This is a genomic window from Lachnotalea sp. AF33-28, from assembly GCF_003477885.1.
GTDB lineage: Bacteria > Bacillota > Clostridia > Lachnospirales > Lachnospiraceae > AF33-28.
In genome coordinates, this window is record NZ_QUEE01000001.1 from 1 (window position 1) to 57671 (window position 57671).

56 protein-coding genes (1 of these 56 running past the window's edge) are annotated in these 57671 nt (G+C 50.5%); 17 read left to right on the forward strand and 39 right to left on the reverse strand.

The window, feature by feature from the left end:
* On the forward strand, positions 1-452 hold a 452-nt coding region (locus tag DWZ56_RS00005), incomplete at its 5' end, for a helix-turn-helix transcriptional regulator (protein ID WP_147369361.1).
* A 48-nt stretch (positions 453-500) separates the two neighbouring features.
* Here DWZ56_RS00005 and DWZ56_RS00010 read toward each other — a convergent pair.
* Together DWZ56_RS00010 and DWZ56_RS00015 are read right to left on the reverse strand one after the other, a co-directional pair.
* A complete protein-coding gene (locus DWZ56_RS00010; protein ID WP_158584358.1) occupies positions 501-1283 on the reverse strand; it encodes a DeoR/GlpR family DNA-binding transcription regulator in 783 nt (260 codons plus the stop codon).
* Positions 1284-1368: 85 nt separating this feature from the next.
* Positions 1369-2187, reverse strand: coding sequence for a TrmH family RNA methyltransferase (locus DWZ56_RS00015; RefSeq protein WP_158584359.1), 819 nt, complete (start codon positions 2185-2187; stop codon positions 1369-1371).
* 189 nt (positions 2188-2376) lie between these two features.
* Between DWZ56_RS00015 and DWZ56_RS22635 the strand changes: the two genes are divergently transcribed.
* Genes DWZ56_RS22635 through agaB form a run of 5 tightly spaced genes read left to right on the forward strand, consistent with a single transcriptional unit; the run spans position 2377 to position 5028 of the window.
* Positions 2377-2553, forward strand: coding sequence for a hypothetical protein (locus DWZ56_RS22635; RefSeq protein WP_158584360.1), 177 nt, complete (start codon positions 2377-2379; stop codon positions 2551-2553).
* A gap of 51 nt (positions 2554-2604) precedes the next feature.
* The gene (gene nagB, locus DWZ56_RS00020; protein ID WP_118554340.1) at positions 2605-3360 is read left to right on the forward strand and encodes a glucosamine-6-phosphate deaminase; all 756 of its coding nucleotides are present in this window, start codon (positions 2605-2607) and stop codon (positions 3358-3360) included.
* A gap of 1 nt (position 3361) precedes the next feature.
* Complete coding sequence (gene hxlA / locus DWZ56_RS00025) at positions 3362-4018, forward strand: 3-hexulose-6-phosphate synthase (protein WP_118554341.1); 657 nt, start codon at positions 3362-3364, stop codon at positions 4016-4018.
* Positions 4015-4542, forward strand: a complete 528-nt coding sequence (hxlB, locus tag DWZ56_RS00030) for a 6-phospho-3-hexuloisomerase (protein WP_118554342.1) — start codon at positions 4015-4017, stop codon at positions 4540-4542. The genes hxlA and hxlB overlap by 4 nt, the downstream gene beginning before the upstream one ends.
* A 12-nt stretch (positions 4543-4554) precedes the next feature.
* Positions 4555-5028: a PTS galactosamine transporter subunit IIB gene (gene agaB / locus DWZ56_RS00035; RefSeq protein ID WP_118554343.1), complete on the forward strand. Its 474-nt coding sequence runs from the start codon at positions 4555-4557 to the stop codon at positions 5026-5028.
* Between the two features lie 11 nt (positions 5029-5039).
* Here the strand turns inward: agaB and DWZ56_RS00040 are convergent, their stop codons facing one another.
* The 13 genes from DWZ56_RS00040 to DWZ56_RS00100 all read right to left on the reverse strand — a co-directional run bounded on the left by DWZ56_RS00040 (position 5040) and on the right by DWZ56_RS00100 (position 17493).
* A complete protein-coding gene (locus DWZ56_RS00040) occupies positions 5040-5930 on the reverse strand; it encodes an alpha-hydroxy acid oxidase (RefSeq protein ID WP_118554344.1) in 891 nt (296 codons plus the stop codon).
* 37 nt (positions 5931-5967) lie between these two features.
* A complete protein-coding gene (locus DWZ56_RS00045) occupies positions 5968-8034 on the reverse strand; it encodes a glycoside hydrolase family 13 protein (RefSeq protein ID WP_118554345.1) in 2067 nt (688 codons plus the stop codon).
* Between the two features lie 500 nt (positions 8035-8534).
* Positions 8535-10388: an ATP-dependent zinc metalloprotease FtsH gene (gene ftsH, locus DWZ56_RS00050; RefSeq protein WP_279220264.1), complete on the reverse strand. Its 1854-nt coding sequence runs from the start codon at positions 10386-10388 to the stop codon at positions 8535-8537.
* Positions 10389-10399: 11 nt separating this feature from the next.
* Complete coding sequence (gene hpt / locus DWZ56_RS00055; protein WP_118554346.1) at positions 10400-10930, reverse strand: hypoxanthine phosphoribosyltransferase; 531 nt, start codon at positions 10928-10930, stop codon at positions 10400-10402.
* A gap of 26 nt (positions 10931-10956) precedes the next feature.
* On the reverse strand, positions 10957-12294 hold the full coding sequence (gene tilS / locus DWZ56_RS00060; RefSeq protein ID WP_158584361.1) for a tRNA lysidine(34) synthetase TilS: 1338 nt from the start codon (positions 12292-12294) through the stop codon (positions 10957-10959).
* A 36-nt stretch (positions 12295-12330) separates the two neighbouring features.
* A complete protein-coding gene (locus DWZ56_RS00065; protein ID WP_158584362.1) occupies positions 12331-13935 on the reverse strand; it encodes a SpoIIE family protein phosphatase in 1605 nt (534 codons plus the stop codon).
* A gap of 233 nt (positions 13936-14168) precedes the next feature.
* Positions 14169-14477, reverse strand: coding sequence for a septum formation initiator family protein (locus tag DWZ56_RS00070; RefSeq protein ID WP_118554349.1), 309 nt, complete (start codon positions 14475-14477; stop codon positions 14169-14171).
* A gap of 39 nt (positions 14478-14516) precedes the next feature.
* Complete coding sequence (yabQ, locus tag DWZ56_RS00075; RefSeq protein WP_118554350.1) at positions 14517-14912, reverse strand: spore cortex biosynthesis protein YabQ; 396 nt, start codon at positions 14910-14912, stop codon at positions 14517-14519.
* 5 nt (positions 14913-14917) lie between these two features.
* Entirely contained in the window at positions 14918-15205 is a 288-nt protein-coding gene (gene yabP / locus DWZ56_RS00080; protein ID WP_118554351.1) for a sporulation protein YabP, read from the reverse strand.
* A gap of 68 nt (positions 15206-15273) precedes the next feature.
* Positions 15274-15513 carry an RNA-binding S4 domain-containing protein gene (locus DWZ56_RS00085; protein WP_118554352.1) on the reverse strand — a complete coding sequence of 80 codons (240 nt, stop codon included), beginning with the start codon at positions 15511-15513 and terminating at the stop codon, positions 15274-15276.
* A 118-nt stretch (positions 15514-15631) separates the two neighbouring features.
* Complete coding sequence (locus tag DWZ56_RS00090) at positions 15632-15931, reverse strand: HU family DNA-binding protein (protein WP_279220267.1); 300 nt, start codon at positions 15929-15931, stop codon at positions 15632-15634.
* A 364-nt stretch (positions 15932-16295) separates the two neighbouring features.
* Positions 16296-17033, reverse strand: a complete 738-nt coding sequence (locus DWZ56_RS00095; RefSeq protein ID WP_118554354.1) for a DUF3800 domain-containing protein — start codon at positions 17031-17033, stop codon at positions 16296-16298.
* A gap of 67 nt (positions 17034-17100) precedes the next feature.
* The gene (locus tag DWZ56_RS00100) at positions 17101-17493 is read right to left on the reverse strand and encodes a MazG nucleotide pyrophosphohydrolase domain-containing protein (RefSeq protein ID WP_118554355.1); all 393 of its coding nucleotides are present in this window, start codon (positions 17491-17493) and stop codon (positions 17101-17103) included.
* Positions 17494-17730: 237 nt separating this feature from the next.
* Between DWZ56_RS00100 and DWZ56_RS00105 the strand changes: the two genes are divergently transcribed.
* Positions 17731-19122, forward strand: a complete 1392-nt coding sequence (locus DWZ56_RS00105; RefSeq protein ID WP_118554356.1) for a glutamate synthase-related protein — start codon at positions 17731-17733, stop codon at positions 19120-19122.
* Positions 19123-19227: 105 nt separating this feature from the next.
* On the forward strand, positions 19228-20826 hold the full coding sequence (locus DWZ56_RS00110) for an MBL fold metallo-hydrolase RNA specificity domain-containing protein (protein WP_118554357.1): 1599 nt from the start codon (positions 19228-19230) through the stop codon (positions 20824-20826).
* Positions 20827-21140: 314 nt separating this feature from the next.
* Here DWZ56_RS00110 and spoVT read toward each other — a convergent pair whose 3' ends face one another.
* Complete coding sequence (gene spoVT, locus DWZ56_RS00115; RefSeq protein ID WP_118554358.1) at positions 21141-21686, reverse strand: stage V sporulation protein T; 546 nt, start codon at positions 21684-21686, stop codon at positions 21141-21143.
* A gap of 397 nt (positions 21687-22083) precedes the next feature.
* Here spoVT and DWZ56_RS00120 point away from each other — a divergent pair, with 397 nt between their 5' ends.
* Both DWZ56_RS00120 and DWZ56_RS00125 read left to right on the forward strand, forming a co-directional pair.
* Positions 22084-23232: a hypothetical protein gene (locus DWZ56_RS00120; protein WP_118554359.1), complete on the forward strand. Its 1149-nt coding sequence runs from the start codon at positions 22084-22086 to the stop codon at positions 23230-23232.
* Between the two features lie 196 nt (positions 23233-23428).
* On the forward strand, positions 23429-23953 hold the full coding sequence (locus DWZ56_RS00125; RefSeq protein ID WP_279220268.1) for a GNAT family N-acetyltransferase: 525 nt from the start codon (positions 23429-23431) through the stop codon (positions 23951-23953).
* Positions 23954-24008: 55 nt separating this feature from the next.
* Here DWZ56_RS00125 and DWZ56_RS22845 read toward each other — a convergent pair whose 3' ends face one another.
* The 6 genes from DWZ56_RS22845 to DWZ56_RS00155 form a co-directional block, all read right to left on the reverse strand.
* Positions 24009-25181, reverse strand: coding sequence for a hypothetical protein (locus DWZ56_RS22845; RefSeq protein ID WP_199679530.1), 1173 nt, complete (start codon positions 25179-25181; stop codon positions 24009-24011).
* Positions 25182-25279: 98 nt separating this feature from the next.
* Positions 25280-28816 carry a transcription-repair coupling factor gene (mfd, locus tag DWZ56_RS00135; RefSeq protein ID WP_118554763.1) on the reverse strand — a complete coding sequence of 1179 codons (3537 nt, stop codon included), beginning with the start codon at positions 28814-28816 and terminating at the stop codon, positions 25280-25282.
* Between the two features lie 13 nt (positions 28817-28829).
* Positions 28830-29393 carry an aminoacyl-tRNA hydrolase gene (pth, locus tag DWZ56_RS00140; protein ID WP_118554764.1) on the reverse strand — a complete coding sequence of 188 codons (564 nt, stop codon included), beginning with the start codon at positions 29391-29393 and terminating at the stop codon, positions 28830-28832.
* A gap of 399 nt (positions 29394-29792) precedes the next feature.
* Positions 29793-30071, reverse strand: coding sequence for a septation regulator SpoVG (gene spoVG, locus DWZ56_RS00145; protein WP_118554361.1), 279 nt, complete (start codon positions 30069-30071; stop codon positions 29793-29795).
* Between the two features lie 118 nt (positions 30072-30189).
* Positions 30190-31311 carry a glucose-1-phosphate adenylyltransferase subunit GlgD gene (gene glgD / locus DWZ56_RS00150; RefSeq protein WP_118554362.1) on the reverse strand — a complete coding sequence of 374 codons (1122 nt, stop codon included), beginning with the start codon at positions 31309-31311 and terminating at the stop codon, positions 30190-30192.
* Positions 31308-32582, reverse strand: coding sequence for a glucose-1-phosphate adenylyltransferase (locus DWZ56_RS00155; RefSeq protein WP_118554363.1), 1275 nt, complete (start codon positions 32580-32582; stop codon positions 31308-31310). Before DWZ56_RS00155 ends, glgD begins: the two co-directional genes overlap by 4 nt.
* Positions 32583-32820: 238 nt before the next feature.
* On the opposite strand from DWZ56_RS00155, the gene asnS reads away from it, so the two are divergent.
* Genes asnS through DWZ56_RS00170 form a run of 3 tightly spaced genes read left to right on the forward strand, consistent with a single transcriptional unit; the run spans position 32821 to position 37158 of the window.
* A complete protein-coding gene (gene asnS / locus DWZ56_RS00160; RefSeq protein ID WP_118554364.1) occupies positions 32821-34212 on the forward strand; it encodes an asparagine--tRNA ligase in 1392 nt (463 codons plus the stop codon).
* 43 nt (positions 34213-34255) lie between these two features.
* Positions 34256-35305: a metallophosphoesterase family protein gene (locus tag DWZ56_RS00165; protein ID WP_243095023.1), complete on the forward strand. Its 1050-nt coding sequence runs from the start codon at positions 34256-34258 to the stop codon at positions 35303-35305.
* An 11-nt stretch (positions 35306-35316) separates the two neighbouring features.
* The gene (locus DWZ56_RS00170) at positions 35317-37158 is read left to right on the forward strand and encodes an ATP-binding protein (RefSeq protein ID WP_118554366.1); all 1842 of its coding nucleotides are present in this window, start codon (positions 35317-35319) and stop codon (positions 37156-37158) included.
* A 204-nt stretch (positions 37159-37362) separates the two neighbouring features.
* On the opposite strand, the gene DWZ56_RS00175 is transcribed toward DWZ56_RS00170, so the two are convergent.
* The 3 genes from DWZ56_RS00175 to DWZ56_RS00185 form a co-directional block, all read right to left on the reverse strand.
* The gene (locus DWZ56_RS00175) at positions 37363-38547 is read right to left on the reverse strand and encodes a ribose-phosphate pyrophosphokinase (protein WP_118554367.1); all 1185 of its coding nucleotides are present in this window, start codon (positions 38545-38547) and stop codon (positions 37363-37365) included.
* A 125-nt stretch (positions 38548-38672) separates the two neighbouring features.
* Positions 38673-39668 (reverse strand): ATP-binding protein, encoded by a 996-nt coding sequence (locus tag DWZ56_RS00180; RefSeq protein ID WP_118554368.1) that lies wholly within the window; start codon positions 39666-39668, stop codon positions 38673-38675.
* Between the two features lie 38 nt (positions 39669-39706).
* On the reverse strand, positions 39707-40795 hold the full coding sequence (locus tag DWZ56_RS00185) for a DnaD domain protein (protein WP_118554369.1): 1089 nt from the start codon (positions 40793-40795) through the stop codon (positions 39707-39709).
* A gap of 70 nt (positions 40796-40865) precedes the next feature.
* On the opposite strand from DWZ56_RS00185, the gene DWZ56_RS00190 reads away from it, so the two are divergent.
* Positions 40866-41294 (forward strand): hypothetical protein, encoded by a 429-nt coding sequence (locus DWZ56_RS00190; protein ID WP_147369363.1) that lies wholly within the window; start codon positions 40866-40868, stop codon positions 41292-41294.
* Positions 41295-41318: 24 nt separating this feature from the next.
* Here the strand turns inward: DWZ56_RS00190 and murC are convergent, their stop codons facing one another.
* The 11 genes from murC to DWZ56_RS00240 form a co-directional block, all read right to left on the reverse strand.
* Complete coding sequence (gene murC / locus DWZ56_RS00195) at positions 41319-42698, reverse strand: UDP-N-acetylmuramate--L-alanine ligase (protein WP_118554371.1); 1380 nt, start codon at positions 42696-42698, stop codon at positions 41319-41321.
* 210 nt (positions 42699-42908) lie between these two features.
* Positions 42909-43298: a MerR family transcriptional regulator gene (locus tag DWZ56_RS00200; protein ID WP_118554372.1), complete on the reverse strand. Its 390-nt coding sequence runs from the start codon at positions 43296-43298 to the stop codon at positions 42909-42911.
* A gap of 136 nt (positions 43299-43434) precedes the next feature.
* A complete protein-coding gene (locus DWZ56_RS23700) occupies positions 43435-43530 on the reverse strand; it encodes a DUF6783 domain-containing protein (RefSeq protein ID WP_442911434.1) in 96 nt (31 codons plus the stop codon).
* Positions 43521-44027: a QueT transporter family protein gene (locus DWZ56_RS00205; RefSeq protein ID WP_118554373.1), complete on the reverse strand. Its 507-nt coding sequence runs from the start codon at positions 44025-44027 to the stop codon at positions 43521-43523. The genes DWZ56_RS23700 and DWZ56_RS00205 overlap by 10 nt, the downstream gene beginning before the upstream one ends.
* A 231-nt stretch (positions 44028-44258) precedes the next feature.
* The gene (locus tag DWZ56_RS00210) at positions 44259-45497 is read right to left on the reverse strand and encodes an MFS transporter (RefSeq protein ID WP_118554374.1); all 1239 of its coding nucleotides are present in this window, start codon (positions 45495-45497) and stop codon (positions 44259-44261) included.
* 15 nt (positions 45498-45512) lie between these two features.
* Entirely contained in the window at positions 45513-46313 is an 801-nt protein-coding gene (locus DWZ56_RS00215; RefSeq protein WP_118554375.1) for a zinc dependent phospholipase C family protein, read from the reverse strand.
* A gap of 214 nt (positions 46314-46527) precedes the next feature.
* On the reverse strand, positions 46528-47283 hold the full coding sequence (locus DWZ56_RS00220; protein WP_118554376.1) for an amino acid ABC transporter ATP-binding protein: 756 nt from the start codon (positions 47281-47283) through the stop codon (positions 46528-46530).
* 42 nt (positions 47284-47325) lie between these two features.
* Entirely contained in the window at positions 47326-47976 is a 651-nt protein-coding gene (locus DWZ56_RS00225; RefSeq protein ID WP_118554377.1) for an amino acid ABC transporter permease, read from the reverse strand.
* Positions 47977-48020: 44 nt separating this feature from the next.
* Complete coding sequence (locus DWZ56_RS00230; protein ID WP_118554378.1) at positions 48021-48905, reverse strand: amino acid ABC transporter substrate-binding protein; 885 nt, start codon at positions 48903-48905, stop codon at positions 48021-48023.
* Positions 48906-49032: 127 nt separating this feature from the next.
* Positions 49033-49809, reverse strand: a complete 777-nt coding sequence (locus DWZ56_RS00235) for a sulfite exporter TauE/SafE family protein (RefSeq protein WP_118554379.1) — start codon at positions 49807-49809, stop codon at positions 49033-49035.
* Positions 49799-50257: a MarR family winged helix-turn-helix transcriptional regulator gene (locus DWZ56_RS00240; RefSeq protein ID WP_118554380.1), complete on the reverse strand. Its 459-nt coding sequence runs from the start codon at positions 50255-50257 to the stop codon at positions 49799-49801. The genes DWZ56_RS00235 and DWZ56_RS00240 overlap by 11 nt, the downstream gene beginning before the upstream one ends.
* A gap of 252 nt (positions 50258-50509) precedes the next feature.
* On the opposite strand from DWZ56_RS00240, the gene DWZ56_RS00245 reads away from it, so the two are divergent.
* The gene (locus tag DWZ56_RS00245) at positions 50510-50842 is read left to right on the forward strand and encodes an SHOCT domain-containing protein (RefSeq protein ID WP_158584363.1); all 333 of its coding nucleotides are present in this window, start codon (positions 50510-50512) and stop codon (positions 50840-50842) included.
* A gap of 208 nt (positions 50843-51050) precedes the next feature.
* On the opposite strand, the gene DWZ56_RS00250 is transcribed toward DWZ56_RS00245, so the two are convergent.
* The gene (locus DWZ56_RS00250; RefSeq protein WP_118554382.1) at positions 51051-51755 is read right to left on the reverse strand and encodes a GGDEF domain-containing protein; all 705 of its coding nucleotides are present in this window, start codon (positions 51753-51755) and stop codon (positions 51051-51053) included.
* Between the two features lie 359 nt (positions 51756-52114).
* Between DWZ56_RS00250 and DWZ56_RS00255 the strand changes: the two genes are divergently transcribed.
* Both DWZ56_RS00255 and DWZ56_RS00260 read left to right on the forward strand, forming a co-directional pair.
* Complete coding sequence (locus tag DWZ56_RS00255) at positions 52115-52753, forward strand: recombinase family protein (RefSeq protein WP_118554383.1); 639 nt, start codon at positions 52115-52117, stop codon at positions 52751-52753.
* Positions 52754-53027: 274 nt separating this feature from the next.
* Positions 53028-55433: a cation-translocating P-type ATPase gene (locus tag DWZ56_RS00260; protein WP_118554384.1), complete on the forward strand. Its 2406-nt coding sequence runs from the start codon at positions 53028-53030 to the stop codon at positions 55431-55433.
* Here DWZ56_RS00260 and DWZ56_RS00265 read toward each other — a convergent pair whose 3' ends face one another.
* Positions 55434-57563, reverse strand: coding sequence for a putative bifunctional diguanylate cyclase/phosphodiesterase (locus DWZ56_RS00265; RefSeq protein WP_118554385.1), 2130 nt, complete (start codon positions 57561-57563; stop codon positions 55434-55436).
* 42 nt (positions 57564-57605) lie between these two features.
* Positions 57606-57671, reverse strand: partial view of a DNA-3-methyladenine glycosylase family protein gene (locus DWZ56_RS00270; protein WP_118554386.1) — the 3' portion only. 750 nt of this gene lie beyond the right edge of the window; 66 of the gene's 816 nt are visible here — the last part of the coding sequence; the start codon falls outside the window, past its right edge; it ends in the stop codon at positions 57606-57608.

The following is a 57671-nucleotide window of genomic DNA, read 5'->3' on the forward strand; positions in this document are numbered from 1 at the left end:
GGAACGGCAAAATTTTTTGCACTTCTATTGCTTCTTTATCACACATAAGCAAAATTCCCGGGATTCACCGCTCCAATAACCGGCTGCAGACCTGCCTGGATACGATTCATGCCAATTACAGAAATCCTCTCACGCTGGAGCAGCTGGCAGATATCTGCTGCCTGTCCCCTTCCTATCTGACCAAGATTTTCAAGGACAGCTTTAAAGTCACTCCGATTCAGTATCTGATCAATTACCGGATTGAGCGGGCCTGCCACATGCTCCTTCAGGAAGATTTGAGCATAGAGGATATAGCTTTGAAAAACGGATTCAACAGCGCCAATTACTTTTCACGCATTTTTAAGCAGGTGGTGGGGATTTCTCCAAAGAAATATCGTCATGAAGAGCATATAGAGATGGTAAACAGCAAAGAATCCCAGCAGCTGATTGTGCATTATGAAGTGCTGGAATAAGAATCGGCCGGAGAAAGCCTATCTGTAAGAGCTTCCTCCGGCCCGTTTTTATTTCGCAATTTCCAGACAGGCACCGTTTTCCAGCAACTTTTTTGCTACGTGATCCGGAATCTTGTCATCGGTGATCAGCCGGTCCACCGCATCAAATGAGCAAAGAACCTTTAGGCCGTATTTTTCAAATTTGCTGTGATCGGCGGCCACAATTGTCTTTTTGCTCTGCTGCATCATCGCCAGCTTTATGATGTTCTCATCGTTTGCCGAGCTGGTGATCTGTCCCTGTACGCCGATTCCGTCCGTGCCGAGGAAGAACACATCGGCATACATGCGCCTGATGCATTCAAGAGCGATCTCATCATGAAAGGAATTGGGATTGATATCCAGCCGGCCGCCGGCCAGATACAGATCGATCTTAGGGCATTTGACCAGAGCTGCAGCCGCGCTGTAGGAATTGGTGATCACGCTGCAGCTTATATCCTCCTCCGCCAGCCTGGATGCAATATGACAGCATGTGGTGCCTGCATCCAGCGCCACAGTCATACCCTCTTTTATATAGTTTCTTACCGCATAATCGGCGATTTGGGATTTTTCCGCCTGGTAAAGCGTGCTGCGCAGATAATAGCTGGTATTTTTGGGTGTGCCTTCCACCAGGACGGCGCCGCCCAGAATCCGTTTCAGAATCCCCGCGCGTTCCAGATAGGTCAGATCGTTGCGTATGGTGGCCTCGGATACCTTGAGCTTCTCACAGAACTCGTGGATGCCCACGATTTCTTTCTTCATCAGCATATTCTTTATCTGTTCATGGCGGATCTCCGCCTTTTTTCTGTTATTCATGGCCGTCTTATAACCTCCGTCAGTCCGTCTGCCAAAGCGGGCCGACCTGCTTTGGCATCCTTTTCCCGCCCTCCAAACTGTTTCGTCACATTCTCTGTCTGACCGCTTCATATAAAAATACTGTGGCCGCACATCCAACATTAAAAGAAGATGCGGAGGATGTTCCGTTCATAGGTATAGTTGCCAGAACATCGCTCCTGTCTTTAAAAGCATGGTTGAGCCCGTCCGTCTCATTGCCGATCATGATCACGGTCGGACGGGTAAAGTCTACATCCGTAAGCACGGTTTCGTTATGAGCCGTCGTTCCAACAATCTGCAGCCTGGGATACCTGTTCTTTAAGTCATCCAAATAAGCAAACAATGTGCTGTGATCGGGGACGCGTACAGAAGGCATATTAAAAAATGAACCCATGGTCGCTGCGATGACCGCCGGATCATACAGATCGACCGCATGCCCGGTTATGATCAGACCGTCAATGCCGAAAGAATCGCAGGAGCGTATGATTGTACCCAGGTTTCCCTTATTGGACGGCCGGTCAAACAACACCAGCAGCGGGTTCTCGGACAGTTTCAGCGCGGACAGGTCGTCTTCCCGCATCCTGACAATTGCCAGAAGCTCCGACGTATCTTCCTTGCTGCTGATATCCGCCATGAGATCTGCGCTAAGCTCATAGTTTACATCCGTTTGAACCGAGTTCAAAATCTTACCGGCCCAGTCAGACAGCGTCTTATCTCCGTTATAGATAAAGGAACTGATGGCCCAGTTATTCTTAACCGCCTCATTGATATTGCGGACGCCTTCGATAAAAAATTCATTATATTTATGGCGCTTGTTCCGGTTGGTTTTCAAAACCTCGAATTTCTGATATATGGCATTTTTTGAATAGATTTTTTTACTGTTCATAGAAGTAAGTCCGTCCCTTCGTATCTTCCGTTTTATTTCCTTCATTATAATCGATATATCTATAAATGACCAGCAGATATCATTCCCTGTCTATTGTTACTGTTCACACATGCCGATAAAGCAGCGTAAGAGAGGGCAGGGTATGGTCCTCATAGGGATCCCGCAAAGCCCGCACGAGGAAGCGCACTGATGTGCGCGCAGGTCATCAACCTGGCGGTTGGTGACAGTTGCTGCGCGCTTCACGGAGCGAGAGCGGGTCCCAATGAGGACCATACCCTGCCCTCTCTTACGCGGGAATTTTTCGGTAACTGTGAACAGCAACGTTATTTTATCGATATCAATAATTTAAAGCAATATTTTTATTGACTTCAACAATTTTAAGGATTATACTATCAGTATAAATAAAGGAGGTGTCTTATGAAGGTCATTATAACCAAAAACTATGAGGAATTAAGCCGCAAAACTGCCGACATTGTAGTGGATCTGGTAAAGCAAAAGCCGAACATGGTTTTCTGCCTTCCGGCGGGGGGATCGCCCATCGGCATGTACGAATGCCTGGTGAAAGACTACAGGGAAGGCAAGGTCAGCTTCCGTGACATGATCACCTATGATATGGATGAGTATGTGGGGATCGGACCGGATAATGAAAACAGTTACGCCTATTTCATGCAGAAACATTTTCTGAAATACGTGGATGTACAGCCGGAAAATGTCCACTATCCTGATGGGCTGGCCGAGGATATCGACCGCATGTGCGAACAGTACAGCCGGGAAATGTTTGAGGTTGGAGGGCTGGATCTGGCAATCACCGGCATCGGTGACGACGGCCATGTGGCCTTTAACGAACCCGGGCCATTCTTAAAGCCCCGCACCCATTCGGTACAGCTGCATGAAGAAACGGTGAAGGCCAATGCACGTTTCTTTCATGACATCCGTGAAGTTCCCCGCTTCGCCTGCTCCATCGGCATGGAAGACATCATGAGAACCCGCACCTTTCTGGTGGTAGCCAGCGGGCTGAAAAAGGCGGATATCATCGCCCGCACCTTTGCAAATGACCATATCGATCCGATGTGGCCGGTTTCCTTCTGCCGCATGCATCCCAACTGCATCTTCCTGCTGGACGAAGACGCGGTATCCAAAACAAACCCCGATCAGTTAAAGGAGTACCAATAATATGAAGCTGGAACTGGCATTAGATACCTTTACACCGCAGTCGGCCTGTGCACTGGCTGAAAGGCTGCAGGACTTTATCGATATTGTTGAAGTCGGAACCCCGATGCTGCTAAACTACGGCATGGCGGCGGTGCGCGATATGAAAAAAGCGGTGCCCGGCCTCACGCTGTTCGCGGATACCAAAATTATCGACGGCGCCAGAATAGAAGCCTGTGCCGCATTTGACGCGGGCGCGGATATCATCAGCGTAGTCGCTTGCGCACAGGATCAGACAATAGCCGATGCTGTTTCCGAAGCTTCCCGCCGCGGCAAAAAAGTGCTGGTGGATTTCATCGCGGTAAAGGACCTCGCTGCCAGAGCCGCAGAAATAAGCGGGCTGGGCGCGGATATCTTCTGTGTGCATATGGGTGTGGATGTACAGAAGATGGGGCAGTCCCATCTGCCATCCGAGATCCTGCAGATCAAGCAGGCAGTAAACGGGCCGGAAATCGCCGTGGCGGGCGGCATATCGATCCATAATCTGTATGCCATACTGGAAAACGGGCCGGATATCGTCATTGTGGGGGGCGGAATTACCGGACAGCTGGATCCTGCCGCCTCCGCCGGACAGATACGCGCTGTTCTTGACAGAACTATGGACAGGGGGAATAACAGATGAATGTAGCAGAAACCGGCAGGGCGATACTGTCCGAACTGACAGAAGCTCTGCCCGGCGAGGAAGAGAATTTTGAGAAATTGGCGGCGGCGCTTGACAGCGCGCCGCAGATATTTGTAACAGCGGCAGGGCGTTCCCTGCTGATGGTCAAGGCATTTGCCATGCGGCTGATGCATCTGGGTTATCCGGTCCATGTGACGGGGGATGTGACAACACCGGCGCTGCGCAAAGGTGATCTTTTGCTGGCGGCTTCCGGTTCCGGCGAAACGGCCGGCATACTCCGAACCGTTATGAAGGCCAAAGATCTGGGTGCGGTTACCGCTCTGATCACGGCCAATCCCGGCTCTTCAATTGCCCGGGAAGCAGAACTCGTGATCGGCCTGCCCGCGCAAAAGTCGTCACAGCCCGGAGCTTCACTGTTTGAACAGGAGCTGCTGATCACACTGGATGCCTTTATCGCGGAGCTTATGAGGACAAAGGAACTGCCCCCGGAGACCGTCTACAGCCGGCACGCCAACTTAGAATAGGGGGAAATTATTATGGGCAATCCGAATATACTGCTGACACGGGTGGATAACAGACTGGTACACGGACAGGTCGGGATGATCTGGGCCGGCTCCCTCGGAGCCAACCTGATTATTGTGGCCAATGACGAGGCGGCGACCGATCCTACGCAGCGGTCGCTGATGGAGATGACCGCCAAATTTACGGAAGTCGGCATACGCATCTTCACCCTGCAGCATACGGCGGACATCATCTACAAAGCATCGCCCCATCAGAAGATATTCATCGTGGCCCGCACGCCCGGCGACGTGTTAAAGCTGGTGAAGCTGGGCGTGCCGATCAAATCGGTGGGTTTAGGCAATATGCATTCCGCGCCCGGGAAGCGCGCCTTGAATAAGAAGATCTATGTGGACGACCAGGACATGGAAGACATTCACAGCCTCAAAGCGCTGGGCGTGGACGTATTCATCCAGGACTATCCGCAGGACCGGGCGAGGCCGGTGGAATAGCATGATTCACGCTATCTGCGCCTTATTACCGACGGATCAATTTTATCGACGGCGGGCGAGGCGGTCCTTGCCATAATCCCTGCCAGTTCTTCCGTCATGGCATGAATCTTATTTTCCACCCCAATGGCTCCGTCTTTACGCAGCGCCTCCATCATGGTCCTGCCCACGCAGACCGCATCCGCGCCCAGCGCGAGAGCCTTAAATACATCCGCGCCGCTCTCAATCCCGCAGTCAATGAATACGGAAAGCCGCCCGTCCACAGCCTTTACAATTTCGGGCAGCACCATAAGCGGAGGCACTGCATAGGGTATGATCCCGTGATGGTGGGATACCACAATGGCGGATGCCTTCGCTTCCACACATTTTTCTGCATCCTGAACGCTTAATATACCTTTCACCACAAAGGGCAGCCGGGAAGCAGCCACAAACTCTTTCAGCTCCTCTGCTGAAACCGGACTCATCTCATATCCCAAAACGTTGTCATGCTTTCCGTTTCTTCCAAACTGATGGTCTATATCCATACCGACGGCGATCGCCCCGCATTTTGCAGCATGATCTATCTTGCGGTAAACCGCCGCTCTGTCCGCATAGGGCTTTATGATCTTGACCGTTCGGGCACCGGTCTGCGTGATATCCTCCAGCTCCTTTTCGTCTCCCATGCCGCACCACATCACGGCGCCGGCTCTGCGGGCTCCTTTTGCCATCTCTGTCATGCCGTTCTCCCGCACATTCTGCAGATGGGAAAGAGCCGCCATCATCACCGGCGTGTCAAATGACTCCCCAAACAGCTGTATGCCCGTATCCGGCAGCACTCCGTCCAAATGCCTCATCTCAATTAACAGTGAATCGTAGTAATCCCTGGTGATCTGATTGGAATCCCAGGCAGTGCAGCGTTCTTCCATAACAATATCCCCTTTCCTTCCACCGGCCGCATCACGTTCAGGGCTTTACCCGCAATACCATGCCGGAGGTTTTCTCCATATCCAATGTTAATTTTCCGTCGCAGACAAACAGATCGATCTTACCCATATTATAGCCCCGTTCGTTGGTATAGATAATTCTTTCCATGATTTCTTCGTCCGTCACGCCGATCTCCCATACAGGTATACTGATACGCCGGTCTTCAAATGTGTTATTGATGACAACCGCCATCCGGTTGTTATCCCCTTCCTCTTTGCAGAACCGCCCATATGCGATCACCCCGTGCTCCGCTGCCAGAGGTTTCACAGATCCTAAGCGCAGCGCCGGACTTATTTTATGAATGCGGATGATATAACGGTGAAACTCGATCAGTTCAAAGTCCTCACGGCCCCAAGGGTAAGTCCTGCGGCTGTCCGGATCAGTCCATCCGCACACGCCGGTCTCATCCCCGTAATAGATCGTGGGGGCGCCGGGCCAGGTCATCTGTATCAGCACCGCTTCCCGGAGGATGGCTTTATTCACGCCCTGTTCCGCCATCTTTGGCCCGGCATTCTGTATTCTGCCCGGCAGCCGGTTAGTTCTGGTCAGAAACCGGGAATGATCGTGGTTGGACAGCTCATTCATGGCAGTCTGAAGCGAACCGACGCTGAAACAACACATATTATGGAGCATGGATTGAAAGAATGCGGACGCGTTATTCAGGAGATGTTCATTGTAATCGTCGCTGTGCTTTTCCATCCCCGTCAGAAACCAGGTTACAGGTTCCATAAAAGCATCGTAATTCATCACCGTATCCCACTGGTCCCCCATCAGCCACGGTGAGGGATCACCGTAATGCTCCGCCAGTATGATGGCATCCTTTTTTGCTGATTTAACGCTCCTGCGGAAATCCCGCCAGAACCTATGGTTAAAATCCTCACTGTAGCCTAAATCCGCAGCCACATCCAGACGCCACCCGTCCGCATCATAGGGTGGGGAAACCCACTTGCCGGCCACCTTCATAACATAGCGGTAGAGCTCGTCCGATTCCTCATAATTGAGCTTGGGTAGAGTTGCGTGATCCCACCAGCCGTCGTATTCGCCGTTGTAGGGCCAGGAACCGCCGTTAAAGGTGAAATAATTCCGGTAAGGGCTGTCTTCCGAAATATACGCGCCCTTTTCGTAGCCTTCCACCTGTTCGTAAATTCGTTCCCGATCCATCCATTTATTGAAGGAACCGCAGTGGTTAAACACGCCGTCCAGCACAACCCGCATCCCTCTCCTGTGTATTTCCTGTACAAGATCTGCGAAAAATTTGTTGCTCGCCTCCAGATTTTCCCTGTCCGCGCAGCGCGCCATATATTTGGAAGCCCTGCGGTTATCCCGGTCCCCTGCAGGCACAGAATCCCCGCCGTCTTTTACTATCAGTCCCAGGTGCGGATCGATATAGTCATAATCCTGAATATCGTATTTGTGGTTGGAGGGCGAGACAAACAGGGGGTTGAAATAAATCACGTCCACGCCCAGCCCTTGGATATAATCCAGCTTATCCCATACGCCCTGCAGATCTCCGCCGTAAAATGAGCGGACATCCATCTCGGCCGGATAGCGATCCCAGTCCGCAACCTTTTCCACTCCTTGTTCTTTTATATACAGATACTCCCTGTCCTCCACATCGTTTGTGGGATCCCCGTTGCAGAATCGGTCCACAAAAATCTGATAGAATACGGCGCCTCTGGCCCATTTCGGCGTATTCATGCCCGGTATAATCCGAAACAGGAAGCGTTCCGAAAGGTCCTCGCTGACTCCCAGTTTATTATAAAACAGACACTCTGCCCCCTTATGGATCTCAAAATAATACTGCATGGGGCTGCCGCCCAGTTTAAGTTCTATCTCATAATAATCAAAAATACTGTCTTCTTCCGCCTTTTTCATCAGCAGCTTCCGCTTGTCTTCCACCAAATAGATAAAATCCACATTCTCTTTCATTGTGCGGAATCGTACGGTTACATTCGAAAAAGGCTCCGGCTCTATGGGAATTCTGAAACTCTCTGTCTCGTCACTGAAAAGTGCGCTGATATGAATCTGTTCGTTATTTGCTGTCATTTATGCGGGCTCCTTCCCACTCACTGCCGTATCTGCCGCGGCTTACCTGCCGGCAGGCGGCATCTTCCCGGTTATACATAGCTGTTTCGTACCTTCATTCTATATTATCTTTCCCCATTTCTCAACAAGGTATAAAATTTTCTCTTAATTTCACAAATCTCATGTGCATATTTGTGCTATATTTCGACTGCCCATCCTGTTTTTGGGCAGTAAAAAGGACAGCTAATCCGATCGCTGTCCTTTTTAGGAGAAGGTATTTCTTTCTTATGGGGTGTAGCAAAAACTATATAATGTATTGGGGGGGGTTACGTGTTATATTATAGCATCGGATATAGAATAAGTGTGCACAAAGATTAAATTAATTCATTTTTTCTTTTGTATATTTTTGTAATACCGTTGGAAATGCCTGAAAAACGCGTTGTTTTATTTATATAAAAACCCCGCCGCGACACCGCTTACTTTTATTTCAGGCATTTTTCGCAATCCGTCCCCCGTCCGGCTCACCAGGACCAGCCAGGAGTGCTGTCCGTTTTAAAAAGCGCTTCAAATTCCATACTGTTGATCTTTTCCTTAGCGATCAGCTCATCCGCACAGCGGTGAAGAACATCGATATGCTCTACAATCATCGCTTTCGCCTTGCTGTAGCAGTCATCGATAATCCGCTTCACCTCATTGTCAATAGCGGAAGCCACATTCTCTCCGTAGGATCTGGTATGTGCCAGATCTCTGCCGATAAACACCTCATCATCGTCGCTGCCATAGTTCACAAGACCGATCTTCTCCGACATGCCGTACTGAGTCACCATGGCGCGGGCCGTATCCGTCACGCCCTTGATATCCTGCGACGCGCCGGTGGTGATGTCCTCAAATACCAGCTCCTCAGCGATCCTTCCGCCTAAGCCCACCATGATCTCCTGCAGCATTCTGCCCTTGGTATTAAACATCTCATCCTTTTCCGGCTGCGGCATCGTATAGCCGGCCGCTCCTACTCCGGTAGGGATAATGGAAACCGTGTGAACCGGCCCCACATCCGGCAACAGATGAAATAATATGGCGTGGCCTGCCTCGTGATAAGCTGTAATTTTTTTCTCCTTATCGGAAACGATTCTGCTCTTCTTTTCCGTGCCGATACCCACCTTTATAAATGAGCTCTCAATATCTGACTGTCGTATGGCCACCCTGCCTTCTTTGGCAGCCAATATGGCAGCTTCATTCACCAGATTCTCCAGATCCGCACCGGTAAACCCGGCGGTGGACAGCGCTACCTTCCCAAGGTCCACATCGTCTGCAAGCGGTTTCTTTCTCACATGTACCTTGAGTATCTCCTCGCGCCCTCTCACGTCCGGACGCCCTACGGCCACCTTGCGATCAAAGCGGCCCGGACGCATGATCGCGGGATCCAATATATCCACACGGTTGGTGGCCGCCATCACAATAATGCCCTCATTGATTCCGAACCCGTCCATCTCCACCAGCATCTGGTTCAGCGTCTGTTCCCTCTCGTCATGTCCGCCGCCCATACCGGTGCCCCTGCGCCTTGCCACGGCGTCAATCTCATCGATAAATACAATGCAGGGCGCATTTTTCTTCGCTTCCTGGAACAGATCCCGGACCCTGGAGGCGCCCACACCCACGAACATCTCTACGAAATCAGAGCCCGAAATGCTGAAAAACGGGACTCCCGCTTCTCCTGCCACCGCTTTGGCAAGCAGGGTTTTACCCGTACCCGGAGGCCCCACCAGAATAAGTCCCTTAGGAATCCTGGCGCCCATGCGCGTATATTTTTCGGGGTTCTTCAGGAAATCCGCAATTTCCTCCAGTTCCTCTTTCTCTTCCTGTAAACCGGCCACGTCCTTAAACATCACCCTAGTATCATTCTGTACCATCACTGCGCGGCTCTTGCCGAAATTCATCATGGCTCCGCCGCCGCTGCTTCCCTGCACCGCCTGGTTGGTAATAAACATCACGACAAATACCACCACCGCCGAGATGACGGCAATGCCTGCCAGGATCGGCAGCACGATGCTCATAAAGTAATCTGTTTCAGGCACATCGCTGATCACAAGATCCGTAATGCCGTATTCCAGCAGCAGATCTCTTGTTTCATTTACATCGGTGACATACACCTTTCTCTGGGCGTCCGCGTCCTTGATCTTGTAGACCACGCTGCCGGTGGGTATCTCCCGGTTCTGCCGGATCACCACGGTATCCACATTTCCCTTCTCCAGATCGGAAATAAAAAGATTATAGGAAACACCGCTTCCGGATATGTTGTTCTGGCGCACCAGAAACAGCAGCAGCACCACCATCACAATGACTACGATGATAAAGCCCGGTCCTTTCTCTCTATTCAATGACTGACCTCCTAGTTGTCAAATTCTATTACCCCAATATAGGGCAGATTCCGGTATCGCTGGTCAAAATCCAGGCCATAGCCCACCACAAACTCATCCGGAATGGAAAAACAGGTGTAATCCACCACCACTTCTTTTTTCACACGTCTGGAAGGCTTATCCAGCAGCGTGCAGATCTTGATGCTGGCCGGCTCTCTCTGCATCAGCATATCCTTCAGATAAGAGAGCGTACGGCCTGAATCGACAATATCCTCCACAATCAGCACGTCTTTGCCTTTAAGCGGTTCATCCAGATCCTTTATGATCTTTACAATTCCGCTGGATTCCGTACCCGCCCCATAGCTGGATACGGACATGAAATCAAAGGATACCGGCACCGTAATGCGCTTTGCCAGCTCCACGGTAAAGCAGACTCCGCCTTTTAATACACAGATCAGATGGACCTGCTTTCCTTCGTAATCCCTGGAGATCTGGGCGCCTACTTCTTTGATCCGGCGGTCCACTTCCTCTTCCGATAACAGCACTCTCACTCGTTCGCTCATAGCTTCCTTCCTCCATTTTGTATCTGTTACTGCTTTTTTATCGCCTGTATCTGCAGTATGGTTTTTGTATGTTCCGATACCTTGCAGTCTTCACTGATCCGGTAGCCTACGATCCAGAGAATATGGCTTCCATCCGCCACAAGCAAAATCTCATCTCTGATCCGGCGCGGGATCTTCTCATCTGTCATGAATGCCTTTACCGTCTTTTTAGAGCCTTTCGGCAGAATCCCGATATAATCCCCTGCCCGGCGATTTCTGACAGACACCGTACCCACTATTTTATCATAATCGAACCATTTCGTATACCTGTTTTCGGGAATTTTTTCCGAAGGATCGTAAGGAAAAATGTCCTGTATAAACTCCCATTCCCCGGCGCTTTCGGACTTCAATCCTCTGCTGATCCTGATACAGCCATATTCTCTGGATGCCTTGATCTTGCAGGGAAGATGTATCTCTCTGCCCACCTGCTTATCCGCAAGCGCCAGAACCGCCTCCATATGGACAGCGCCTATATCGCGGCGGGCGCTGGAGAGCTTCTCTAACGCAAGCATCACCACATATTTCTGCAGAATCGGCTCCAGTCTGCAAAAGGCGGAAAGCAGCAGATTCACTTCCCCGTATTTTTCTGAAGCCGCCGTATCCCAGACTGCCTCTGCCTGTGACCTAAGATATGCATCCGCTTCCCCGATAATCCGGCCGGCTTTCACGATATGTTCTTTTGCCTGCGCGTTGGCCTCGCATGCCTTCGGAAGTATCTGACAGCGGATGCGGTTTCTGGCGAAATTGACGTCCTCATTGGTCCGGTCCGTACAATAGGATTCCCCGTTTTCCTGCAAATACACCTCAATATCCCGTCTTCCCACACATAAAAGGGGCCGGATAATCCGTCCCCTGCGCAATGGGATGCCCGCCAGCCCTTTCAGACCGCTGCCGCGAAACAGGTTCAGCAGTATGGTCTCCGCATTATCGTCCTGATGGTGGGCCACCGCTATGGCATCGGCTCCGGCTTTTTCGGCCTCCTCCTCAAGGATGCCGTAGCGCAGTTCCCTGGCCGCTTCCTCCAGAGACATCCCATGCTCCTTCGCATAGCCGGGAGCATCACAGCGGCGGATTATGACCGGAATACCGTGTGCCCTGCCAAACTCCCCGGCAAAGTCGGCATCCGCGTCCGCATCCGCCCCCCGTATACCGTGATGGACATGCACCGCCAGAAGCTTTAAATCCATGCGGGCCTGAAGCTCCTTAAGAACCAGCGCCAGGCAGACCGAATCCGCCCCCCCGGACAGGCCGATCAGTATACAGTTTCCCGGCTCCGTAAGCGATTCGCGTGTTATCCATTCATATACATCTTCTGTTAAGCTCATTTGCATTTATGTTCCTTCATTTTTGTCTCTATTCTACTATCTTTTCCATATTCCCGCAACCAATACCGTCATATCGTCCCTGGGAATCTTCGTCTGCTCAATGGCCTTTTTCAATATATGATTGGCCAGTTCCTTTGTATTCATGCCGTCATACTCCGCAATCATCTCCCTTAACACACCCTCTTTATCCACCTCGGCAAAGGCTTCCAGTATGCCGTCCGTCATCATGATGATCATATCCCCGTCCGTCAGATTATTTTCCAGCGCGATCGGGGTTACCTCCCGGAACATGCCGATGGGCAGGGCTTCCGTTTGCAGTATCTCCACTGATTTACCGCGCTTTATAAATGTGGCGGCCGCCCCCAGCTTCACCAGCTCGCAGGCGCCGGAATACAGATCCACCATACACAGATCCAGCGTCGTGGGTTTCTGCTCCTCCCCTCTAAGGAGCAGGACGGAGTTGATCAGCTTTACGGCCGCCTCAGCAGAAAATCCCGCTTCCAGCAGCTGCTCCGCCAAATCGATCACCGTTTCGCTCTCAGCAAAAGCAGCCTGTCCCGATCCCATACCGTCGGACAGACACAGCAAAACCCTCCCCATAGGAAGGTTTGTAAAGGCGAAGGTGTCGCCTGACAGATTTTCTTCGTTTTTTACAGCCCTGGCGATGCCGTGCAGCATCAAAAATTCCGTATCCTCTTCAAACTTTACGGTCCGGCTCTCCCTTCCGATCACCGCCCGGCTGTCCGCGGCCGGCCTCCATCTCCGATGCGTCTCACTGCTTAAGGTCTCCGCCAGATCCTTGGAGGTCACGCACCTTCCGTTTTCGGAGCGCATTGTGATATACGCTTCCTGCCGGCTGTCCCCGTGCTCCAGCACCAGCATCTTCTCCGGCCGTATACGGTGCTCTTTCAACGCATGCTTCATCATGTTTTCCATCTGTCCCGTCACATCGGTCACATCGGTAATCTGTCCCGCCGCCTCCTCCAGTATATTCCCCAATTCGTGAAACTGTGCCACCACAGCCTCCCGGCTCTCCATAAAACGTCCCTTCCAGTCCACATCGGCATTCTCACTCTCCCCCTGGCAGCAGAATGCAAAGGAACGGGCCAAGCCTGTGAAGGATTCTGAAATCTCCTTCAGCTTCCAGGCGGACCATTCCTCATAAGAACACATGAACTCCTCTTTATGTACTGCTGTTTTTTTCACCTGTTCCACCCTGGTCAGGCCCTTGGGAAGAATAAAAAACAGCAGAATGCCCGTCACCATCTCGGGCGCCTGTCCGCTTAGAAATTCCGGCGCATAGACAGCGCCTATCCCCACCGCGGCCGCAGCAAAACCGATGCTGCTCCCCGCTTTTCCCAGCCCGTTGAAGATGCCGGCCAGCGCACCGATCACGCAGAATATGCCCAGCGGCGCCAGGCTCTCCATCCTGACAGTCTGCACCAGCCCGCACGCAGCCCCCATGACCGCTCCAGTGGCCACCCCATACTTATAGCCGGTAAACAGGGTCAAAAAATACAGCACCGCCTCTATGATTGAGACTGCCAAAAAACTGCGGTCCATAAACTCCACCACAATCAATGCCGCAAGGAAAGCGGCCGCCGCTTTTGCAATCCAAAGTTTACTCACCTTTTTTTCCATATCCATCTCCTCCTATACTCTGCCCTATTATACTAGCCTGTCCGCGAATTTTTTGTCAAAAGCTGTAGGAGGTAAAAAAAAATTTTTAATCCTTAGCGGAGCGTTTTTTTATTCAATAGGTCTTATTTACCTATTAAAAAAAGAAAGATTCCGCGCCGTATCTGCGTCGGAATCTCTCCTGAATGCTTCTTTATTATCCAATCATCTGTATCTGTCTGTTCTCTGCTCACCCGTCATTCTGTGCCCGGTTTTAAAAGTATCTCGTCTTTATTAACCAGTCCCAGCTTCTGGCGGGCCATATTTTCTATGAACTCTTTGGTCTGCACATAGATACGATACTGCTCTAACTCTGCCGTGCGGTCTTCCTCCGCATCCAGCTGCGTCTGCAGATCTTCCTTCTGCTGCAGGTAAACGGCCTCTTTTTCTTTCAGCTGCGCGGTCTGGACAAACAGAGCGCATAAAAGCAGCAGCGCCACTACCGTAATGGCCAGAACGCCCAGCTTATTGCCTCTATTCTCTTTTCTTCTGCGCTTTCTGCGCATTCCAACCACCACCTGGCTAATATTGCGTTTATTTATAGTCTACTGGATTTCCTGTTCTTTTTCAATCCTTTTTTGGCGCCTTTTTCTGCCAATTTTTTTCACCGCCTTTTTTATCAGGCGGATCGGAAAACCCAGCACTGCGGATAAAGCTCTCACCAGCAGCGAACTGAAGGTGAGCTGGCCTACAATCATGCCGAGAGCAGCCCCGCCTATAATAAAGCCCCGCATGGCCCCGTCGTTGGATCTGTATACCATCCAGAATATCAAAAGGGATGCGGCCAGCCAATAAAGGAAATCTTCCAGAGCTAAAAAAAAGCTGCCGTGGGGAATCAGGTTGCGGAATATGCGGATGCCGTCATAGATAAGCAGCAGCAAAATCCCGATCGCAGCCGATATGAGCAGCAGCCGAACCTCTTCCACGATCACACCGCTCATATTCTCTACTTAAACATACGGGCAAAAAGAGACTCTCCCCGTTTTTCAAAAGATTCCAGATTCGAGTAGGAGAAGCTGTCCAGCGCGCCGTCCACATCCACTTCACCCTTCTCAAGAGTGAGCCGCTTCACATGAAGATCCTGTCCCTTAATGGTGAGCATACCCTGCTCCGTCTCCAGCAGTATCTCTTTTACATCGAAGGAGATCACATCCTTCACACCGGTGATATTCGCCAGATTCCGATTCGTAAGTGTGAGCTTATGGCCGCTTTTGGGCCTTTCTCTTTCTTCCATACATATCCCTCCTGTCCACTTCTTTTTAAATGTATGTGGACAGGTAGGCATTTATTCCAATATCCGCATCACAGATACCGGAACAATTCCGCAGCGGATTCCTTCTTCACCGTTTCCTGCACATTAAGCACTTCCACCTTCACGGCCTTATTGCCGAATCCGATTTCAATGATATCGCCAACCTTCACGTTATAGGAGGCCTTTACAGGCTTGTCATTTACCGTCACCCGGCCCGCGTCGCAGGCCTCGTTGGCCACCGTCCTGCGCTTGATCAGACGCGATACTTTCAGATATTTATCCAGTCTCATATACTGCTCCTTATTCCGATATAATTCCATTCCGCCGCAGTGCGTTCCTGCCCGGAAGGCTTTCCCATGTAAATATAAAAAGGGCGACCGCGGCCGCCCTCCTTCTGTTTAAACTGATTTATGCGTTCACCATATCTTTTAACGCTTTGCCTGCTTTGAACTTCGGCATCTTGGATGCTGCGATGGTCATAGCCTCTCCGCTCTTCGGGTTTCTGCCCTCTCTGGCAGCTCTTTCTGCTACTTCAAATGTACCGAAACCAACGATCTGAATTTTTTCACCCTTTACTAATTCTTCAGCGATTACATCTGTAAATGCCTTTACAGCCTTTTCTGCATCTTTCTTAGAAAACTCAGCTTTTTCTGCTACAGCAGCGATTAATTCTGTCTTGTTCATTTTTTTCCTCCTAAAATCGTGCAGGTATATGCACTCGAAATATATACTGTGATATCATTTATATACTTTTATTCCTTGTTTGTCAAGGATTTTCGGGATATTGACGCATATTTGCAGTTACTATATTGTAACAGTTGGGGGACATGAAACAGTGGTATGGGATTGTGTAATTGATCCCGCTGCCACCTATTTTGTTTTTGCGGTTTAACCTAGGCTGTAAACAGTAACGTTTATCCAGTTTAAAGAACATATGTTCTTTATATGTTATTGACAAGAATCCTTTTATAGCATATAATGATATCAGAAAAGAACGTCGCCAGAGAACGCGAGGGTGTAAATCACCAGCATGCTTGACATGTGGTAGTCGCGCTGGGGGTTCTTTTCTTTTTTACATTTTACATATCATTCTCTGAATAAAGTACTTCGGGTCAGGCTTCATTTCATTTGAGTAATATTTAATCCCGTAGTTGCTAAGTTTGTCATTTCTCCTATAAAGAAATTTACTTAAAGGATAGTTATAACAGGGCGTTATAAGGCCATAGGTATTTGTTTCATGATAATAAAACATAGAAGTTGCACATATATCTGCAAGCTGTAACATATCCCATGAAATGGCTGTTTTACTCTCAATTTTAGTAAATCTGTTTGCTATTTCGTTAAACTCATAATTTAACAGTTTATTTTCAATATAATCAATTAATTCTTGGTCTCGAGCAGTTCCACGGCTTGATAATACGACTTTACCAACTCTATTTGTATCCCGGAGCAGCCACGATACTCGTTCCATTAGAAAGCGACAGGCATAGTTATATGTAACGAAACTGGGCTTGTCCGTAGGATTCTCACATTTCAGGGTTACTTTTGATGTATCTAATATTATGTTTATATACTCAAAATTTCCTTTCGATAGTTCGTTTACAACATAGGAGCGTTGTTCAAATCCCCGAAGCTGCCGGAAATGGATATTCTGAATATTTAGCTTTGTCTTTATAGATTTAATTATTTCTCGCAATCGTATTTCGTCATCGGAATTAACAATTACAGCAGTAAGTATAAACCATTGAGTACCTCTGTTAACGCCTAAATCGCCAGCTTCATCAATATAAACAGTACAGGTGTTTTCCATAACATGACCTCATAATTGTAGTTTTAGTATAACATTTTATGGCAACTAGAATCGTAACTAATATGCATCACTTCTTTGACTGCTTTTCCAGGGATTTTATTTCATTCCAAAGATTCAGACCTTCTTCGGGCGTGAGCGCCTTTTTATCACCGAACACATGCGGATGACGGCGGATCAGCTTCTCACATACGCCGTCGATCACATCCTCCATGGTGAAGTCTCCTCTCTCAGCGGCGATCTGCACATAGAGCGCTACGTTTAACAGCACATCCCCCAGCTCTTCACACAGGTTTTCCATATCCTCATGCTCCACCGCTTCTGTCACTTCCTGCACTTCATCCAGCAGAGGCTTTTTCATTGACTCATAGGTCTGTTCCCGATCCCAGGGACAGCCGTGCTCTGATCTTAACTCGCTGATTATGTTTCTGAAATCCTCAAAGGTATAGCTTTTTTTATCCATCCGTTATATGCTCCTCTCTGTGAAGGGTTTGTCATAAGTCTAATACTTTTAGAGACAGGAGTCAATGCGCGGTAGCAGCACATGTGATTTGCTTGACAAAACTGGAGAAAAAGAATATAGTAAAATCAGTAATTATTACTATTTTATGAAACTTTTATCGTGTGCATGCGGTGGGCACCGGGGCCGCGCGGGAGGATGGGGATACCCCGTTAAAATAGGTGCAGAAATGAGGTTTATATGGCTAAATACAAGTGTAATGTATGCGGGTATGTTTATGATGAGGAGGCCGCGAAGGCACCGTTCTCCTCACTGACACAGTGTCAGGTCTGCGGGACGGCGAAGTCCTCTTTTTCTCCTCTTGCTGCGGATGAAGAAGCCGGCGCCCGAAGGGAGGAAACGGCAGGGGAGCTGTCCTATCCTGCTGAATTTGAAAGGCACAATACAGGGGAACGCCATATGGAGGATATTCACCGCATGGCGGTGAGCGGATCCTCGATCATCGATGCGATGAGCACGAAGATCGCGCTTCCTTCCTGGGAGGATATCCTGGTGCTGGGCGCACAGCTGAATCCGTTTCCTCTCGATGAGCACGCCGATGTCCGCACCACCACGGTAATCGGAAAGCACGCGCGCCTTCCCATGGTTCTGGAAAGCCCGGTCTATATCTCCCATATGTCTTTTGGCGCCCTCTCGGCGGAAACCAAGATCGCCCTGGCCAGAGGGTCGGCCATGGCCAAAACAGCCATGTGCAGCGGAGAAGGCGGCATACTGCCTGCAGAAAAGAATTCCGCTTACCGCTACATATTTGAATATGTTCCGAATAAATACAGCACTACCACAGAAAACTTCATGACCAGCGATGCCATCGAAATAAAAATCGGTCAGGGCACTAAACCCGGCATGGGAGGGCATCTGCCGGGCGCGAAGGTAACCGAGGAGATCGCCCGGGTGCGTGATAAGCCGGTGGGCCAGGATGTGATCAGCCCCTCGCGTTTTGAGGAGATAGAGACGAAAGAAGATCTGCGCACGTTAGTCTCGCGCCTGCGCGATATCTCCGGAGGGCGCCCCATCGGCATAAAGCTGGCCGCCGGACGCATCGAGAAGGATCTGGAATATGCCATTTTTGCGGAACCGGATTTCATCACTATAGACGGCCGCGGCGGCGCCACCGGAGCCAGTCCCAAGCTGATCCGGGATGCCACCAGCGTTCCTACCGTTTATGCTCTCTACCGCGCAAGAAATTATCTGGACAAGAAACACGCGGATATTGACCTCGTGATCACCGGCGGGCTGCGGGTATCCTCGGATTTTGCCAAGGCACTGGCCATGGGCGCGGATGCGGTGGCCATCGCTTCCGCCGCGCTGATCGCCGCCGCCTGTCAGCAGTACAGGATCTGCGGCACCGGCAAATGCCCCATGGGAATCGCCACGCAGGATCCCGAGCTTCGGAAACGCTTTTCATTAAATGCCGGAGCGGCCAGGGTCGCCAATTACCTGAACGTAACGTTAGAAGAGCTGAAAACATTTGCGCGCATTACCGGACATGACGATGTACATGACCTGTCTGTCGATGATCTCTGTACGGTCAGCGATGAAATCGCAAGATATACAAATATACCTCATGCTTAAGCATGTAATATCGATTCTTTACTTTTAAACCGTCCCCCTCTGTCGTATAATAAAAATATACATCACAATTTATTGCGCAGCTCATGCGCGGAAATGGAGACTGCTATGAAGTTAACCTTTATCGGGGCGGATCACGAAGTGACCGGAAGCTGCCATTTTCTTGAAGCCTGCGGCAAACGCGTTCTGGTGGATTACGGTATGGAACAGGGGCCGAACATTTACGAAAACCATGATCTTCCGGTCAGCCCTTCGGAAATTGATTATGTTCTGCTGACGCATGCCCATATCGATCATGCGGGTCTGCTGCCGCTTCTCTATTCCAGAGGCTTTCGAGGCAGGATTTACGCCACCCAGGCTACAGTGGATCTGTGCAGGATCATGCTGCGCGACAGCGCGCATATACAGATGTTTGAGGCTGAATGGAGGAACCGGAAGGCCAGGCGTTCCGGGCAGGAGGCTTATACCCCCCTCTATACGATGGAAGACGCATGGAATGTGCTGCAGCATTTCTCCGGTGTCGGTTACGGCGAGCGCATTGACCTCTGCGAGGGCATTGAGGTGCGTTTTACGGATGTGGGCCACCTGCTGGGCTCTGCCAGCATCGAAGTCTGGATCACAGAAAAGGATTGCAGCAAAAAGCTGGTTTTCTCAGGCGATATCGGAAATATGAACCAGCCCATCATTAAAGATCCCCAATATACGGCGGATGCCGACTATGTCATCATGGAATCCACCTACGGGGACCGCTGCCACAAGGTTCTGCCGGACTATGTTGCCGAGCTGGCCCGGCTGATCCAGGAGACCTTCGACCGGGGCGGCAATCTGGTGATTCCTTCCTTCGCAGTGGGGCGCGCACAGGAGCTGCTGTACTTCTTAAGAATCATCAAACACGACCGCCTGGTCAGGGGGCATGAGGGTTTTGAAGTATATGTAGACAGCCCCCTTGCGGTGGAGGCTACCAACGTATTCAACCAGAATGTAGCCGGTTATTTTGACGAAGAGGCTATGGAGCTGGTCAGACAGGGCATCAACCCCATAAATTTTCCGGGTCTGAAGCTCTCCATCACAAGTGAGGAATCCAAGGCCATCAATTTTGACGAACGGCCAAAGGTGATCATTTCCGCATCCGGCATGTGTGAGGCGGGACGGATCCGGCATCATTTAAAGCACAACCTGTGGAGGCGCGAATGTACTGTTCTCTTTGTAGGCTATCAGGCATACGGCACGCTGGGGCGGGCGCTGATTGAGGGTGCGTCCGAAGTAAAGCTGTTCGGCGAACAGGTCGAGGTTAGGGCACACATCGAAACGCTGGACGGCATGAGCGGGCACGCGGATCAGCAGGGGCTTCTGAAATGGATCAACGCCTTTACGGACAAACCGGACCGTGTCTTCGTCGTTCACGGCGAGGATGCAGTATGTGACAGCTTTACCGCACTGCTAACCGAGCAGTACGGCTACACAGCCACAGCTCCTTACAGCGGCACGGTCTACGATCTGGCGACAGGTGCATGCATCGAGAGCCCTGCTCCGGTGCGCATTGCTGTTAAGCCTGCTGCCAGAAAAGCTTCCGCAGTATTTGCCCGCCTTCTGGCCGCCGGGCAGAGGCTCATCACCGTCATTCACAGAAATGAGGGAGTCGCCAACAAAGATCTGGCCAAATTTGCCGATCAGATCAACGCGCTATGCGATAAATGGGATCGGTAGTGAGTTCCGCTCGCGGAATTCTCCGCCTGCGGCGGGTCGCTTTAGCGACATAATACCTTCCCGCCGCAGTGCGATCCTTGCGGAGCATTTTTATTCAATAGGCCACATTTTCCTATTGAATGAAAAGAATCCCGCTCGCGGGATTCTCCGCCTGCGGCGGGTCGCTTCAGCGACATCATTCCATTCCGCCGCAGTGCGATCCTGCCCGGAGGGCTTTTTATTCAATAGGTCGCATTTTTCTATTGAATAAAAAAGTACCTCCACAGCCATCCGGCGGAGGTACTTTTTAATTTCGGGTATAAAAGGACAGTATTTCAGCTCTCCATCTGGCGGCCTAAAAATCCGGCGGCAGCGGCGGCCAGTTTCTGTTCCACCTCTCCCATCTTGATGCGCGCATCCTTTCCCATTAAGGCAACCGCTCCGATCGCATCCCCTTCACAGATGATCGGATAGATTACCTGACAGGTATATTCTTCCGCCTCACCGGCAATTATGGACACATATTTCTTATCCTCCCTCACAGCCGTCACGGATTCCCTGTTTAAGATCAGCTGTTCCAGCTGTTTGCTGATTGCCTTGCCCAGCTGTTCCTTCTTCCCCCCTGCTACAGCGATGATCTGATCCCTGTCCGTGATACAGACCATATGTCCGCTCACCTGCGCCAGGGAATCCGCATACTGTTTGGCAAAACTGCCCAGTTCCGCCATCGGGGAATATTTCTTTAATATGATTTCGCCTTCTCTGTCCGTGAAGATCTCCAATGGAGTGCCTTCACGCAGCCTTAATGTACGGCGGATTTCTTTTGGTATGACCACGCGCCCCAGGTCATCAATTCTTCTCACTATTCCTGTAGCCTTCATTTAAAAATAAACCTCCATTTACGCTTATAGTATTTCTGCAAAAAGCTGCCTTGCTACTATTATTTGTAAATAGAGGTTTATTATACCTGACCTGACCATCTTTTGCACTCTTTCCTGAAAAACTCTTACCGATCACCCGGCATACCGTTACAGTTCACCGTTACCGTAAAGTTCCCGCGCATGACAGGACAGGAATATCTTCCGCACTGTTATTATTTGTAAATCGTGGATTACTATACCTGGTACATAAATGTACTGTTTTCTGAATTTTTAATATAATCCAGCATTTTTTCAATTTAATGTGCGGCGGGATTACGCTAAAATGAAGTGGAACCAATTAATTCGTAACAGGACCGCTTATCAACTGAAACCTAGGATAAGCAGAAAGGGTGATCGTATGTATACTCCAAAAACTTCTTCTCATTTCACTCCCTATCAGGACCCTGTCACAGGTGTGGTGACCTATATCCTGAAAAATGAACTCGCGCCGCTGACTCAGTCCTTTTATTTTGTCAATCCTTCCATGACAGAGGATGGGCGCTTTCTGTGGTTTTACTGCGCTTTTCCGCCTTCCGGTTCCGCCGGAAACGGAAGGACGCTGGGACTGATCGATTTTGAAACGGATGAAATCGTTCATTTCCCGGAAACACAGTTTACCAGCTCCTCCCCTGCCGTAGATCCTAAAACCGGGGATTTATACTGGTGTAATTCAAAGGGGATCTATAAGCATGCGCCAAAAAAGGGGGCATCCGTTGTTTTCGTAGCTTCCAATCCATTTTTAAAAGCCTCCAACGGACGGATGGCCACACATTTGACTTTCAGCGCTGACCGCACGGAGCTGTTTCTGGACGGGGACATGGGGGACCGCTGGCATATGGGGTCTCTTAGACTGGCGGATGGCATTTATACGGAATGGTATAGCCGGGATTACTGCATGGACCATGCGCAGTTTCATCCCACGGATAAAGACTTGGTGCTGTTTGCAGAGGATCTGTGGACGGATAAAATCACAGGCGAGCATCATACGGTCCGCACACGAAAATCCGACGGAAGATACTTAAGGCTCTGGACAATCAGGCGGGGAGAAGAGCCGGTATCCTACCCAGTTTATGAAAACCATCTTGCCACACACGAATGGTGGTCCAGGCAGGGGGAGAAGTTCTATTACTGCGGCGGATATAAGCACAACACCGGCATATGCTCCTACAATATGAATACGGGAGAGACGGTCATGGAAGTGCTCTCCCCAGCCTGGCACGGACACAGTTGCCGGGATGACAGCCTGTTTACTCTGGATGAAAACGACGAATTCTGGCGGGGATGCCCGTCGCGCACGGCCTTCTATAATAAGCGGACTGAGAAAAAGATCTACATCATCTCCGACAATCCGTCGCTTTTCACTAAGGAACAGCCTTCGGATTACCATACGGACCCTCATCCACAGTTTACGGCTGATGACCGCTATATCGCTCATACCACCACGGTGCTGGGCGCAGTGCAGTTTGCGCTGACGCCGGTGGACCAGCTGATCCGAATGACCCAATAAAGCGGGAACGGACCGGTACCGCTGGCTGTAGCGCTCCCCCCTCCGCCAGTCCGCCCCATGCGCTTCCGGATACGTTTTCACTCTTAAGATTATCTCATGGGTTGACTTTCGATCCCAGCCCCATATAATAGGTGTATGGATCAGTTGCGAATGTCGGGGGGGATGGGATTTGCGGGACTTAACGACGGGACGGTTATTGCTTCGAAATGTCCGGACAGAGGACATGGACGATTTATATGAATTGGTTTCGGATGAACAGAGCTGCCTGGATGACGGGGCTTATCACGCATTTACCAGAAAGGATGATCCTGCTTTTGTCCGCAGTTTCTTCGCGATCGCGCAAGCCGATGAGCATTATGCTGCCGTCATAAAAGGGGAAAACAAAGTGATCGGGCTGATTCATCTCACGGACAGTGAGGACGGCCGCGGTAAATCTGTAGGCTATCATATCAACAAGGCATACCGCCGGCGGGGATTTGCGAAAGAAGCGGTTCTTGCGGTTATCGAATACTGCTTTGAAAGCGGTGATGCGGAATACTTTTTTGCTGAATGCTACGAGTATAACACCGCATCCAGAAGGACGCTGGAAGCTCTGGGCTTTGAGCTCACAGGGATTTATCATAACCGCGTGTTTCATCCGCAAAGAGGATGGATTGACTCGCTTTGCTTCTGCAGGACCCGTTCCTCCCCGACACAGTACCCCCAGCTGCCCGATTCATGATAAAAACCCGCCAGACATACTCGAAATGTCTGGCGGGTTCATTTTATTTAAAAGATTATTCTGCAGCAGTTGTCTCGGTGCTTTCAGCCTCGGTCGCAGCCTCTGTGGCAGGAGCTTCCGTGGAAGCGGCTTCGGAGCTTTCCGCAGCGGAGGCACCTGTTTCTTCAGCAGTGCCCGCTTCCGTACCTGCAGCGGTTCCTGCCTCTGTGGAGGGTGCTTCTGTAGCAGCCTCGGTCTCATACAGGGTGACGTCTGTAAATACGACCTGATCCCATACGTCATCGTTCACCTTGAAGTCTTTCTTCTCCCAGCCGGTATACACGGTATTGAAGTATTCAGCCTTACGGGTATCGATGATGCTGTCCTTCTTATCCAGTGTAGTCTCTTCGTCAAAATCGGAAATACAGTGGATGGCGTAATAGCCGGTTCCTTCCAGATAGTAAACATCCACATCGCCCGTAGCCATGGTGATCGCATGGGAGGCCAGGCCGGTCTGGGTTGTATCGCTTCTGGTATAGTTGTTCTTCGCGCGGGTGAGCCCATCCATTTCGGAAGCGATTTCCGTCATGTCCTCGCCGTTTTTCACCCTGTCGGCGATCTCATTGGCTGTGGCCTCCGGTTCCGTATAGGTTTCGCTGGACTCGCTCACCAGGATAAACTCCACCAGAACCTGTCTGGATTCCTCTTCGCTCACTTCTTTGTCACAGCCATCCGCCACGGCGGCCCACACCTTGTTGGCCAGGGCGTTCTTTTCATAAATTGCTGTCAAAAGCTCTTCTGTTACATGGGAAGCCTCGATGAGTTTTTCATCCGCATCTTCCATGAAGCTCTTTACGGCCTTCTCAATCTTGGCATGATCTTCCTCTGTAAGGGAAACGTTGTATTCCGATGCATGCTCCATCAGCACACGGGTCTGCAACAGCTGCGCCATCACGCTTTCCTTCACATAGTCCTGCATGGTAACGCCCGCTTCTATTTCGGACTCCCATGCCTCCTTAGCGGTCATATTGGCCATGAAATAGGGGAAATAGATTTCATTGCTGTACTGGCTGCTTCTGGCACTGAACATCGCCTCATCCAGATAAATATTTTCATCCCCGTACGTCGCCGCCACCGTGGCAGCGTAGTCCGCAGGATCAATGTTTTTCTTTGCGCACCCCGCCAGGGCTGTTACGGCCATCACAGCCGTTAAAAGAAGGGTCACTCCTTTTATCACTTGTCTTTTCATAGAAATCCTCCTAGTTTGTACTCATAAAGGAAATTATAATACCTTTCCCCTTTTTGCGCAACCAAAAAACAGTGAAAGATTGGTGAAAGTGTATCTGTTCAGACATCAGTCAAAGTTTTCAGGTTCTTTATGTCGCGGACGATCGTCAGGCAGCTGGTAAGCAGGGTTTCGTCGTCGCGGATCTCTTTACGTTTATTGGTGTACACAAAGTACGGCGTATCTGTGGCGGCGAACTTAAGGAGCCCATTGTAGCGCCGGATCAGTTCGGGAATCCTGGCCGGATCTACATCGGCTTTGCCGTACATTGTGAATTTCAGCTCGTCTTTGTTCCCGTCGATCTCAACGATCTGCGCCTCGTGAGCCTCCGCCTTTAAGAGGGCGATTTTGAGCAGATGTTCCACAGCCCTCGGCATCTCCCCGAAACGGTCAATCAGCTCATCCTGCATATCCATATGCTCCTCTTCGTTCTCGATGGCGGAGATGCGCTTGTAGATGTCCAGTTTCAATGCCTCATTGCGGATATAAAAGGACGGAATATATGCATCGATGTCCAGATCTACAGTGGTCTCATACGTTTCCTCAGGCATTTCTCCCTTCAGGGCCTTTACAGCGGTATTTAACAGTTTGCAGTACAGATCATATCCCACAGCCTCCATATGGCCGTGCTGCTGTGCGCCCAGCAGGTTTCCGGCCCCTCTGATCTCAAGATCCCGCATGGCGATCTTGATGCCTGAGCCCAGCTCCGTATATTCCCGGATCGCCTGGAGCCGCTTCTCGGCTTCCTCTCTAAGAAGCTTATCGCGTTTATACATCAAAAAGGCATAGGAGGTCCGGTTGGAACGGCCCACACGTCCCCTAAGCTGGTAGAGCTGCGAGAGCCCGAACCGGTCCGCATCGTGTATGATGATTGTATTTACGTTGGAGATATCCAGTCCGGTCTCAATGATGGTGGTGGATACCAGCACATCGATCTCCCCGTTTATGAAATCCAGCATGATCTGCTCCAGCTGCCTCTCACGCATCTGCCCGTGAGCATAGACCACATTGGCCTCCGGCACAAGCATGGCGATCTTATCCGTGATGTCCTGGATGCTCTTTACCTGATTGTAAACATAATAAATCTGACCACCTCTGGCCAGCTCCCGATGGATAGCCTCACGGATCATCTCTTCATTGTATTCCATCACATACGTCTGAATCGGAATACGGTCCATAGGCGGTTCCTCCAGCACGCTCATAGAACGGATCCCGATCAGGCTCATGTGCAGGGTGCGCGGTATGGGGGTGGCGGTCAGCGTCAGCACATCGACATTTTCCTTCATCTTTTTAATCTTTTCCTTATGGGCCACGCCGAAGCGCTGCTCCTCATCTATGATCAGCAGCCCCAGATCCTTGTACACCACGTCAGATGACAGCACCCGGTGGGTTCCGATCAGGATATCCACCATACCCTTTCTTAAATCCTCCAGGGTCTTTTTCTGCTCAGCTGCGCTGCGAAATCTCGACATCAGATCAATGCGTACCGGATAATCCTTCATGCGCTGTGTAAATGTGTTGTAATGCTGCTGGGCCAGGATCGTCGTAGGCACCAGGTATACCACCTGCTTGCCGTCCTGCACCGCCTTAAAGGCCGCCCGGATGGCGATCTCTGTCTTGCCGTAACCCACGTCTCCGCAGACCAGACGGTCCATGATATTGCTGCTTTCCATATCCTTCTTGGTCGCTTCTATGGCGGATAGCTGATCCTCGGTCTCTTCATAAGGAAACATCTCTTCAAATTCGCGCTGCCACACGGTATCCGGGCTATACTGATACCCTTTCTGGTTCTGTCTGGCCGCGTACAGTTCCACCAGATCCCTGGCGATTTCTTTGACAGCGGATTTGACCTTTGACTTGGTCGTCTTCCATTCGCTGCCGCCCAGCCGGTTCAGCTTTGGTTTCTTCGCATCGCTGTCCGCATATTTCTGCACCAGATCCATCTGGGTAACCGGGATATAGAGGTTTCCTCCGTCCCCATATTCGATCTTAATATAATCCTTGGTATTGCCGGATACCTCCACCTTTTCGATGCCGCGGAAAATACCAAGACCATGGTTTTCATGGATCACATAATCGCCAACAGACAGATCCGAAAAGCTCTGTATCTTCTTGCCCTCATAGGTATGCTTTTTCTTCCGCGCTTTTTTCTTCACGCCGAACATATCGCCTTCCGTGATCACCACAAAGCGGAGAAACGGATATTCAAATCCCTTATGAAGCTTACCGCAGGTCACAAGGATACGGCCGGGATTTACAGCTTCATCAAAGTCCGGGCGGTAGAAAGAATCCAGTTCATACTCCTTTAAATCCTCCGCCAGGCGCATAGCTCTGGTGCCGGAATTGGACAGCAGCACCACCCTGTAGCGGTCCCGCTTCCAGTGTTTGAGGTCCTTGATCAGCTCTTCAAAGCTGCTCTGATAGGAGCTGACATTTTTTATCATAATATTATATTTTCTGTTGACCTTTATAAGCGGCGCCTTTTGGTCCAGACCGCACATACAGAAAGCGGCAGGGCGTTCCATCCGCCGCATCACATCCTTCGTTTCATAGAGGATACTGGTCTGTCCCGGCAGCAGATAGCCCTTTTCCAACCTGTGGCTCATGCTCTCCCGAAATTCCAGCTCCACAGCCTCCGCCCTCTGAAAGATGCGCACAGGTTCGTCCAATACGGTAAAGGTATCCTCTTGCGAGAAATAATCCAGCAGAGAGACAGTATCCTCATAGAAATACCGCACATAGCCGTCCAGGCCATGGGTCATAAAACCTTCCTGCAGCTCTTCCAGCAACATATCCACATTGGAACGGATCCGGGCAGCCTCCTCCGTGCGCATCTGATCCCGAAGGGCCCGTACATACTGCCTGCACTCCTTTTCAATGCGGTCCGCACCGTCTTTTAACACATCCCCGGTCAGCAAAACCTCAGAGGCGGGGTAGATGCGTATCTCCTCCAGCGATTCGATGGATCTCTGGCTTTCCGCCTCGAAGCCGCGGATGGAGTCGATCTCATCTCCCCAGAATTCCACACGCACAGGATTTTCATCCGTAAGGCCAAATACATCCAAAATGCCTCCGCGGATGCAGAACTGCCCCGGCCCCTCCACTTGAAACACATGCTCATAGCCCAGATAGACCAGTTCCTGGCGGATCTCCTCCACAGAACGGCTTTCCCCTTCCCGCAGTATCAGAATCCGCTCCCGTATGCGTTCCAGCCTAAGCAGATGATCCATGCAGCCGTCCACCGCAGTGATGATCACGCCCCCTCTGCCCTCCAGCAGCTGCCTGATCACCGTCATGCGCTGCCTCACCAGCAGTTTCCCCTGGATATCCGCATTATAAAAAAGGAGATCCTTAGCAGGATAGAGCCATACATCCCGGCCGTAAAACTGGCTGTCCTCATACAGTTCCTTTGCTCTGGCCTCGTTGTAAGTGATGACTAACTTCCACTTTTTCTCCTCCCCGAAGCCAGAGATTAAATGAGGCTTAGCGGCATCGATACAGCCGCTTAATGAAACGGGACCTTTCCCCGAGTCCAGATCCCGCCTGACCTGATCATATTCATTCCACTCTTTAAACAGATAGTTTAGCTGTTCCGGCATTTCCATACTCCAATCAACAACCGTTAAATCGGTTCATAGCCGCCTGAATGCCCTCCGTAAGGAACGTTTCCGCCGCCTGACCGGCTCTGCCGACCGTTTCCCGGATCACCGGCAGCTCCTCAGACGGAAAATGGCCCAGCACATAATCCGCCAGATCCATCCTGGGCGGTTTCTCACCTATGCCGACGCGGATCCGCCCGAAAACATCGCATCCCAGACAGGATATAATGCTTTTTATGCCATTATGCCCTCCCGCGCTGCCTTTGGCGCGAATCCTTAGCTTGCCCACATCCAGACTGATATCATCATAAATAATGATCAGCTCTTCCTGGCTGATCTTATAATATTCTATTAGCTCTCTAACACTTTCACCACTGAGATTCATATAAGTCATCGGCTTAGCCAGTATGACCTTCTGTCCGCCGATCACGCCTTTGCCGATCAGCGCCTTATGCTTTCTGGTATCTACGGAAATACGGTATTCGTCGGACAGCCGGTCGATGACGCTAAATCCCACGTTGTGGCGCGTCCCCGCATACTGCATTCCAGGATTTCCAAGTCCTACAATTATATACATGCCATTCACCAAACCTTTCGGATAACCGGCTCCTGCGCCCTTGGCGCAGCTGCCTGCCGGAATCTTTATTGTAGCAAGAATCCGGTACCTTGTAAAGCGGGCAAAAGGAGGTTTCAACGTTACTGTTCACGGTTTTCCGTAAACCGCCCCGCCTTACGCTGCTTTATCGGCAACTCTGAACGGTAACTTGCTGCTTACAATTATTAAAAAGCGCATACTTAAAACAGCCCTGGCGTATGCGGTCGGCATAGCAGGGCTGTTGTGCAGTTACTTTTTGTGTTTCTTTAATAGCCAGAGCATATTCTATGAGGAACACTGCCCTGCTATTTGTGGAGCATGAACGGTATCTGTGTTAAAAATAAGTCTGACATCATCTATAGGCGTCGAATACAGGCGGGTCTATAGATCTTCCTCGTCGGCTTCCAACAGGGTCGTTTCATACTTCGCCAGAATGATGCTCTGAATCTTATCTCTGGTCTCGGAGTTGATCGGGTGTGCGATATCCCTATATTCGCCGTCGGCAGCTTTTCTGCTGGGCATGGCGATGAACATTCCCTTCTCCCCCTCGATCACTTTGATATCGTGAACTACAAACTCATTGTCCAGCGTGATCGAGACGATCGCTTTCATCTTACCTTCCTTGGAAACCTTGCGTACTCTTACATCCGTAATCTGCATATAAGTAACCCCTTCCCGTCGTCTATTTTTGCATGCACACCGGGCTGTCCGGCAGCATCCCCCCGCCGCCGCGGCCCTGTTTTGTGCGAGCAAGGCACACAGATGTGCGCTTAAGTTATCAGATTACATACCTTTCGTTTTTCTCGATCACGACCTTTATGTTGTCCGGATCCCCCAGATATGTCATATTCGCTCTGATTGTGTCGCGGCTCTCGACTATGCAGTTCTCGATCCGCGTATTGTCCCCGATATATACATCATTTAATATGATAGAATTCTTAATCACACAGTTGTTGCCGATGTATGCCTTCTTAAACAGCACGGAGTTCTCCACAGTGCCATTTATGATGCATCCGCTGGAAATCAGGCTGTTTTTCACCACAGCCCCCGGATTATATTTCGCCGGCGGATTGTCATCGACTTTGGAATAAACGTCCGGATACTGCTTGAAGAAATAGTCCCTGACCTCTTTCTTTAAGAAGTCCATGTTGGTCTGATAATACGCCTCAACCGTGGAAATATTGCTCCAATAGCTCTCCATCTTATACGCGTAGATCCGTTTCAGATTTTTATAGCGGATAATGATGTCATTGACAAAATCGAAACGGTCTTCCTGGGCACAGCGTTCAATCAGCTCGATGAGCTGGCGGCGGCGGATCACATAGATGCCGCAGGAAACTGTGCTGGAACTGGCCACCATGGGTTTCTCATCAAACTCAAGGATGCGCCCGTCCTCATTGGTCCTCACCTGGCCGAAACGCCCCACATCCGCTGACGCAGGCATGTCCTTGCAGACAACGGTGATATCCGCTTTCTTCTCTATATGGTACTCCAGAACCTTGTTGTAATCCAGCTTATAGATTCCGTCACCGGCCGTGATCACAACATAGGGTTCATGGCTGCTCTTTAAGAAATTCAGATTCTGATAGATGGAATCCGCGGTTCCCCGGTACCAGTCGCTGTTCTGTGCCGTAATGGTCGGCGTGAACACAAACAGGCCGCCCTGCTTTCTGCCGAAATCCCACCATTTTGAAGAATTCAGGTGCTCATTTAGGGATCTTGAATTATACTGGGTGAAGACAGCCACTTTTTTAATATGGGAATTGGTCATGTTGCTAAGTGCGAAGTCAATGCTTCGGTAACTGCCTGCAATGGGCATTGCTGCAATCGCTCTCTTGTATGACAATTCACGCATCCTTTTATTATTTCCGCCTGCTAATACAATACCTATTGCTCTCATTTAGAAACACCTGCCTTTATAATGTAATTGCCGCTCTCCAGTTCACCTCCCGGATAGTCCTCCTCTTCGGTTACGCCGGAAATCGCAGTGTTCTTGCCCACCTTCACATTGGGAGGTATATAGGAATTCTCGCCGATCGTCACCAGATCAAACGCATATACCTTCGGGTCCAGCTTGCTGGGAGCAAATTCACCCACGCCCAGGGATACGTTCTCTCCTAATTCACAGTTTTCCGCCACTATGGACTTGTACACCATACATCCTTCGCCGATCGTGCTGTCACGCATGATGATGGAATCCCGGATGACCGCGCCTCTTCCGATCGTAACCCCGGGCCCGATCACGGAATTATAGACCTCGCCGTATACATCCGTGCCCTCGCCGATGATACTCTTTTCAATCTTCGCCTCTCCTGCTATGTACTGCGGAGGCAGAATATCGCTCTTCGTGTAGATTTTCCAATACTCTTCATAGAGATTGAATACCGGGATAATATCGATCAGTTCCATATTGGCTTCCCAATAGGAACCGAGCGTTCCGACATCCTTCCAGTATCCGTTGTATTCATACGCAAATATGCGGTCCCCCCTCTCAAAGCAGTAGGGGATGATATGCTTGCCAAAATCGCATGCGGTCTGATTGGACAGCTTAATCAGAGCTTCCTTCAATACCTTCCAGCTGAATATGTAGATGCCCATGGAAGCCAGATTGCTGCGCGGATTTGCGGGTTTTTCCTCGAATTCCGTGATGCGGCTTTCCTCATCGGTGATCAGAATGCCGAACCGGCTGGCCTCTTCAATGGGAACCGGCATGGCCGCAATTGTCACATCCGCATTGTTCGCCTTATGATAATCCAGCATTACCTCGTAATCCATCTTGTAAATATGATCTCCGGACAATATAAGCACATACTCCGGATTGTATTCTTCCATGTACTCCAGATTCTGATAGATCGCATTCGCTGTTCCCGTGTACCACTCGCTGCTGGTACTTTTTTCGTACGGTGGAAGAACGGTAACACCACCAACGTTCTTGTCCAAATCCCACGGAATGCCGATTCCGATATGGGAATTGAGCCGAAGCGGCTGATACTGTGTCAGAACACCCACCGTATCAATACCGGAATTAATACAGTTGCTCAAGGGAAAATCAATGATTCGGTATTTTCCTCCGAAGGCAACCGCCGGTTTTGCCACTTTTGAGGTTAATACTCCCAATCTGCTGCCTTGTCCGCCTGCTAAAAGCATGGCTATCATCTCTTTCTTAATCACGCTATCACCTCACGTCGTTGTGTTTTTATACGAATAGTATAACATAATGTGTCCGGAATGTGAACAAACTTTACAACTTTTTTTACAAATTCTTACGCATTATTTGACAAATTCAAGACAACCTATTTTCAGATGCTTTAGTCCTTGAAGATGTTTCCAAAATCGTATATAATACAATCCAAAGGCTCATGAATACAAGCTTTCACCAAAAATATGAATACACAAGGAGCTATCCGCTATGAAACTATTATCAGTCAGAGATATGTATGAAAACACAGAAAAATATACGGATCAAACCGTGCAGACAGGCGGATGGGTGCGCAGTCTGAGGAATTCCAAGAGCTTCGGTTTTATTGTTTTAAATGACGGCACCTTTTTTCAGCCGGTTCAGGTCGTTTTTCACGACAATATGAAGAATTTTGCCGAAATTTCCAAGCTGAATGTCGGTGCTTCCATCATCGTAAAAGGCACGCTGGTCGCTACGCCGCAAGCAAAGCAGCCTTTTGAGATCCAGGCGGAATCCATCTGTGTGGAGGGGAACTCTTCTCCCGATTATCCGCTGCAGAAGAAACGTCACAGTTTTGAATATTTAAGATCCATCTCCCATCTGCGCCCCAGGACCAACACATTCCAGGCGGTGTTCCGCGTGCGCTCCCTGGTCGCTTTCGCCATCCATGACTTTTTCCAGAAGCAGGGTTTTGTATATGTGCACACCCCGCTGATCACAGGCAGCGACTGCGAGGGCGCAGGAGAAATGTTTCGTGTCACCACGCTGGACTTAGAAAACGTGCCCAAAACAGCGGACGGCAAGGTGGACTATTCCCAGGATTTCTTCGGTAAAGAAACCAGCCTCACCGTCAGCGGACAGTTAAACGGCGAGACCTACGCCATGGCGTTTAAAAACATTTACACCTTCGGACCCACCTTCCGGGCGGAAAACTCCAATACCACCAGGCACGCGGCCGAATTCTGGATGATCGAACCGGAGATGGCGTTTGCAGATCTTGACGATAACATGGAGATGGCAGAAGCCATGCTGAAATATGTGATCTCCTATGTGCTGGAGCACGCGAAGGAAGAGATGGAGTTTTTCAACCAGTTCATGGATAAAGGTCTGCTCGACCGGCTCAAGAGCGTTTTAAATTCCGAATTCGGCCATGTGACTTATACGGAGGCTGTTAAAATTCTGGAAGAAAATAACGACCGTTTCGACTACAAGGTTTCCTGGGGCTGCGACCTGCAGACCGAGCATGAGCGCTTCCTGACGGAAGAGATCTATAAGAGGCCTCTGTTTGTGACGGATTATCCGAAGGAAATCAAAGCATTTTATATGAAGCTGAATGACGATAATAAAACGGTGGCCGCCATGGACTGTCTGGTTCCGGGCATCGGTGAGATTATCGGCGGCAGCCAGAGAGAGGACAGCTATGAGAAGCTTTCCGCGCGCATGCAGGAGCTGGGATTAAAAGAAGAGGATTACGGTTTTTATCTGGATCTGCGCAAGTACGGGAGCGTCCGCCACTCAGGCTTCGGCCTCGGTTTTGAGCGCTGCGTGATGTATTTGACCGGCATGTCAAACATCCGTGACGTCCTCCCCTTCCCCAGAACCGTGAACAACTGCGATCTGTAGTGGACCGCATACCGCCGCATTTAGGAGGAATTACTTGAAACTGATGCATATCGCGGACGTCCATATAGGCGTCACGCCCGATCTGAATAAACCCTGGTCCCAGGCGCGCGCGCAGGCGGTGAAGGATACCTTCGCCGCCTTAATCGGCATTGCGGAAAAAGAACAGGCCGATCTGCTGCTGATCGCCGGGGACCTTTTTCACAGTCAGCCGCTGAAACGGGATCTTAAGGAGATCAACTATCTGTTTGCCACCTTAAGCCGCACCCAGGTTGTGATCATCGCGGGAAACCATGACTATATCAACCCGTCCTCCAATTACAACAGCTATCCCTGGGCGGAAAATGTCACCTTTATCACCTCATCCGAATTGACCCAGGCAGAGTTTCCCTGGCTGAATACGGTGGTATGGGGCCTAAGCTACCGGTCCCGCGAGATGGCGGAACCGGTTCTGGATCACATAAAGGCGCCTGATGACGGTCGCTTTCATATCCTGCTGGCCCACGGTGGGGATCCAAAACATCTGCCGCTGAATTACCGGCAGCTCTCCCGGGCGGGCTTCGATTATATCGCCCTTGGCCATATCCACGCTCCCGCCTGCTCCAAAGAGCTTGGCATCGTAAATGTGGGATGTCCCGAACCGCTGGAGCGCACCGATTTCGGGAAGCGCGGCTATGTGCTGGCGGAGATTGAAAAAGGATCCAGGGATATCCGCTGGATCCCCTGCTCCACCGCGGAATATATCCCCGTCACACTGGAAGTGAATGTACATACCGCATGTACAGAGCTGTGCCGTCAGTTTGCGGATATTGTCTCGCAGCGCGGCAGGCAGAATATCTATGTGCTCACCATTACCGGATACCGGGACCCGGATGTTGAATTTGACCCGGAAGCGCTGTCGGCGCTGGGCAATGTGGCGCAGATCAACGATCTGTCGGAGCCGGAATATGACTTTGATAAGCTCTATCACGAACATTCCTATGATATGATCGGCACCTATATCTCCGCATTTCTCGGTGAGTCGGAGCATTCCAGCCTCCATAAGAAAGCGCTGTTTTACGGCATCAGAGCCCTGCTTAACAATCAGTCCCGTTAAAGGAATTGCATATGAAACTTTTAGAGACAGAAATCAAGGATTTCGGCAAGCTGCATCAAAAAAAATATACATTCGGCCCCCGCATTAATCTGATCGGCGGCCTGAACGAATCCGGCAAGTCCACGTTCCACACCTTTCTTCGCAGCATGCTGTTTGATATGGAGCGGGGCAGAGGGCGCGCCTCCAAAAATGATATTTACAGCCGCTACCTCCCCTGGGACCGACCCGGCAACTATGGCGGCAGCCTGGACTTTACATCAGGAGGGCATACCTACCATATCGAGCGATGCTTTCTGGCCGGGGCCAGATCCTCCTCCCTTTATGATGTCACTACCAACAGGGCGATCGGGGATATTCCTGCGGCTCTGCCTCCTCTTATAGGAGGCCTTAGGGAAAGCTCCTACAACAATACGGTCAGCATCGCCCATTCCCGCGCCGCCACTGATGGCAGCCTGATCAACGATCTGAAAAACTATATCGGAAATCTGACCGCCGCCGGCTCGGGAGATATCAATCTGTCCGGCGCTGTAAACGATTTAAAAAAGGAGCATAAGGCTCTGGAAAAGAAGCTGCTGCCCTTCCAGGACTCCGAGTACCACGCTTTAAAATCCCATATTGCCGATCTGGAAGAAGAGCTGGATACAAGATCCTGTACCGGCTCCCTTGAAGCGCTGGCCGCGGCGAGGGATTCCGCCAAACAGGAGCTCTCCGCCAGGACATCCCGGCGGGAAACGCTGAACCGGCTGATCCTGCAGGCCAGAAATGCGCTTGCCGGCAGCGGCTTTCAAAACGCGGAGGAAGCTTCCGCCATGGACAACCGGCTGACAAACGCCTACTCAACTTACATCCGGTATAACCGTGGAAAACCGATGTGCCAGAGCAAGGGATTGGTTTTCCTGTTCAATCTTCTGGCGTTTGTTCTGCTGTTTGCCACACTGTATTTCTTCCACCTGGGCAGCCGGGCTTTTCTGACAAAGAATTATCTGTCTTCCCTAAGCTTTATCCTGCCATACCTGATCAGTCTGCTGGCAGCCATGCATCTTAGAACCCGCGCGGTGAAAAGCCGGATCGGCATTGCCGCGGCACAGTTTCTCTCCTCTTACTTTGATGCGGTGCTCTCTGACCGTGCGATCACTTCGGAAAACTGTGACCGAGCTCATAAAAAGGTGGTGGATTACCTTACCCTGAAGGAAAAAGCGGATCAGTGTGCAGCTGAGGCAGAACATGAACTGCAAAAAATCTTTCAGCTTCAGGAATCTTTAAACGAAGTAAGCGCGCGCATTGAGTCGCAGCAGCGGGTGGACTGGGAGCTGGACCATAAGCAGGAAGAATTGCAGAAGGACCGCATCCTGCTGCAGGAGATGGAGCAGAAAAGAGATCATAATCAAAAGATCCGGGAAGAGATTGACGCACTGGATCTGGCTTTATATGTGATGGACAACATCTCTTCCACAATACAGAAGACCTTTGACCCCTATCTTAACAGGACGGCTTCCGAGATACTCGAAAGCCTGACAGACGGGGCCTATTCCGATATGAGGGTCGATGAAAATCTCTCCATCACCGTGGTTTCCGATTACAGGGACATTCCGCTGGAATCCCTTAGCACCGGCACTGTCGATCAGGTATATCTGGCATTTCGTCTGGCGGTCATCCGACTCTTCTGGCCGTCCGAACCAATGCCTCTGATCCTGGATGACGCCTTTGCCTCCTATGACGATAAACGGCTGACAGGAACGCTTTCATGGCTGCACAGCAACTACCGCGGGCAGGTGCTTGTATTCACCTGTCACAGCAGGGAGAAGCTGCTGCTGAAAGCCTCCGGGGTGCCGTTCACGGAAATCTGTATCTGATCCCAGTTTCAAGAAAGAATCCCGCTCGCGGGATTCTCCGCCTGCGGCGGGTCGCCCTGGCGACATAATACCTTCCCGCCGCAGTGCGATCCTAAGCGGAGCGTTTTTTGCTCAATAGGTCGTATTTTCCTATTGAATAAGAAAGGCCGGGGTGTGACTGAAAGCAATGATCAGTCACACCCCGGCCTTCAATTATGTTTTATTTTACTGCTCACGATGCTGCCCGCTGCGGTATTTCTCCAGCAGCGCATTGATTCTGCTAGTAGGATTGAGCAGATCATTGATGGATACATCGTGATTTAAATGATCGATCAAAAGCGCGATATATTTGCTTAGGTCCACGTTGATGTAGTAAGGCTTCTGCAGCAGCTCCGCGGTCTGGTACACGAGGTTTGTGGTCAGCATGCGGTCGATCAGCCCTTCCTCAAAGTACTCATCGAACATGCCAAGACCGTTGGTAAACAGGCCGAAGGTCGCACAGATAAACACTTTTCTGGCTTTGCGGCGCTTCAACTCCTTCGCTACCTCCAGCATGCTCTCGCCGGAAGAGATCATGTCGTCGATGATCAGCACGTCCTTGCCTTCCACAGAAGCGCCTAAAAACTCATGCGCCACAATCGGATTGCGGCCGCCGATCACCTGTGTATAATCGCGGCGTTTATAGAACATGCCCACATCCAGACCCAGCACATTTGCAAAGTATACAGCGCGGGACATGCCGCCTTCATCAGGGCTGATGATCATCATATGGTCGCTGTCGATCTGCAGCTCTGTTTCATATCTTAAGAGATATTTGATAAACTGATAGGTGGGCTGAACGGTTTCAAAGCCCTTTAACGGGATCGCGTTCTGCACACGGGGATCATGGGCGTCAAAGGTGATGATGTTTTCCACACCCATGCGTGCGAGCTCCTGGAGAGCCAGCGCGCAGTCCAGGGACTCGCGGCCGCTGCGCTTATGCTGCCTGCTCTCATATAAAAACGGCATAATAACCGTAATGCGGCGGGCTTTTCCGCCCACTGCGGCGATTATCCTCTTTAGATTCTGAAAATGGTCGTCGGGAGACATGTGATTGATGTGTCCGCACAGCGAATAGGTCAGGCTGTAGTTGCAGACATCCACCAGCAGATAGAGATCATCCCCGCGGACGGACTGATTGATGACGCCTTTCGCTTCTCCTGATCCGAATCTCGGAGCCTTGGCATCTACGATATAAGAATCCTTCTGATAGCCGGCAAACGCTAATGTCGTCTTATGCTCGCTCTCCCGCTCACTTCTCCACATAGCCAGGTATGCATCCACTCTTTCCCCCAACTCCTCGCATCCCGGAAGTGTGATCAGGCCCAGCGGCCCTACCGGTATCGTATCAAAATTTTTCTCTTCGCGCATTTTTCTTTTTCCTCCAGAGTTTGTTTTTGCCGGCGGCCTTTTTGCCGGCTTCCGCTTTCTTCCCGTTTGTATGATGTCCGTGCCAAATGGACACCATAATGGTATACCATTCCTGATATTTGACGTCAAGTCTTTTCACGCAAAAGTTTTTTAATTCGGATATCTTCACCGTATATTTCCCATATCTTATAGCTGCTTAGAAGTCTGGAGGTCACCCGCTCCGAATAGCTCTCCGTCAACGCAGCTATGCTTAGATTAGTGGAAATCACGGTGGATCTTTTGGCAGCCGCCCTTTCATTCAGACAATAGAACAGCTGGGATGTGGTAAATGTATTGTTTAACTCCGTTCCCAGGTCGTCAATGATCAGCATGTCGCAGTCCAGGATATGCTGATGCAAACAGGTGGAATCGGCATCCGGCCGGTATTCAAATTTACTCTTGGACAGGGTATCAAACAGGTCGTTGGATGTTAAGTATATAACCGAACGGTACCGGTCCAGCATTTCCTTGGCAATACAGTGGGTGAGATACGTTTTTCCTACGCCGGCCGGCCCGGTAAACAGGATATTCACCGGGAACTGATCCACATGCTCCACCAAATCACGGCAGGATTTCATCACGCGCAGGATGTTTTCCCTTGGAGACAGCTGCCTGCCGGGATAATCCGCTCTGTCCCCGTAATAGTCCAGACAGAAACGGCTGAAATTTTCTCTCTCCAGCACCTCCTTTAAATTGGATTGTGTGTATAGAAAATCAATCTCCGTCTGTCGGAAACAGTGGCATTTTTCTCTTCCGACATAGCCGGTATCCCTGCAGTCCGGGCAGTGGTAACGCATCTCCATATAATCGGCAGGAAAGCCCGCCGCAGCCAGCAGCACCTGTTTCTGCTCCCTTAGATCCGCCAGTTTCTCCCGCAGCGCTGTCAGGGCCTGCTTCTCCCCTTCCAGCAGCTTTTTGGCCTGGGATACCGCCAGGGAGGAAATCTCTTTTTCCAGATCCTCCATCTGTCCGATAGCTCCGTATACTTCTTTTATCCTCTGCTCCTGCTCATATCTGTCTTTCGCCTGTTTCCGGTTATACTCACGCATGATCGCGTCATATTGGGAATTTGTCAGTGCCAAGTTTATACTCCTTACTTTTAGTTGTCAGTCAGCGGCAGTCACTGGTTGGCGTTGATCTGCTGCAGCAGCGCATCATAATCATAGGTTCTTTGTTCGAAATTGTGAAATTTGTTGCTTTTGGAGACAGGGGCCGTCTTTCCTTCCGGCTTGGCCGCGCGGCGTTTTTCGTCAGCCGCTTTAATATCATTCTGGCTCTTCACGCCTTTTTTATACCATTCCGCCAGTATCTTGTTGGCATAATCAAAGCTGGGCTTATGGGTGGCCGCAATGGTGCGGTTGCAGGCCTCCAGAACGATATCCAGGGAAAAACCGTACTCGGAAAACCACTTATCCATCATAGTATGCTCCGCTGCTCCGGGATTGCGGCTGCTAAGGCCGAATGCCTTCAGGACAGCGTATTCATCCTTGCGGTACATCGCAGAATATGCCTTGGCTTTCTCCACCGTGGTAATCTGGCTTTTATGCCAGTTTAGCGCTACGGCCTCCATATAGCGCACACTCATGTGTCCTGCGGATACACAGGACTCTATGAGGTATTCCAGCAGTTCAAAGGACATATGCAATCCCCCGTACAGGTTTGCAAAGATGTCGCAGTCACGCCGGGACAGAGTCGCGCCTATGTATTGCTCCGCTATGTATAGGAGCTGTGAAAACTCCTCGTCGCCTTTTAGCTGGTCGATGGATACCGACGGGGCGGGTGGGGCAGGCTGCGAGCCGTCGGGGACGGATGGGGCCATCAGGGATACCGCCGCTTCCTGTTCGGGGCGGGTGGAGGACGGCGAAGATTGGGTGGCGGGAGGAGCGGAAGCGGGCTGTATGGATTCGGACTCCGGGGACACATCTAGCAGGGTGATTCCTGAGAGCTGTTTGCCGTCTCCGTAGGTCAGACGGATTAGCTGCATCTTTTCCCAGTATTTGAGCGCCCTTATGACATCCTTTTCTGTGTGGTTTAAACAGTCTGCCAGCATGGAAATGCTGACGCCGGCCGGATCGGTCTGGTGGCGCAGCAGACATAGGTAGACTTTTACGAATTCACCGCTGGCTTCGGCGATGTAGCGGTCTATGAAATCATTGGATACCATGGTGGTGTTGTATTGAAGGTGGTTTTGTATGGTTAGGGCGGACATGGGGTGGGGCCTCCTTTGGGGTGGTGGGGTGAGGGGCGCGGAGCAGGGGATGGGGGGCTCGGCGCTCTTTTTGAAGGGACGAGCTGCTGCTGGCGCAGGGCGCTCGGCCGGGTGGGGGATCGGCGGCCGCGACTCCGCAGTGCGCTCGATTCCGCTGCGCTCCATCTCGCTCACGGGCTTCGCCCTATGGGAACAGCGATGGACAGCGTCCCTTATGTGCAAGCACAACGGGACGCTGCCCATCGCTGTTCCCGCACTGCTCATTGCCTACGTGCATAGTATACCACACCCCCCCTCAAAAGAGAATATGGATTTTTTGGGGGAAGAGATGGTGGATGGGGATGTGGATGGTGGGGATAATGTGGATAAATTAGCGAAGGGAAGAGGAATAGGAGGGACGGAGGCCGTAAATTCACGGTTTTTTGACATTTTGCGACTTGTGGATAGAAGGGAATCATCCACAAAAAAATCCACATATTTTATCAACGGGAATTGTTGATAAATATGTGGATAATGTGGATAACTAGCATCCCAATAGCTTTTCTCCCACTTTTACTATATCTCCGGCGCCCATAGTTATCAACATATCACCGTGAATACAATTTTGCAGAAGAAAATTTTCAATCTCATCGAAGGAAGGGAAATAATGAACGGATACCCCCAGTTTTTGGAGTTCTTCCTCCAAATTCCTCGAACTTATTCCTAAATTGTCGGTTTCTCTGGCGGCGAAAATATCTGCCAGCACAATTTCATCCGCTATCGACAGCGCTTCTGCGAATTCCTTCAAAAAAGCTTTCGTCCTGGTATAGGTGTGAGGCTGGAATACACACCATATTTTATTATGAGGACAGCTCTTGGCGGTCCTTAAGGAAGCAGCGATCTCCGTTGGATGATGGGCGTAGTCGTCAATGACCGTGACTCCGCTGATCTCTCCCTTTTTTTCAAAACGGCGGTGTATGCCCCCAAAAGAGGACAGGCCTGCCTTTATGGCTTCCATGGGCGCGCCTAAGTCCAATGCTGCGGCGATGGCCGCAAGGGCATTGTCTATGTTGTGCTCTCCGGATACACCCAGTTCTATTTCGCTGGCCGGCTCTCCCTTAATATACAGCGTAAAGGATGGCCTGGCCTGCCCGTCATACCGGATGCCACAGGCACCGTAATCCCAGTCAGAGCCACGCCCATATCTCACAATCCTGCACTTTAATCCGCTGCAGAGTTCCTCCGCACGCTCTATGGATCCGTTCAGCACTAAAAGCCCGTCCTCCGGCAGAAGGGAGGCGAAACGGACAAAAGAGCTGCGAATATCCTCAAGGTTCTTAAAAAAGTCCAGATGATCCTCCTGGATGTTTAGTATAACGCCAACAGTGGGATACAGCGACAGAAAACTGTTGGTGTATTCACAGGCCTCCGTCACAAAATAACCGGAATCTCCGGTCCGGATGTTGCCGCCTATGGAATCTAACATACCGCCGACGGATATGGTCGGGTCCATATCCGCTTTTAGCAGAATCTCGGTGAGCATGGAGGTGGTCGTGGACTTTCCGTGGGTACCGGCTACGGCTACGGCATGAGGATAGTTTTTCATGATCTGTCCCAACAACTGCGCTCTGGTAAGCATGGGCAGGCCGCGGCGCATGGCTTCGGCGAATTCAGAGTTATCAGGGTGCACTGCGGCCGTATAAACCACCACAGCAATGTCATCGGCAAGATTTCCGGCCCTTTGCCCATAATATATCTTGGCTCCTCTCAAAGCAAGCATATCTGTGAGTTCGGACTGGCGGCTGTCGGAACCGGATACGGTGAATCCTCTTTCCATGAGTATTTCCGCAAGTCCGCTCATGCTGATACCGCCTATACCTATAAAGTGAACCTTTGCCGGTTTATTAAAATCTATCTGATACATATCATTCACGTCCTATCCCTTATTTTTGCCGCATGCCGTTTTCATAAGAAAGCTTCAACAGGGCAAATTACATTTATATTTTATTATAGCGTTCTCTATGCAAATTGCCAACATAATTTACAAATTTTCCGTTAAACAGGGCATTTTAAAAGTTACTGTCCGTTCAGGCAACGTTTAAAAAAGGATGCCCCGCTTCAGGCATCCTTTTTGTCAATGTTCCTTGCGCATCATCAGCATCGCTTCCGTTTTCGCCATGTTCGCATCGTAATTTTCTATTTTCTCATTCAGACGGTCCAGCGACTTCTGTATATCATTCATTTTGGCCAGCAGCTGGTCTCTCTGTTCAATCAGGATCTGCTTTCTGGCTGCCCTCGTCTTGGGTCCCTGCTGGAATAATGTTACATATTCGATCAGAGCCTCAATGGGAATTCCGGCACTGCGCATACACTTGGTAAATTCCACCCAGCGGCAGTCCTCCTCCTTATAATCCCGGATTCCGCTCCGGTTTCGTCCTACGGCCGGAATCAGACCGATTCTTTCGTAATAGCGCAGCGTGTCCGCAGATACGTCATATTCTCTCGCAACTTCTGCAATCGTCATTAATCTTCCTCCCATCCCTGTCACCGCCCTATCCGTTTCCGTACTGTACACAGGACGTATTTAGTTCTACCTATAGTCTAACATCTGGACCCGGCTCCAGGTCAAGGATTTTTTGGGGTCTGCGCCCTGTTCTCACTTATTTGGTAGTCTCAGAGCGTGTTTGAAAATTGCTTTTCGTAAGATATGCGTCACACTTTAAAGGAAATGAATTATCAAACACGCTTAACTCCATGCGGTGCGAAAGATCACGTTTCTATAACGGTCTAACGCAAAGAGCAGCACATTCCCCAGTACGCCCACAGCCAGGATCTCGCCGATTCCCACGGTGAGCATCATAAAGGGCACCAGATCGGGCACCTGATAGGCCAGCTTCAGCACCCACGGGATGATCAGGGTGTTGGATATAATCGGAGGAATGCAGACCAGATATTTGTTTTTCCTCAGCAGATAGGAGAAAACCGCTCCGATCAGCGTTGCCAGGCTGCCAAAGATCACATCCCAGATCACCGCTCCTCCCATGATATTGGCCATAAGGCAGCCGAGAAATACTCCAGGGACCGCCGCCGGCGTAAAATAAGGCAGGATAACCAACGCCTCCGAGATGCGAAACTGGATCGGTCCAAAGGACACGGCAGAAAACACCGTGGTCAGCACGACATAGATTGCGGCGATGACCGCGGCATGGACAATAAATGTCACAGCCTTTGCAGAACTCTTTTTTGTTTTCATAGTACACTCTCCTTAGTTTTATTTTAGGTCAGGATGGTCTCGAACTGACCATAAGCGAAAAGCAGCCACTGTAATCTGCAGTGGCTACTATAGCACAGAGACAGAAAAAATGCAATACCGGCACGGACGGCACATTTTCTTTGGCGGATAAAGCATTACTGTTCATGACTGCCATGCCATGCGCTGCTTTATCGGCACCTCTGAACATCTGAACAGCGGCAAAAAGACTGGTCAAGAAGATGCGCGGTCCGCCTTATGAAACACCAGCCCTCCGATCACAAACAGTACCGTGAGCACTCCTATGCCGGCGTTGGGACTGCCGGTGGCCTGGGCCATAAATCCCATCAACGCGGTTCCTATAAAAGAAGCTCCCTTGCCGCAGATATCAAAGATGCCGAAATATTCGCCGGATTTTTCCGGAGGGATGATCTTGGCGAAGTAGGACCGGGACAGCGCCTGTACCGCTCCCTGGAACATTCCTACACATACGGCCAGCAGCCAGAACTCCCACTGTCTGTCCAGCTGGATGCCAAACAGCGCAATGCCGATATAGGCTGCGATGCACACTTTGATCAGCAGGGCGGTTTCCACCCTCTTGGCAAGCCGTCCAAAGACCAGCGCACAGGGAAAGGCCACCACCTGAGTGAGCAGCAACGCGAGCAAAAGCCCCTGGGAATCCAGTCCCACGGACTTTCCGTAGGCGGTCGCCATCTCAATGATCGTATATACCCCGTCAATATAGCAGAAAAATGCCAGCAGGAATAAAAAGATTTTCTTTTTCTTCCGGATTTCTTTGAAAGAATGCCCCAGGCGGCAAAAACTCTCTCTGATCGGATGGGACGCGGCCTCCACATAATGTGTCTGCCGGTAATTCTTAAGCAGCGGGACCGTCACCAAAAACCACCATACGGCATTGAGCAGAAAAGCAATGGCCATGGCGGCCGCCATACTGATGCCGATTTTATCATAGAACAGTACGAACAGCAGGCTGACGATGAAAGGGATGCAGCTGCCGATATAGCCCCAGGCATAACCGTGGGAACTGACCGCGTCCATCCGGTCCGGTTCAGTGATATCAGGCAGCATGGAATCGTAAAATACAATGCTGGCGGAATATCCCACTTTTGCTATGATAAACACAGCCAGGAAAGCGACCCAGTTTTTAGGAAGGGACAGTGCGGCGCACCCCAGCACCCCCACTGTAAGAAACAGCGTGAATATGGGCTTTTTAAATCCTTTCGTATCTGCAATGGTGCCAACAATCGGGCCAAGAAAAGCCACGATAACGGTGGAGAAGGAAGCGGCATATCCCCAATAGGCCAGATACTGAACCTCCGTCAGGCCCTCCCCTCCGGCCAGATAGTCAAAATAAATCGGTATGATTGTAGATACCAGCAGTATGAACGCAGAATTTCCTACATCATAAAGTATCCAGTACTTCTCCAGCTTTGTCAGTCGGGTCTTTTCCATACATATCCTCCTCATTTACTCCAGCGATTCAAAGTTCCTTTCAAATCTCGGGCAGAGCGGCGCGCCGTCCACAATGGTCTGATGGACCCCGCGGATCAGCTCCGCAGCTACAGGCACCATCTTCTCATATCGGCTGAAAAGCCCGGCATTGCTGTCCCGGCAGCGCATATCATCTTTCAGCTTCAGCAGATGGCCTTCCATGCTGTCGTAGCTGCCGCTGGCCTTCATGATCAGGTGCAGGGCCGCGCGCTTTGCCTTCCCCGGCGCCACCAGTGCGTTTTTGAAAAACCTCATCTGTTGCAGCGCCCTTTTAGCCTGCACAGGGGTGATCCCGTCATAGAAACCGGCGATGCACCCGGCGGTACGGTCATCTGTGGGGACAATATCCCCGATCCGGTATCTGAACGGATCCACATGATCCCGGTACATCAGGTATTTCTCAAATTCGCTCTCAATGTGAATATGCCCCGCACCGGTAACCCGCATCTGTTCCGAAACAAACGGATGGCATTCGCTGTCCAGCGCAAAGTGGCAGATAAAGCCCATCAGATAAGCATATTCCATAGAATCCGTGCCTTTTTCTTCTATGACCTGAAAGGCGCCTGACATAAATTTTTCAGCCGGTTCCTCATGTATGCGGTAGCCGGTCTGATTGATCTCATTTTTAGAAAGCGGTTCATAAAAAAAGAGATAATCCGGCCCCTGCAGGCCGATCCTAAACTGCACCCTGTACTTCCATATAATGTCCCGGATTTCCCCGGACAGCAGCTCCATCACACGGTTTCCAAAGGTATCATGGGCATAGATCGCTGGCATGGCTTCCTCCTGTCTATACTGTTATTTTAAGAGTTCCTGCACCGGTGTGCCACCGTTAATATGTACAGGCTGTGTAAAACTTTAGTAAAGCCGTTTCATACATCCTATTATAATTTATGCCGGATGAAATAGCAAAAGAAAAATGGCCGCATAAGCCTTCACTTACGCAGCCATCGCACCCATTTTCAGTTACCGTACGCAGCAATCTTCCTGCTCATCCCGCATAATTACGAAGAAAGCTTTGAGTCCTCTCATGGGTGGACCGAAATACTTCTTCCGGCGTCCCCTCTTCTACAATCACGCCGCCGTCCATAAAGATGACGCGGTCTGAGATTTCTCTGGCAAAGGCCATCTCGTGAGTGACGATCACCATGGTAATATGCAGGTCGGCCAGGGATCGGATCACCTTTAATACCTCCCCCGTAAGCTCCGGATCCAATGCTGAGGTGGGCTCATCAAAAAACAGTATCCTCGGGTTTAACGCCAGCGCCCTGGCGATGGCGACTCTCTGGCACTGCCCGCCGGAGAGCTGGCAGGGATACGCATCTTCCTTTCCCTCCAGACCCATCTTGGCTAAGAGCTCCCTCGCGGTTTCATACACCTCTGCCTTATCGCGTTTCTGTACGTGGATCGGCGCATCCGCGATATTTTTCAGCACGGAGTAGTGGGGAAAAAGGTTAAAATTCTGGAATACAAGCCCGTAACAGCTCTTGACTTCCCGCAGTTCCTTCCCCTTCACATAGGAGACGCTGCCGTCTTCCTCCCAGGCCGCCTTTTTTCCCATATAGATCAGCTCGCCCCCGTCCATCCGCTCCAGCATGGTCGCACAGCGGAGCAATGTGGATTTTCCTGAACCGGAAGGCCCGATGATGGATACAATCTCCCCCTCCTTTACAGAAAGTGAGATATCATCTATGACTCCCAGACCGTCAAACGATTTCTTTATATGGTTCATCTCCAGCAAAAACATCTCAATCCTCATTTCCGGCATACCAATGCGCCGTTATGCGCACTAGCGGTAATAAGCCATCTTTTTTTCCGCGCGCTCCATGATAAACGCAACCAGCAGGTTGAATATATAATAGAAGATTCCGGCAGCCACCAGCGGCATCATGGATGTCTGGGATACCGACAGGGATTTGGCCACATTAAACATCTCCAGCACGCTGATCGTATAGGCGAGAGAGGTATCCTTAACCAGCGTGATCACTTCATTGGTCACCGCCGGCAGTATCCTTTTAATCACCTGAGGCAGTATGATCTTGAAAAATGCTGAAACCCGGCTATATCCCAGCACCTCCGCCGCTTCATACTGTCCTGTGGGCATGGACTGGATACCGCTGCGGTAAATTTCCGCAAAATAGGCCGCATAGTTGATGACAAATGCCGCGAAGGCAGCCCAGAGGCGATAGCTGTTGTTGATCTGGATATGGAACAGATAATAGGGGCAGTAATAGACCACCATAATCTGCAGCATCAGGGGCGTTCCGCGCATAACCGATATATAGAACTTCACCAGCGTGCTCAATATTCTGTTCTTAGACATCCTGCCAAAGGAAACCAAAAGTCCCAGCGGCAGAGAAAACACAAGCGTCACCACAAAAATCTGCAGTGTCACTCCCATACCACCTGCGATTTGCCGCAGCATTACTTCCAGGCCCATAGTATCTCCGTTCCCGCACTTTTTTGTCAGCGTTTTTGTTTCATTTATTTTCCGATGGTCGTAATATCGCTGCCAAACCACTTCTCGGAAATAGCTGCTACGGTTCCGTCCGCAGCCATCTCTTCCAGCGCAGCCTGCACCTGATCCCTTAAGGCTTCGTTGCCAAGCTTAAAGCCGATGCCGTATTTCTCGGAGGCCAGTTCTCCGTCCAGCATCTTAAATCCGTCGCCTCTCTGCTCGATCTGATAGCTTGCTACCACGACATCTATGGCGATGGCATCCACCGCGCCCATCTCCAGATCCATAAAAGCCGCATTGTAATCCGGCGTGGTCTGCAGCATGGAAAATGTGCCCGTCAGTTCCGGCATTTCAGCCAGCGCGGCTTCCGCGGAAGAATCCGTCTGCACTTCCACAATCTTGCCGGCCAGATCGTCAAATGATGCGATATCGGAATCCGATCTCACCACAACCACCTGGCGGTTGTTCATATACGGATCAGACCATGTATAGTCCTCTTCCCTGCCGGTCATCGTAAAACCGTTCCAGATGCAGTCGATTGTGCCCGCATTCAGTTCCATATCCTTGCTTCCCCAGTTGATCGGCTGCGGTACAAAGGTCTTGCCAAGGCGGTTTGCCACCTCTTCTGCCAGTTCAAGATCAAACCCTATGTATTTTCCGTCATCCCCCACAAATCCCATGGGCGGGAATTCCTGATCAAATCCAACGGTAAACGTTGCGGTTTCCCCCGCATCCGGCGCCGACGGTTTATCCGTCTCCGGGACACTTCCGGCCGCATCTGTCTCTTTGCCGGCATCTGTGCTCTCCGAAGCGGATCCGGCTGTCGTTGCGGCTGTCTGATCCTTATTACATCCCGCAAGAGAAAATACCAGCGCAGCACATACTATCAGGCTTAAAAGTTTCTTTTTCATAATAATCCTCCTCATAATCCGGTTACATTATGCGGCGCTCTTCCCAGCCGCATCTTTTTCGCTCTACCATATTAGCACAGTAAAGTGTTTCTGTAAAGAGGAAAATGAGGGCAGCTTTTTTATCTTTTTAAGCGAACCAGCCCTGCTTCACTATGATCATCGCAACGCCCAGAACAGCCAGCACAATACCGGTGATTCGGTTCAGCCTGCGGGCGCTGGCCTTGTTGGCAAATCCAGCCGCCCCCAGCGCACCGGCCAGTGTGGCGGCAGCGCATACGACCAGCGCCGTTATATCGGGCGCCCCACCGATCGCCATATGGCTGGCCGCTCCGGTAAGCGCCGTAAAGGCCATGATAAACACACTGGTACCGACCGCGGTTTTCAGCTCATAGCCCAGCACGCTGGTCAGGATCAGCAGCATCATCATACCGCCGCCTGCGCCGATAAACCCGCAGATAAACCCAATCATCGCTCCGGCCAGCAGCGACTGTATATTTTTAGTTTTCTCCGGCTTTGCGGCATTGGCTTCCTTAGTGGTCATAACCGGGCGGACGATGAACTTAATGCCCAGCAAACATGTCATATAAACAGAAAAGTTTCCCATGGCCTGATTTGGCACGTGGGATGCCACATAGCTTCCAACCATCGTAAATAACAGGGTGGTCACCAGCATAAGAATGCCGTGGCGTATATCAATATTTTTGTTTCTGTAATAAGTCCAGGCCGATGCGGCGCTGGCAAGCACATCGCTGGCAAGGGCGATACCCACGGCCTCATAGGCGGGAAATCCCAAAAATGTAATCAGCATCGGCGAGATAACAGCCGCGGCCGAAAGCCCTGCTAAACCCGTACCGATTCCGGCCCCCAGGCCGGCGATTATATATACAATCAGTTTAACAGTCATAATCCATGTCCCCTTCTATATTGTGAATAATTTTGTCCAAAATCGTGCCGAATAACTCCATCTCCTCCGGCGTGACTCCTGCCAACAGGCCGGCAAAGAACTGCTTCTGAGCCTCTTTCAGGTTCACCGTCAGTTCATGGGCACATGGGGTCAGCAGCAGATGTGTGACTCTTCTGTCCTCTTCATCCTGCCGGCCGGACAAGAGCCCCTTTTGGCTTAGGCTTTCCACCGATTTGCATACATGGGATTTGGACATTGAACGGTATTCCACAATATCCCTGGCCGTATCAAAAGAAGGATTATTGGCCAGAAACAAAATCACGTCCACCTCATTCTGCGTCAGGCCGTTTTTCCTGGCCAGTTCCTTAAATACAGCGTCGTACCGTTTCTTCCCTTTTCCTCTGCTGTACAGATACTTTTCCGTAAAACCTCCGCTCCATTCGCGCATTCTCTCACCTCCTCCCGGACTTACCAATCGCACTTGATGAACTGCGCACACTTTCAGTGTTCTTCCTCTTTTGCGTCAAATCCGTGTATTCACGGCCTTCGCCTTATATAGTTCTCGTTTGAACGGTTCAATATTAAACTATATCAAATTTACTACCTTCTGTCAATTGCATTTTTTCCTTAAAAAAGCTATAATGTTACAATAAATATATCATTATTCATGCGCATACACACGCAGAAACGGGGGATTGCTATGAAAAAAGAAGTGAGAGTAAAACCGGGAAGAGGGCAGTCATTGATGGGCTGCATTGGCGGACTGGTATTTGTCGTCCTTGGTGTCTGCGTTGTAATACCCACCTTTGGCGCTTTTGGCGTGCTGTGGACCGTCTTTGCCCTGATCATCACGGTCACAAACGCGATCAATGCATTTACAGGCGAAGGGATTGCAAGCCACCGTTTTACAATAGAAGACGATTCCCCCTCCGCTGCCGGACGGCTCGAAGAATTAAAGGGATTATATGAACAGGGTCTGATCACACGTGAGGAGTATGATAAACGCAGAGAAGAGATCCTGCGTGAGATTTAAATCTGCCGTGTAGGTGTGCCATACGGGAAAAACTAGATAAAGCGATTTCCGATAGAGAAACAGACATCCTGGGATTATAACACAACAGCGCCGGCCGCTCTTGTGTGCAGTGAAAAAATCCCGCATGCAGCAGTCAAAAGGGCGAAAGCAAAGAATGCTTTCGCTCTTTCTATGATAAAAACAGAATTCATACCACAGGAGGAAACTTTTATGCCTCCGCTACGGCATACCGATCCCGTCCCGATCTTTTCGCATCATACAGAGCCCGGTCCGCCTTCATAAACAGCTCCTCATACTGGCGGCTGCCGCCGGTGCATACTACGCCAATGCTGATTGTGATCTCATTGCAGCCGTCCGGCAGCCGGATCCCGCGTATTTCCCTGCTAAGACGGACGCATTTCTCTTTTAACGCCTCGCTGCTTTTGGCATCCCCTATGTAGATCAGAAACTCATCCCCGCCCAGCCTTCCGATGATTCCGTCCGGCCCGAAGACCTTATCCAGTATCTTAGCTACATCTTTTAATACACAGTCTCCTGCCAGATGACCGTATTCATCGTTCACTTCTTTAAAATGATCGATATCCACAATAAAAAGGGCGGTGCTGCGGTTTCTATCCTCCGCAAGCTTAAGCGTGACCAGATCCCTGGCTGCCACAGCGTTTAACAGGCCTGTGAGAGGATCTTTTCTGATCTGCTTTTTCAGAAGTATGCGTTCTTTATCTTCCTTAATATACAGCACTGTCAGTATCACAATCATTAAAAAGGCAATGCAGCAGACAAACGGCAGTATGTACTGTGCTGCTGAAAACATTCTGGGATTTAGCAGTATCCCGATGGCACAGGCCAGCATCCCGGCAAAGCAGCAGACGGACAGCAGTAAGACCGCCCTTAACATGTGATTGTTCTTCATCATAAGTTCGCTCCCATAATTAAACACGCATTCAGCCTGATGCTATAAACGGACAGCATTCCCGCAAAGGTACACTTTGGCGCGACCGCACAGGCTTTTAGATTTTGTTGCTACAGCAGTATTATTTTATCATAACACGATGGATTTGTCAGTAAAAAACTGAACAGTTCCGGTTCTCTTCCCTGATTTTTCGCATAAAAGCGGGCCTGTGGGCGGATACTAGAATAGATTTATCTATTCCCGCCAAAGTGTACTTTGATGCAACCGCGCTTTTTAATTTACAGGAACTCTTCCGTCCGCAATGCCAATGTATACCGCTCATGAAAGACCGATATCAGAAAACAGAAAGGTGGAATTTGACAATGGATCAACAGATATGCTATGGATATATCCGGGTATCTACAAAGGAACAGAACGAACACCGTCAGCTGCTGGCGCTTAAGGAATACGGCGTTTCACCCGAACACATCTATATGGATAAACAGAGCGGCAAGAATTTTGACCGGCCAAAATACCAGCTGCTGGTCCACAGTCTATTAAAACCGGGGGATCTGCTGGTGGTTAAGAGCATCGACCGGCTCGGAAGAAATTACGCGGAAATCCTGGATGAGTGGCGCTTTATTACAAAGACATTAAACGCGGACATAAAAATACTGGACATGCCGCTGTTAGATACTTCTCCGCGCCGCGATCTGGTGGGAACGCTGATCTCCGATATTGTGCTCCAGCTGCTCTCCTTTGTCGCGGAAAACGAGCGTGAAATGATACGGAAACGGCAGGCCGAGGGAATCGCCGCCGCCAGGGCCAGAGGCGTGCAGTTCGGCCACCGGCGCGAACCGGTTCCGGCGTATTTCCCCGCTGTCTACAGCCGCTGGAAGAACGGCGAACTGAATTACCGCGACTGCCTTAAAGCATACGGCTTATCCAAAAGCGCTTTTTACCGTCTGGTCAAAAAATATGAACAGGAGGATGCCGGTGCGGATACAGGCGGTATGCACTAACATTCTTCGTCCTGAAACACGAGCACCCGCTGCTGTCCCAGTCCGGCAAGGAGGTCTGCCGCGGTCCGTATCGGCAAGCACACGGCAAAAGGCGGTTTTCAAAAATATTAGAAATTTGTCAGAAACCCTTAAAAATAAATTTGCCGTTCAGTGATATAATAGCTATAAAATAGCAGTGAGCGGCCAAAAGGCACCCACTAAATACCACGTTATCCCGGCGGGCCGGAAATTATCTCTTTGCGCCCGGGACCGTGAGAATGAAGAGGAAGCAGTTATGGAACTACCGGAAGAGAAAAAAACAGCCGTCAGTTTAACACAGGGCTTAAGTGAATCACAGGTGGCCGAACGTGTATCCGCAGGCCTGGTAAATATCCAAGAAGATCAGAACAGCAAGAGCGTGCAGCAGATTATCCGCAGCAACCTGATGACGTTTTTTAATATGATCAACCTGATACTGGCAGTGCTGATTATCTGTGTGGGCTCCTTTAAAAACCTTTTTTTCATGGGGATTGTGATCTGCAATACCGCAATCGGAATCTTCCAGGAGATCCGCGCTAAAAGGACATTGGATAAGCTCTCGTTAATCACCGCAGCCAAAGTTTCGGTAATCAGAGACGGGGAAAAAAGCAAAATTGATATCTTCGATCTGGTCCAGGACGACATCATGCTGCTGGGAGCCGGCAATCAGATCTGTGCGGACGCCGTGGTGCGTGAGGGCATGGTTGAGGTGAATGAAGCCTTAATCAGCGGTGAATCCGATATCATCGCCAAGCATCCGGGAGATCCGCTCTATTCCGGCAGCTTTGTGGTATCCGGCAAGGCAAAGACCCAGGTTGTCCATGTCGGCAAAGACAGCTTCGCCAACCGGCTGATGTCCGAAGCAAAAGTGATGAAAAAGCAGAAATCCGAGCTGCAAAAATCCATCAATACCATACTCAAGATCATCAGCATCCTGATCGTGCCGTTAGGCGCAGGGCTGTTCGCCAGCCAGTATTTTGTAAGCGGCGCATCTTTCGGCAGTTCCATTGTCAACATGGTGGCAGCGGTGCTCGGCATGATCCCGGAGGGCCTGGTGCTGTTAACCAGCATCGCCCTGGCAGTCGGAGTCATTCATCTGGCACAGAAGCAGACGCTGGTGCATGAGCTGTTCTGCATTGAAACGCTTGCGCGGGTGGACGTGCTCTGTCTGGACAAGACCGGCACTCTGACCGAAGGGCGCATGAAGGTGGAGGATGTGATTCTGCTCAAAGAGCTGCCTTTAGATGAGATCATCGGCAATCTGCTCTGCAGCCTGAACGATGACAATGCCACCTTTTTGGCCATGAAGGACCATTTCCAGGACTGCCGTACTTATAAGGCCGGCCATGTGATCCCTTTCTCCTCCGCCAGAAAATACAGCGGGGTCTCCTTTGAAGGGAAAGGCACCTATCTCTTTGGTGCCTATGAATTCATGTTTCCTGACCACCGGGATGAAGATCTGATGGCACAGATTGACCGCCATACATCAAACGGCATACGCGTGCTGGTTCTGGCCCACAGCGATCAGGAGATCACGGAAAATGTGCTGCCGGCCGGGCTTTCCCCCTGTGCGATCATCCTCTTAAGCGATATCATACGCCCGGAAGCCAAAGAAACGCTGCGCTATTTCGCCGACAATGACGTACGGCTGATGGTGATCTCCGGTGACAACCCGGCTACCGTAGCAAATATCGCCCGCAAGGCGGGCCTTGAGGGCGCCGAATCCTATGTGGACGCCACAACGCTTAAAACGCCCGAACAGCTGCGGACGGCGGTGGACAAGTATCAGGTCTTCGGCCGCGTCACTCCGGAACAGAAAAAATCCATTGTGACCGCCTTAAAAGACAACGGGCACACAGTGGCCATGACCGGTGACGGTGTCAATGACGTGCTGGCCTTAAAAGAAGCGGACTGCAGCATCGCCATGGCGGCGGGCAGCGACGCGGCCAAAAACTGTTCCAACCTGGTGCTGCTGGATTCCAATTTCAGCTCCATGCCCTATATTGTCAGAGAAGGCCGCCGGGTCATCAACAATATCCAGAGCGCGGCTTCGCTGTTTCTGGTCAAGACCATCTTCTCCCTGATCCTGACCGTATTGACGCTGGTGATCAGCAGTTCCTATCCGTTTATACCGATCCAGCTGTCCATCATCAGCATGTGGGCTGTGGGCATACCAACCTTTATCCTCTCACTGGAGCCTAACTTCAACAGGATTACGGGGAATTTTTTAAAAAACGTGCTGCAGAACGCGCTGACCGGTGCACTGACCATCGTGGCGGAAATCAGCGTGATCACTTTTTTCTGCTCCATATTAAAAACGCCGGAGCCAGTCCGCTCCACTATGTGCGTCCTGGCCACCGGCATCACCAGCCTTCATATGATCAAAAAAGTTTATCCGCTGCATTCACTGCTGCGCAAGGCTGTTTATTATTCTATGTTTTTCCTCTATCTGGCCAGCTTGTTTCTGGTGCCTGACCTGCTTAACTTAAAAGACCTGGGGTATCAGGAAATGATCGTAACCATCAGCATCCTGCTGATCACGCCCCACGTGATAAACGGCATCTACAGCTTTTTAGAATGGGGCAAGCGCAAGGTGATCCGCCTGGAAGAAAAATGGCGGACAAGAAAGCTGTCCCGCAAGAAGATCAGCACACTGTCCTGATCACTCACCAAGCTGCTTCCTGTAAAGCTCCTCAAAATCCTCCGGCGCCATAGGCTTCGCATAATAATAGCCTTGGGCGCCGGTGCAGGAAGTATCCTGAAGCAGCTTTACCTGCCAGTCGGTTTCAACCCCTTCGGCCACTACCTTCATGCCGATCTCATGAATCATATGGATCATGGCGCGGACTACGGTCCTTCCTTTTTCCGTCATAACCTTCTCATTCAAAAATCCCCCATCCAGCTTGATATAATCCACGGGCATATTCTGCAGCATGTTCAGCGAGGAATAGCCGGTTCCGAAATCGTCCATCGAGCATTTAAAACCCTTCTGCCTTATCCTCTGCATATTGTCAAACAGACAGTCCGTATTGTCCACAAAAGCGCTTTCCGTCAGTTCCAGCTCAATATACCGGCCCTCCACCCCATAGGTTTTGGAGAGCTCAAGGAACCGGTCGTAGATGTTCGGATCGTAGGCATGCATCCTTGATACATTGACCGAAATCGGAACCGGCTCCATCCCCATGTCCAGCCAGCGCCGGATGAGCCGAAATGCCTGCTCCCACATGTAATCATCCACTTTAACGATAAATCCGTCGCGTTCAAACATCGGGACGAATTTTGACGGGGATAAGAGGCCGCGCACAGGATGCTGCCATCTCACCAGCGCCTCCGCACCGATAATTTTGCCCGTGCGGATCTCGTATTTGGGCTGCAAATAGGGGATGAACTCACCGTGCAAAAGGGCCGCTTCCATCTCATTTTCAATTGTCTTCTCCTCGATCTGCGCCGCCCGCATCCCCTCATCGTAAAAGGCAAAGGTTCTCACAATATTGCCCTTGACGGTTTTCATAGCCAGACCCGCATAATCGCAGAGCATATGCACCGGTCTCTCCCGCTCATCCGCGATGCAGATGCCGATGGACGGCACCGCACGGTAACTGGAAGAAAACATTCCCAGTTTTTCCGTGAGTTCCACCGCCATGTCCTTGAGCTCCTCCTCGTTGGCAAAGCTCACCATCATGCTGAAAATATCACCGTTTGCATGGCCGCAGATTCCGCGCCCCTTTGTCATCTCAGTCAGTGTGCCGGCAATGAAGCAGAGCAGCCTGTCCCCTTCCTCATAGCCATAGAGATCGTTGATCACCTTAAACCGGTTGACATCCAGCCAGAAAATCGCATATTTCACATCCGGATATCTCTCCAGAAGCTCCCGCCCATGCTCTTCGAAAGCGATCTTATTGTAGATGCCTGTCAGCTGGTCATACTCGGCCCGATATTTTAACACCTGTTCATTGCGGACGGATTCGTCAATATCACTGATCGTACAGATAATGCGCTGCCTCTCGCCGGACGGACCAAGCTTCAGCGCGGTCACGATCCTGCAGTAAAGATAGCTGCCGTCTGTCTTTTTAAGCCGGACCACCGATTGTGTGCTGACCGTATCCGCTCTGCGTTTTTGCTTAATCGCCTCTGCAAATCTGTCCCGCATCCCTTTCACGGCCGGCTTATCCTGCGGATGCACAGCCTCCTCCTCACTATTAAGCAGCGAAAGGGGATCAAGCGTACTGCAGGCAAACATGGCCATGCGGGGGGATACATAAAACTTCGCATTTTCAAAATTAAAATCCAGCACGATGGCTCCGGTCTGTTCCACAATGATCCGGTAGCGCTCTTCATCCATCTGGCGGAGGCGCAGCTCCTGATTCTGGCGGCGCAGCTCCTCGCTGCTTTTTTTGGCATCCACATCCATGATAAAACACAGATAGACCTCCCAAGCCGACTCAAGCGGGACCAGAGTCAGGGAAGCCCAGTGATACTTTCCGTCCTCCCACAGTTTGCGCACCTCTGTTAAAAGGCTTTCCTGCCCCATGGCAAAGGCGCTGCGGATATGATCCAAATTAAAAAACTCCAGAAAACGGTCCCTGTCTTCCGGACAGATCATCTCCTGGGATACCTGGGCGATTCCTTCGTTAAGCTTTCCCTCATCTGGCGGTGTGACATACTTACCTTCCACATGATAGACGATTCTATATGTGTTTTCTGTCACATTCAGCTCATAGAGCTCGTCATAGATCCCTCGAAGCGCGATATCATATTTTTGCTGGATGCTGCTGTTCTGATCTCTTTCCACTTTTATTTCCTCATCTGTAAATCAAACTGTCTGCAGCATTTCCTATCCGGCTATGGGCTTATTAAGATCATAGTAAAATGCATACTGCTGAAGGATACCTGCAAACCC

What these genes read in the sequence shown, in the direction of transcription:
- DWZ56_RS23700 (WP_442911434.1), bottom strand. Translation starts at nt 43,530, where the DNA reads ATGGAGTTAAGCGTGTTTGATAATTCATTTCCTTTAAAGTGTGACGCA.
- DWZ56_RS00220 (WP_118554376.1), bottom strand. Translation starts at nt 47,283, where the DNA reads ATGTTTTTGCTGGAGATGAACCATATAAAGAAATCGTTTGACGGTCTG.
- DWZ56_RS00095 (WP_118554354.1), bottom strand. Translation starts at nt 17,033, where the DNA reads ATGGAAAACACCTGTACTGTTTATATTGATGAAGCTGGCGATTTAGGC.
- yabP (WP_118554351.1), bottom strand. Translation starts at nt 15,205, where the DNA reads ATGGAAGAAAGAGAAAGGCCCAAAAGCGGCCATAAGCTCACACTTACG.
- DWZ56_RS00165 (WP_243095023.1), top strand. Translation starts at nt 34,256, where the DNA reads ATGCATATCGCGGACGTCCATATAGGCGTCACGCCCGATCTGAATAAA.
- DWZ56_RS00040 (WP_118554344.1), bottom strand. Translation starts at nt 5,930, where the DNA reads ATGGAAGAACGCTGCACTGCCTGGGATTCCAATCAGATCACCAGGGAT.
- DWZ56_RS22635 (WP_158584360.1), top strand. Translation starts at nt 2,377, where the DNA reads ATGTGCGCGCAGGTCATCAACCTGGCGGTTGGTGACAGTTGCTGCGCG.
- DWZ56_RS00260 (WP_118554384.1), top strand. Translation starts at nt 53,028, where the DNA reads ATGGAACTACCGGAAGAGAAAAAAACAGCCGTCAGTTTAACACAGGGC.
- DWZ56_RS00200 (WP_118554372.1), bottom strand. Translation starts at nt 43,298, where the DNA reads ATGACGATTGCAGAAGTTGCGAGAGAATATGACGTATCTGCGGACACG.
- hxlB (WP_118554342.1), top strand. Translation starts at nt 4,015, where the DNA reads ATGAATGTAGCAGAAACCGGCAGGGCGATACTGTCCGAACTGACAGAA.
- DWZ56_RS00230 (WP_118554378.1), bottom strand. Translation starts at nt 48,905, where the DNA reads ATGAAAAAGAAACTTTTAAGCCTGATAGTATGTGCTGCGCTGGTATTT.
- DWZ56_RS00175 (WP_118554367.1), bottom strand. Translation starts at nt 38,547, where the DNA reads ATGCGCGAAGAGAAAAATTTTGATACGATACCGGTAGGGCCGCTGGGC.
- DWZ56_RS00170 (WP_118554366.1), top strand. Translation starts at nt 35,317, where the DNA reads ATGAAACTTTTAGAGACAGAAATCAAGGATTTCGGCAAGCTGCATCAA.
- mfd (WP_118554763.1), bottom strand. Translation starts at nt 28,816, where the DNA reads ATGCCGGAACAGCTAAACTATCTGTTTAAAGAGTGGAATGAATATGAT.
- DWZ56_RS00100 (WP_118554355.1), bottom strand. Translation starts at nt 17,493, where the DNA reads ATGGATAAAAAAAGCTATACCTTTGAGGATTTCAGAAACATAATCAGC.
- DWZ56_RS00110 (WP_118554357.1), top strand. Translation starts at nt 19,228, where the DNA reads ATGAAGTTAACCTTTATCGGGGCGGATCACGAAGTGACCGGAAGCTGC.
- DWZ56_RS00185 (WP_118554369.1), bottom strand. Translation starts at nt 40,795, where the DNA reads ATGTCCGCCCTAACCATACAAAACCACCTTCAATACAACACCACCATG.
- DWZ56_RS00070 (WP_118554349.1), bottom strand. Translation starts at nt 14,477, where the DNA reads ATGCGCAGAAAGCGCAGAAGAAAAGAGAATAGAGGCAATAAGCTGGGC.
- DWZ56_RS00245 (WP_158584363.1), top strand. Translation starts at nt 50,510, where the DNA reads ATGAAAAAAGAAGTGAGAGTAAAACCGGGAAGAGGGCAGTCATTGATG.
- DWZ56_RS00225 (WP_118554377.1), bottom strand. Translation starts at nt 47,976, where the DNA reads ATGGGCCTGGAAGTAATGCTGCGGCAAATCGCAGGTGGTATGGGAGTG.
- DWZ56_RS00065 (WP_158584362.1), bottom strand. Translation starts at nt 13,935, where the DNA reads ATGGAAAAAAAGGTGAGTAAACTTTGGATTGCAAAAGCGGCGGCCGCT.
- DWZ56_RS00045 (WP_118554345.1), bottom strand. Translation starts at nt 8,034, where the DNA reads ATGACAGCAAATAACGAACAGATTCATATCAGCGCACTTTTCAGTGAC.
- DWZ56_RS00105 (WP_118554356.1), top strand. Translation starts at nt 17,731, where the DNA reads ATGGCTAAATACAAGTGTAATGTATGCGGGTATGTTTATGATGAGGAG.
- DWZ56_RS00205 (WP_118554373.1), bottom strand. Translation starts at nt 44,027, where the DNA reads ATGAAAACAAAAAAGAGTTCTGCAAAGGCTGTGACATTTATTGTCCAT.
- murC (WP_118554371.1), bottom strand. Translation starts at nt 42,698, where the DNA reads ATGTATCAGATAGATTTTAATAAACCGGCAAAGGTTCACTTTATAGGT.
- DWZ56_RS00215 (WP_118554375.1), bottom strand. Translation starts at nt 46,313, where the DNA reads ATGCCAGCGATCTATGCCCATGATACCTTTGGAAACCGTGTGATGGAG.
- DWZ56_RS00085 (WP_118554352.1), bottom strand. Translation starts at nt 15,513, where the DNA reads ATGAGACTGGATAAATATCTGAAAGTATCGCGTCTGATCAAGCGCAGG.
- spoVG (WP_118554361.1), bottom strand. Translation starts at nt 30,071, where the DNA reads ATGCAGATTACGGATGTAAGAGTACGCAAGGTTTCCAAGGAAGGTAAG.
- DWZ56_RS00235 (WP_118554379.1), bottom strand. Translation starts at nt 49,809, where the DNA reads ATGACTGTTAAACTGATTGTATATATAATCGCCGGCCTGGGGGCCGGA.
- DWZ56_RS00250 (WP_118554382.1), bottom strand. Translation starts at nt 51,755, where the DNA reads ATGATGAAGAACAATCACATGTTAAGGGCGGTCTTACTGCTGTCCGTC.
- yabQ (WP_118554350.1), bottom strand. Translation starts at nt 14,912, where the DNA reads ATGAGCGGTGTGATCGTGGAAGAGGTTCGGCTGCTGCTCATATCGGCT.
- spoVT (WP_118554358.1), bottom strand. Translation starts at nt 21,686, where the DNA reads ATGAAGGCTACAGGAATAGTGAGAAGAATTGATGACCTGGGGCGCGTG.
- DWZ56_RS00010 (WP_158584358.1), bottom strand. Translation starts at nt 1,283, where the DNA reads ATGAATAACAGAAAAAAGGCGGAGATCCGCCATGAACAGATAAAGAAT.
- hpt (WP_118554346.1), bottom strand. Translation starts at nt 10,930, where the DNA reads ATGAGCGAACGAGTGAGAGTGCTGTTATCGGAAGAGGAAGTGGACCGC.
- DWZ56_RS00255 (WP_118554383.1), top strand. Translation starts at nt 52,115, where the DNA reads ATGGATCAACAGATATGCTATGGATATATCCGGGTATCTACAAAGGAA.
- DWZ56_RS22845 (WP_199679530.1), bottom strand. Translation starts at nt 25,181, where the DNA reads ATGAAAAGACAAGTGATAAAAGGAGTGACCCTTCTTTTAACGGCTGTG.
- hxlA (WP_118554341.1), top strand. Translation starts at nt 3,362, where the DNA reads ATGAAGCTGGAACTGGCATTAGATACCTTTACACCGCAGTCGGCCTGT.
- pth (WP_118554764.1), bottom strand. Translation starts at nt 29,393, where the DNA reads ATGTATATAATTGTAGGACTTGGAAATCCTGGAATGCAGTATGCGGGG.
- nagB (WP_118554340.1), top strand. Translation starts at nt 2,605, where the DNA reads ATGAAGGTCATTATAACCAAAAACTATGAGGAATTAAGCCGCAAAACT.
- DWZ56_RS00210 (WP_118554374.1), bottom strand. Translation starts at nt 45,497, where the DNA reads ATGGAAAAGACCCGACTGACAAAGCTGGAGAAGTACTGGATACTTTAT.
- DWZ56_RS00015 (WP_158584359.1), bottom strand. Translation starts at nt 2,187, where the DNA reads ATGAACAGTAAAAAAATCTATTCAAAAAATGCCATATATCAGAAATTC.
- DWZ56_RS00120 (WP_118554359.1), top strand. Translation starts at nt 22,084, where the DNA reads ATGTATACTCCAAAAACTTCTTCTCATTTCACTCCCTATCAGGACCCT.
- asnS (WP_118554364.1), top strand. Translation starts at nt 32,821, where the DNA reads ATGAAACTATTATCAGTCAGAGATATGTATGAAAACACAGAAAAATAT.
- glgD (WP_118554362.1), bottom strand. Translation starts at nt 31,311, where the DNA reads ATGAGAGCAATAGGTATTGTATTAGCAGGCGGAAATAATAAAAGGATG.
- agaB (WP_118554343.1), top strand. Translation starts at nt 4,555, where the DNA reads ATGGGCAATCCGAATATACTGCTGACACGGGTGGATAACAGACTGGTA.
- DWZ56_RS00240 (WP_118554380.1), bottom strand. Translation starts at nt 50,257, where the DNA reads ATGCGCGAATGGAGCGGAGGTTTTACGGAAAAGTATCTGTACAGCAGA.
- tilS (WP_158584361.1), bottom strand. Translation starts at nt 12,294, where the DNA reads ATGAGCTTAACAGAAGATGTATATGAATGGATAACACGCGAATCGCTT.